This window comes from Planktothricoides raciborskii GIHE-MW2 (assembly GCF_040564635.1).
Classification (GTDB): domain Bacteria; phylum Cyanobacteriota; class Cyanobacteriia; order Cyanobacteriales; family Laspinemataceae; genus Planktothricoides; species Planktothricoides raciborskii.
Map to the genome: position 1 here is coordinate 2069118 of NZ_CP159837.1, position 57671 is coordinate 2126788.

The 57671-nt window shown below is 44.1% G+C and carries 41 protein-coding genes (1 of these 41 only partly in view); 26 read left to right on the forward strand and 15 right to left on the reverse strand.

Annotated features, from left to right (window positions below; translation table 11 throughout):
- From ABWT76_RS08685 to ABWT76_RS08695, 3 genes are all read left to right on the forward strand, one after another.
- Nucleotides 1–349 carry the 3' portion of a hypothetical protein gene (locus tag ABWT76_RS08685; protein WP_054464607.1) on the forward strand. Its footprint begins 77 nt before the window's first position, so the window shows 349 of its 426 coding nt (coding positions 78–426); the start codon falls outside the window, past its left edge; the stop codon is at nt 347–349.
- 722 nt (nt 350–1071) lie between these two features.
- Nucleotides 1072–1374: a CHAT domain-containing protein gene (locus ABWT76_RS08690; protein ID WP_369817665.1), complete on the forward strand. Its 303-nt coding sequence runs from the start codon at nt 1072–1074 to the stop codon at nt 1372–1374.
- Nucleotides 1375–1668: 294 nt separating this feature from the next.
- Nucleotides 1669–1947, forward strand: coding sequence for a UPF0175 family protein (locus ABWT76_RS08695; protein WP_054464709.1), 279 nt, complete (start codon nt 1669–1671; stop codon nt 1945–1947).
- 322 nt (nt 1948–2269) lie between these two features.
- Here the strand turns inward: ABWT76_RS08695 and acs are convergent, their stop codons facing one another.
- The gene (gene acs / locus ABWT76_RS08700) at nt 2270–4240 is read right to left on the reverse strand and encodes an acetate--CoA ligase (protein ID WP_054464609.1); all 1971 of its coding nucleotides are present in this window, start codon (nt 4238–4240) and stop codon (nt 2270–2272) included.
- A gap of 814 nt (nt 4241–5054) precedes the next feature.
- Here acs and ABWT76_RS08705 point away from each other — a divergent pair.
- The 15 genes from ABWT76_RS08705 (at nt 5055) to ABWT76_RS08775 (ending at nt 29353) form a co-directional block, all read left to right on the forward strand.
- The gene (locus tag ABWT76_RS08705; protein WP_072160626.1) at nt 5055–6815 is read left to right on the forward strand and encodes an efflux RND transporter periplasmic adaptor subunit; all 1761 of its coding nucleotides are present in this window, start codon (nt 5055–5057) and stop codon (nt 6813–6815) included.
- A 154-nt stretch (nt 6816–6969) separates the two neighbouring features.
- On the forward strand, nt 6970–7422 hold the full coding sequence (locus tag ABWT76_RS08710; protein WP_054464611.1) for a PleD family two-component system response regulator: 453 nt from the start codon (nt 6970–6972) through the stop codon (nt 7420–7422).
- Between the two features lie 640 nt (nt 7423–8062).
- Nucleotides 8063–8230 (forward strand): hypothetical protein, encoded by a 168-nt coding sequence (locus ABWT76_RS08715; protein WP_354635959.1) that lies wholly within the window; start codon nt 8063–8065, stop codon nt 8228–8230.
- Nucleotides 8231–8387: 157 nt separating this feature from the next.
- On the forward strand, nt 8388–10517 hold the full coding sequence (locus ABWT76_RS08720; protein WP_054464612.1) for a VgrG-related protein: 2130 nt from the start codon (nt 8388–8390) through the stop codon (nt 10515–10517).
- Between the two features lie 195 nt (nt 10518–10712).
- On the forward strand, nt 10713–11009 hold the full coding sequence (locus ABWT76_RS08725; protein WP_054464613.1) for a PAAR domain-containing protein: 297 nt from the start codon (nt 10713–10715) through the stop codon (nt 11007–11009).
- 81 nt (nt 11010–11090) lie between these two features.
- Nucleotides 11091–11504, forward strand: coding sequence for a GPW/gp25 family protein (locus tag ABWT76_RS08730; RefSeq protein WP_054464614.1), 414 nt, complete (start codon nt 11091–11093; stop codon nt 11502–11504).
- A gap of 24 nt (nt 11505–11528) precedes the next feature.
- The gene (locus ABWT76_RS08735; RefSeq protein ID WP_054464615.1) at nt 11529–13742 is read left to right on the forward strand and encodes a putative baseplate assembly protein; all 2214 of its coding nucleotides are present in this window, start codon (nt 11529–11531) and stop codon (nt 13740–13742) included.
- A gap of 78 nt (nt 13743–13820) precedes the next feature.
- The gene (locus tag ABWT76_RS08740; protein WP_054464710.1) at nt 13821–14900 is read left to right on the forward strand and encodes a phage tail protein; all 1080 of its coding nucleotides are present in this window, start codon (nt 13821–13823) and stop codon (nt 14898–14900) included.
- Between the two features lie 63 nt (nt 14901–14963).
- Nucleotides 14964–16427, forward strand: a complete 1464-nt coding sequence (locus ABWT76_RS08745; RefSeq protein ID WP_354635960.1) for a DUF4159 domain-containing protein — start codon at nt 14964–14966, stop codon at nt 16425–16427.
- 75 nt (nt 16428–16502) lie between these two features.
- Nucleotides 16503–18518, forward strand: a complete 2016-nt coding sequence (locus ABWT76_RS08750) for a cyclic nucleotide-binding domain-containing protein (RefSeq protein ID WP_354635961.1) — start codon at nt 16503–16505, stop codon at nt 18516–18518.
- A gap of 56 nt (nt 18519–18574) precedes the next feature.
- Nucleotides 18575–20536, forward strand: coding sequence for a cyclic nucleotide-binding domain-containing protein (locus ABWT76_RS08755; protein WP_190876985.1), 1962 nt, complete (start codon nt 18575–18577; stop codon nt 20534–20536).
- A 110-nt stretch (nt 20537–20646) separates the two neighbouring features.
- Complete coding sequence (locus ABWT76_RS08760) at nt 20647–22863, forward strand: hypothetical protein (RefSeq protein WP_054464619.1); 2217 nt, start codon at nt 20647–20649, stop codon at nt 22861–22863.
- A 112-nt stretch (nt 22864–22975) separates the two neighbouring features.
- Entirely contained in the window at nt 22976–26083 is a 3108-nt protein-coding gene (locus ABWT76_RS08765) for a transcriptional regulator (protein ID WP_190876987.1), read from the forward strand.
- A 126-nt stretch (nt 26084–26209) separates the two neighbouring features.
- Nucleotides 26210–27529 carry a pentapeptide repeat-containing protein gene (locus ABWT76_RS08770; protein WP_054464621.1) on the forward strand — a complete coding sequence of 440 codons (1320 nt, stop codon included), beginning with the start codon at nt 26210–26212 and terminating at the stop codon, nt 27527–27529.
- Nucleotides 27530–27631: 102 nt separating this feature from the next.
- Complete coding sequence (locus tag ABWT76_RS08775) at nt 27632–29353, forward strand: tetratricopeptide repeat protein (RefSeq protein WP_054464622.1); 1722 nt, start codon at nt 27632–27634, stop codon at nt 29351–29353.
- 218 nt (nt 29354–29571) lie between these two features.
- Here the strand turns inward: ABWT76_RS08775 and ABWT76_RS08780 are convergent, their stop codons facing one another.
- From ABWT76_RS08780 to argF, 4 genes are all read right to left on the reverse strand, one after another.
- Nucleotides 29572–30630 (reverse strand): AAA family ATPase, encoded by a 1059-nt coding sequence (locus tag ABWT76_RS08780; protein WP_054464623.1) that lies wholly within the window; start codon nt 30628–30630, stop codon nt 29572–29574.
- Nucleotides 30631–30802: 172 nt separating this feature from the next.
- Nucleotides 30803–31324 carry an N-acetyltransferase gene (locus ABWT76_RS08785; RefSeq protein ID WP_072160627.1) on the reverse strand — a complete coding sequence of 174 codons (522 nt, stop codon included), beginning with the start codon at nt 31322–31324 and terminating at the stop codon, nt 30803–30805.
- 198 nt (nt 31325–31522) lie between these two features.
- Entirely contained in the window at nt 31523–31747 is a 225-nt protein-coding gene (locus tag ABWT76_RS08790) for a hypothetical protein (protein ID WP_054464625.1), read from the reverse strand.
- Between the two features lie 117 nt (nt 31748–31864).
- A complete protein-coding gene (gene argF, locus ABWT76_RS08795; protein WP_354636393.1) occupies nt 31865–32794 on the reverse strand; it encodes an ornithine carbamoyltransferase in 930 nt (309 codons plus the stop codon).
- A 422-nt stretch (nt 32795–33216) separates the two neighbouring features.
- Here argF and ABWT76_RS08800 point away from each other — a divergent pair, with 422 nt between their 5' ends.
- Nucleotides 33217–34788, forward strand: coding sequence for a serine/threonine-protein kinase (locus ABWT76_RS08800; RefSeq protein ID WP_354635962.1), 1572 nt, complete (start codon nt 33217–33219; stop codon nt 34786–34788).
- A 219-nt stretch (nt 34789–35007) separates the two neighbouring features.
- Here ABWT76_RS08800 and ABWT76_RS08805 read toward each other — a convergent pair whose 3' ends face one another.
- The 6 genes from ABWT76_RS08805 to ABWT76_RS08830 form a co-directional block, all read right to left on the reverse strand.
- On the reverse strand, nt 35008–35178 hold the full coding sequence (locus tag ABWT76_RS08805) for a hypothetical protein (RefSeq protein WP_354635963.1): 171 nt from the start codon (nt 35176–35178) through the stop codon (nt 35008–35010).
- Nucleotides 35179–35343: 165 nt separating this feature from the next.
- Nucleotides 35344–35691 carry a DUF433 domain-containing protein gene (locus tag ABWT76_RS08810; protein ID WP_054464629.1) on the reverse strand — a complete coding sequence of 116 codons (348 nt, stop codon included), beginning with the start codon at nt 35689–35691 and terminating at the stop codon, nt 35344–35346.
- A gap of 286 nt (nt 35692–35977) precedes the next feature.
- Nucleotides 35978–36529 carry an SMC-Scp complex subunit ScpB gene (gene scpB / locus ABWT76_RS08815; RefSeq protein WP_054464712.1) on the reverse strand — a complete coding sequence of 184 codons (552 nt, stop codon included), beginning with the start codon at nt 36527–36529 and terminating at the stop codon, nt 35978–35980.
- Nucleotides 36530–36597: 68 nt separating this feature from the next.
- The gene (locus ABWT76_RS08820; protein ID WP_054464630.1) at nt 36598–36966 is read right to left on the reverse strand and encodes a YccF domain-containing protein; all 369 of its coding nucleotides are present in this window, start codon (nt 36964–36966) and stop codon (nt 36598–36600) included.
- A gap of 147 nt (nt 36967–37113) precedes the next feature.
- Nucleotides 37114–37383, reverse strand: coding sequence for a TIGR02450 family Trp-rich protein (locus tag ABWT76_RS08825; protein WP_054464631.1), 270 nt, complete (start codon nt 37381–37383; stop codon nt 37114–37116).
- Between the two features lie 46 nt (nt 37384–37429).
- Nucleotides 37430–37618, reverse strand: coding sequence for a PspC domain-containing protein (locus tag ABWT76_RS08830; protein ID WP_354635964.1), 189 nt, complete (start codon nt 37616–37618; stop codon nt 37430–37432).
- A 613-nt stretch (nt 37619–38231) separates the two neighbouring features.
- Here ABWT76_RS08830 and ABWT76_RS08835 point away from each other — a divergent pair.
- Nucleotides 38232–38450 (forward strand): hypothetical protein, encoded by a 219-nt coding sequence (locus tag ABWT76_RS08835; RefSeq protein ID WP_156331493.1) that lies wholly within the window; start codon nt 38232–38234, stop codon nt 38448–38450.
- A gap of 36 nt (nt 38451–38486) precedes the next feature.
- On the forward strand, nt 38487–43061 hold the full coding sequence (locus ABWT76_RS08840) for a PAS domain S-box protein (protein WP_354635965.1): 4575 nt from the start codon (nt 38487–38489) through the stop codon (nt 43059–43061).
- Between the two features lie 109 nt (nt 43062–43170).
- On the opposite strand, the gene ABWT76_RS08845 is transcribed toward ABWT76_RS08840, so the two are convergent.
- Both ABWT76_RS08845 and ABWT76_RS08850 read right to left on the reverse strand, forming a co-directional pair.
- The gene (locus tag ABWT76_RS08845) at nt 43171–45099 is read right to left on the reverse strand and encodes a S9 family peptidase (RefSeq protein WP_054464636.1); all 1929 of its coding nucleotides are present in this window, start codon (nt 45097–45099) and stop codon (nt 43171–43173) included.
- 199 nt (nt 45100–45298) lie between these two features.
- Nucleotides 45299–45445 carry a ribbon-helix-helix protein, CopG family gene (locus tag ABWT76_RS08850; RefSeq protein ID WP_054464637.1) on the reverse strand — a complete coding sequence of 49 codons (147 nt, stop codon included), beginning with the start codon at nt 45443–45445 and terminating at the stop codon, nt 45299–45301.
- Between the two features lie 321 nt (nt 45446–45766).
- On the opposite strand from ABWT76_RS08850, the gene ABWT76_RS08855 reads away from it, so the two are divergent.
- The 4 genes from ABWT76_RS08855 to ABWT76_RS08870 all read left to right on the forward strand — a co-directional run bounded on the left by ABWT76_RS08855 (nt 45767) and on the right by ABWT76_RS08870 (nt 50583).
- Nucleotides 45767–46831: a mechanosensitive ion channel domain-containing protein gene (locus ABWT76_RS08855; RefSeq protein WP_354635966.1), complete on the forward strand. Its 1065-nt coding sequence runs from the start codon at nt 45767–45769 to the stop codon at nt 46829–46831.
- A gap of 229 nt (nt 46832–47060) precedes the next feature.
- A complete protein-coding gene (locus ABWT76_RS08860) occupies nt 47061–48257 on the forward strand; it encodes a glycine betaine/L-proline ABC transporter ATP-binding protein (RefSeq protein ID WP_197285203.1) in 1197 nt (398 codons plus the stop codon).
- 23 nt (nt 48258–48280) lie between these two features.
- Nucleotides 48281–49345, forward strand: coding sequence for a glycine betaine/L-proline ABC transporter substrate-binding protein ProX (gene proX, locus ABWT76_RS08865; protein ID WP_082348720.1), 1065 nt, complete (start codon nt 48281–48283; stop codon nt 49343–49345).
- Between the two features lie 311 nt (nt 49346–49656).
- Complete coding sequence (locus ABWT76_RS08870) at nt 49657–50583, forward strand: ABC transporter permease subunit (protein WP_354635967.1); 927 nt, start codon at nt 49657–49659, stop codon at nt 50581–50583.
- A 733-nt stretch (nt 50584–51316) separates the two neighbouring features.
- Here the strand turns inward: ABWT76_RS08870 and ABWT76_RS08875 are convergent.
- A complete protein-coding gene (locus tag ABWT76_RS08875; protein ID WP_054465616.1) occupies nt 51317–51820 on the reverse strand; it encodes a hypothetical protein in 504 nt (167 codons plus the stop codon).
- A gap of 185 nt (nt 51821–52005) precedes the next feature.
- On the opposite strand from ABWT76_RS08875, the gene ABWT76_RS08880 reads away from it, so the two are divergent.
- Entirely contained in the window at nt 52006–53439 is a 1434-nt protein-coding gene (locus tag ABWT76_RS08880) for a carotenoid oxygenase family protein (protein ID WP_354635968.1), read from the forward strand.
- Nucleotides 53440–53799: 360 nt separating this feature from the next.
- On the opposite strand, the gene ABWT76_RS08885 is transcribed toward ABWT76_RS08880, so the two are convergent.
- Nucleotides 53800–57423: a response regulator gene (locus tag ABWT76_RS08885; RefSeq protein WP_054465618.1), complete on the reverse strand. Its 3624-nt coding sequence runs from the start codon at nt 57421–57423 to the stop codon at nt 53800–53802.
- Between the last annotated feature and the right edge of the window lie 248 nt (nt 57424–57671).

The window sequence follows — 57671 nt, forward strand, 5'->3', positions numbered from 1 at the left end:
GTCTTCTAATCACAAAATAACTTTTTGGTTACCTGATGGAGGTGTATCGATTTGCATTCATCCCCAAAGTAATGCAGAGTCATATCAAAAGGTATTGAATTACCTAGAAAAAATCCACCACAAAACCACTGTAAGTGCCGATTGGATTAAGTTTCATTACGACCGAGAAGAATACTTGCTCGATCTCAACCGGATCAGCGCTTTTTCTCAAGACCCAAACACTCACAAAATCTCCTTTTGGTTGCCTGATAATGGCACAAAGATGATTTTACATCCTCATAGCAATGCGGATGCCCACGGCAAAGTCCTAGAGTATATTGAAAGAAAAACTGGCTACTATTTAAAGTAAAAAATTTCCTATAGGGGCGGGCTTAAAACCCGCCTTTGTGTCCCTCTGTGTCTTTGTGGTGCAAATCTTCTCCTTTTCTCCCATAAATATGCTTAACCAACTCCTGGCAAATTAACCGCCAAAAGAACCCCCAAATTAGTAACACCAAAATTAGCCAACTAATCCCGATACCTCACCGGGACTTACACCGTTTACCCTTAGAGGCTTACCCTTAGAGGCATCGTTTCTCAAGTATTGGCAGGAATCTTGGCAGGAATCTTGGCAGAAAAATATCGCCATGACTCGTTTACCGAGGGCTGCTTTTGGCTGGAAAAATAGCCGGTAAAATAGCCGGTAAAATAGCCGGTAAAATAGCCGGTAAAATAGCCGGTAAACTAATCAAATCACTCCGACTAATTTGCTCATAGTGGCTTATGCTGCCCATAGGGTCGAATTAACACCACTGCCATATTCCCAAACCGCAGCCACGGCGATTAAGTCAATTTGGGGAAAATCCGCGCATAAAGTTAGGAATTTGGTTAGTATTCATGCTACTAAAGCTAAGATTAAAGCTAAGATTAAAGCTAACATTAATAATCACCTGGTTCAAGGATAAAGTGAAGGCAACAATCTCGAAATATCTCAATCCCAAATATTTCACTTTAGCGGTGATGCTAGTTATAACCAAGAAAAGCCCAACTTATCCGGCTTATTTCTAGCCAGATAAGTTAACGGCGGGATAAATCGCCAACTTATGCTTAAATTCCTATTCCCTTGCCTATATCAATGCCTGCGAAACTGCCATGACCAAGATGACAGCTATGGAAACCGAATATGTAGGTTTAGCCAGTGCTTTTTTGCAGGCTGGAGTTTCTCAGGTGATTTCTTCTTTATGGCCAGTCAACGATGAAGCGGCTGGTTTATTGGCGATTAAATTTTATCAAGCTTATCTCGCGGTTGAACCGGCAGTTATTGCCTTAAACCAAGCAAAAACTTGGCTAAAGACGGCAAGGCAGACATTACTCAGGTTTATGAATAATTATTAAAAAATGCTACCCCCAGTGATGCGAGTATTTTAGAAAAAGCTAAGTCTAGAAGTGAGAAGGAAAATCCCGAATATATTCCTTTTAGGGATGCTTATTTTTGGGCTGGGGTGGTGATTTCCGGGCAATGATAACTTGTCTATGTTTCCCTCTGTGTCTTTGTGGTAAAAAAATAATCACCACAGAGACACAGAGAAACACAGAGAAACACAGAGAATAGAGGAAAGCAATATAAAATAGGCAATATAGGCAATATAGGCAATATAGGCAATACATATAAAATAGATGAGGAAAGCAGTGCAAATCACTTTAGAAATTTCTGATGAGGCGATCGCCCAAGCAAGTCAATTAAGTGATGCTGACTGGTTCAGAGAAATTGCGATCGCGCAGCGTCTCGGAACGAGAATCGCGCTATTTCAAAAAGAACTGATTACCCTAGGTCGAGGCAGCAAAATTGCTAGAATGCATCCCATTGAATTCCAGCAGCTTTTAGCGAGTCGAGGCATTTGTATTCATTATGATATGGAAGAATTTGAAGAAGATATTCAGCATTTGCGCGATCGAGGTTGGCTATGATTGTCTTTGTGTTGCTTTGTGTCTTTGTGGTGATTATTTTTGAACCACAGAGACACAGAGAAACACTAGGAATACGGCATAGCCTTGTCTCTGTGTTTCTTTGTGTCTTTGTGGTAAAAATAATCACCACTTTGGTTGGGCTTACGTGGTGGCGATTAAATCGCAAATAAAAATAAGAAAACGAAGTTTTTTAGTTATATTATAAGTTATATTAACTATAACTATTAACCATAAAAAATTAACCATAAAAAAACCCGGTTATTTGACTAACCGGGTTGATTTAAGACATCTATTTAATTATCGGTTGCTGAACTTATGCCACTTATGCTTCACTGCGTAATTTATCCAGAACGCCACGGTCTTCCAGGGTAGAAGTATCCCCAGCGACTTCTTGACCGGCGGCCAAATTCCGTAATAAGCGCCGCATAATTTTCCCAGAACGAGTCTTGGGCAAAGCGTCACAGAATTTAATTTCCGACGGACGGGCGAGGGCGCCGATTTCATTCACCACATGGTCTTTGAGTTCTTTTTCCAACTCCTCGCTGGGGTCGTAGCTGCCTTCCAGGGTGACAAAGGCGACAATTTCTTCTCCTTTGATATCGCTGGGTTTGCCGACTACTGCGGCTTCGGCAACGGATTCGTGAGACACTAGGGCCGATTCGATTTCCATTGTGCCCAAACGGTGTCCGGCAACACTAATTACATCGTCTACGCGACCCATGACCCAGAAGTAACTATCGGGGTCTTGACGGGCACCATCTCCGGCAAAGTAAACGGATTGGCCATCGATGGGGGCGATTGGATCCCAGTAGGTACTGCGGAAGCGTTCCGGGTTGCCGTAAACATTACGAATCATGCTGGGCCAAGGATGCTTGATGACTAAATAGCCGCCTTGGTTGGCACCCACGGAATTGCCGTCTAAATCCACCACGTCAGCGATAATGCCGGGGAAGGGCAGGGTGGCTGAACCGGGTTTTGTGGGAGTGGCGCCGGGTAAGGGGGTAATCATAATCCCGCCAGTTTCGGTTTGCCACCAGGTATCCACGATCGCACATTTTTCGCCGCCAATCACCCGGTGATACCACATCCAAGCGGCTGGGTTAATCGGTTCGCCGACGGTGCCGAGTAACCGTAAAGAGGATAAGTCTCGAGCTTTGGGCAGGTGTTCGCCCATTTTCATAAATAGCCGAATGGCGGTGGGGGCGGTGTAGAAAATGGTGACGCGATATTTTTGCACCACATCCCAAAAACAACCGGGGTTGGAAGGACGCGGCGCCCCTTCATACATGAGGGTTGTCGCCCCGTTGGACAATGGGCCATAGACAATATAGCTATGTCCGGTAATCCAGCCTACGTCAGCGGTACACCAGTAAATATCGTTTTCTTGCAGGTCAAAGATCCACTTGGTGGTGATATGGGTATAGAGGTTGTAACCGCCCGTGGTATGGACGACCCCTTTGGGTTTGCCCGTTGTCCCGGAGGTGTAGAGAATGAAGAGCATATCTTCACTATCCATTGGTTCTGCGGGACAATCATCGCTAACCTGGGTTTTCAGTTCATGCCACCAATGGTCGCGATCGCCTTCCATGTGGACTTCTTGCCCGGTGCGCTCCACCACCAGGACGTGCTTCAGGGTGGGGACGGCGTTATCAGCGATCGCCTTATCCACTTGTTCTTTCAACGGCACAATCAGATCCTTGCGCCAGCCACCATCAGCAGTAATCACCAATTTTGCTTGGGCATCTTCCAGACGACTGTGCAAAGCTTCGGCGCTGAATCCGCCAAATACCACCGTATGAGGCGCCCCGATTCGCGCACAAGCTAACATGGCGATCGCCGCTTCGGGAATCATCGGCATATAAATGCCCACACGGTCGCCTTTGCCCACCCCCAAATGTTTCAGGGCATTAGCCATCAGGCAAACTTCCCGATGCAATTCGCGATAAGTAAAAGTGAGAGAATCTCCCGGTTCTCCTTCCCAAATCAACGCCGGTTTATCAGCCCGTCCATTAGTCAAATGGCGATCGAGACAATTGTAGGAAATATTCAACTTGCCACCCACAAACCATTTGGCAAAAGGGGGCTGCCAGTCTAACACCTTGTCCCATTTTTCAAACCAGTGCAACTCTTTTTCTGCTAAATCAGCCCAAAATTTTTCTGGGTCAGCTTTGGCTTGGTCGTAAATCCGGTGATAGTCTTCCAGGCTTTTAATATGAGCGTTTTTTGAGAGTTCAACCGGGGGATGAAATAAACGCTCTTCGTGTAGAACCGATTCAATCGCTGTTTCAGTCATTTTGCTTTATTTAACTAACGTTAACTAACCTTTAAAAACTTAACAGATGGCTCAATTTTTTAATCAAAATCTTTAGCCAAGATTTTGATGACAATTTTCTCAGCTTATTTCTGAGCTTGTGGAGGCATCATCTATATCTATGAAGAAATTTTGACAAATCAGTGATATGCTGGCCTAGGTTTTGCGTTTTGCTTGATTTTTGCTCCTCCGTCCTGATTTCCGAGAAAATTTATTGTTCTATTATACTTAACTTGCTCAATTTTGTCGAGTATTATGAATTTTTATTAATTTACAAATTAATTTACAAAACTTAATATTATCCCAGAAAACGAGCAGTTTTATGGGCAAAAATCCCCATCGGATCTTAGATAAATTTAAATAAAATCTAAAATAGACCTCTGGCAAAATAACGAATCGATCCCTCCCAACCCATCTTAAAAGCGCCACTCGGCTTTTTATAATTTTGCATTTCTATTAGATAATTGGTGGATTATGGTAAAATAATGGTCGAGATTACCCAATTATTAAATATTTAAATGTTTAAAATGAATTCAGCGGTCAGTCCGGGCTTTTACCGCGAAAAGCCGATGAACATTGTCTTAACTTATTCTTATCATCAAATAAAATGATGCAAGAATCATCTTTAATTACCTGAATATTATCAGCATATATTTGTACCTTATTGTATCTGATTAGCCTGAAAAAAATTAGATTAGCCAATAATTCTCACGCAAAAGAAAAAGACAAAATGTTAAAGATGTTAAAGATGTTAAAGATGTTAAATTTGAAGAAATTGTGAAATCAGTGTAACTTCATGGATACTCGTCATTCTTACCTGGCCACAGAGATAACCAACCCGGAGGGAGAGGCGATCGCCGAATCCGAACTGCCTGACATTTCGCCATCGGCAGAGAATTCCTCATCACCTGCATCCAATAAAAAGCCTCGGTCTTCGAGAAAAAAATCCCCCAAGTCACCCTTAAAGGGGATGATTCTAGGAATCATACTGTTGACTGGTGCAGGGGCAGGCGGATGGTATTGGTGGCCGACTCTGACTCAGACTACCCAACCGGCGCAAGGTCAAGGGGGTGGCGCCCGGGCTATTTCCGTCAGAATTGCCTCAGTAGAATTAACCACTTTGGAAGAAAGCAGTGAAATTGTGGGGAATTTGGCAGCGGAAGAGGCGGTGAGTATCCAGTCCGAGGTGGATGGTCGGCTGATCGAGATTTATGTCAGACCGGGCGATCGCGTTTCTCCAGGGATGACGATCGCCCGTTTGGACAGTCGAGAAGCAGAAATTCAGCTACGACAAGGGCAAGCCAACTTAATTAGCGCCCAAGCCCGGTTAGCCGAATTACAAGCAGGCCCGCGCATTGAAGAAATTGCCCAAGCCAGGGCGCGTTTGAGTCAATCGACAGCGCGGTTGGCGGAGTTGGAAGCGGGCAACCGTGCGGAAGACATTGCCCAAGCCAGGGCGCGATTAAAGCAAGCGGAAACCAGACTTCAAGCCTTGAGTGGTGGGGGCAGCCGAAGTCAAGAAATTGCTCAAGCGGAAGCCCAAATTGCTGATGCAGCAGCGCGGCTGGATCTGAGCGCCCAACGAGTCAGACGTAATGAGGAGTTACTCAATGAAGGTGCCATTTCCCGCGATCGCTTTGATGAAGTGGTGGCCGAAAACCGTCGCGCCGAAGCTGCCCTGGAAGAAGCCAAACAACGCTTAGAAGAACTCAAAGAAAGTAAAAGGGAAGACCGCCAAGCGGCGGAAGCGGCGGTAGTTGAAGCCACCCAAGCCTTAGCCAGAGAGGAACGAGGGCCACGGGTTGAAACCATTGCCGCCGCCGAAGCGGAAGTGGAAGAACGATTGCAAGAGCTCAGACGATTAGAAAATGGCACTCGTCCTGAAGAAATTGCCGCCGCCGAAGCGGAAGTAGCCCAAGTACAAGCCCAAAATAGAGCCTTAGAAGTGGCGATCGAAGATACGCGAGTGATTGCCCCATTTTCTGGGATAGTTGGGGATGTGCCGGTGAAAATTGGCGACTATTTAAACCGGGGCAGTGTTCTGACTACTTTAACCCAAAATGATACTTTAGATTTGCGGATACTTATTTCCATCGATCGCTTATCTGAATTGCGTTTAGGAATGCCCGTGGAGATTTACAATAGTAACAATGAATCTTTGGCCCAAGGGCGGATTAGTTTTATTTCTCCTCAAGTGAATGCTGATTCGCAAACGGTGTTAGTAAAAGCAACGTTTGATAATTCTAAGGGTCAGTTGCTTGATGGCCAATTTGTCCGGGCTAAAATTATTTGGATCCGTCGTCCTGGCGCGATCGTTGTCCCGGCTACCGCTGTGGTTTTCCAAGGAGAAGAACGGTTTATGTATGTGGTGGAACAGTCACCCCCCAATGCTGAAGGAGAAGAACCACAAATGAAGGCGAAAAAACAGCCGGTGAAATTGGGATTTGTAGAAGGCGATCGCATTGAAATTCTGGAGGGATTAGAACCGGGAGATCAAATTATTACCTCTGGTTTACAAAGACTCTCTGATGGGGCAACAATTCGAGTCATGCGTTAGCTCGATTTGAAGTTAAACTACAGGCAGTGAAAGAGTGCTTAATCGAGTTAGACACCGATAGGGCACAGACTTTGCTGCCCGAAATCAGCCAGAGTCTAGAAAACCAGACAAATCTTAGGAACGGGCTCTCACCAGAGGAAACAAAAATAACGATATGTCCGCAGTGACAGATTCTCAACCAATTAAACCGAAAATTTTGATTGTCGATGATAGTCCAGATAACTTACAAGTGCTGATGCAGCTTTTGAAGGAGGACTATGCGATCGTCGCCGCGACCACCGGGGAAAAGACTCTGCAACTGGCAAAGAGAGTCCCTGTGTCAGATTTGATTCTCCTGGATGTAATGATGCCTGAAATAGACGGTATTTCGGTTTGTCGCCAAATTAAAGCTATGTCAAAATGGCAAGCTATTCCCATTATTATGGTGACAGCATTAGACTCAAAAGCAGACCTAGCCCGTTGCTTGAATGCCGGAGCCGACGATTTTATTAGTAAACCCATCAATGCCCTAGAATTGCGATCTTTCACTCCATATTGCGGATTAAGCAACAGTATAACGAACTGCAAACCTTGCTCAAATTGCGGGAAGATATGGTGCAAATGTTGATTCACGATTTACGCAATTCCCTGACTGGTATGTTCCTGAATTTGGAACTCCTCAGAAGTGAAGATTATCCCAAAGAAAAACGCCTATATAAAATAGATCAAATGTAAAGTGATAAAATACTAGAGGGATTAGTATATCGTTTATTACAAATTACTTTAATGGAATCTGGGAAAGGATCAAAGTAGATATTGGCGATTTAATCCAGTCTGCCGTGGTTAAATTTGAGGCGATCGCCACTGAAAGAAAACTGTTTATGATTACTCAATTACCAGAAACATCGCCAATAAAAATATCTGTTAATCTCCCTCTGTTAGAGCGATTTATATATCGATTAACTCATCTCCAATACCATCAATTTTTATCCCATAAATAGCAAAGCAATTTAGCAAATAATTAATTTTAAAAAAATTAATTATAGCAATAAGAAATACAGGTAATTTAATCCATCATATTTGTGTATGTTAATCAATTAATAGCAAAAAAAATATAACACAATAATTTTATTATAATATTCTGAATATGTTAAAAGTATAACAAATATTAAAAAACAATAAATACTTTAAATTAAACTAAAATATTTTTCAGAAAAAAAACAAATAAGCAGCGGTTTTTTTTGCAAATTTTATTCACCTGAATAAGGATGTTTAATAATTCATATTTTTGGTTTTTTGCTCAGAAAATAAACCGAGTGGCTGTGGTGGCGATCGCCACTAACTGTGGCACTAACTGTGGCATTGAGCAAATCAAACCGGACTCTCGTCCGGTTTCTCGGTCGCTTAGGCGATCGCCACCACCAACCTTTACCTGAGAAAAAAACTGGGTTTCTTCAGACAACAGTTAACTGTGGCATTGAGAAAAGCAAACTGGTTTCTTCTGTCCCTGTGGCTTTCTCATTCTACTTTGGTAGAATAGATCGATGCTTAGTCACTGGCTAAAATAGGGCTGGCGAATTCTAAGTAAAAACCATGTCTCCAGTACGTTATATAGCTGAACCTATTTTAAAAATTGGTGGCAGCAAAGCCTCCGAAAGTTTAATGCAAGATTTGATGGAAATTTCCGTGGAAGAAAGTTTGCATCAACCGGGAATGTTTACCCTAATGATTAACAATGATTACTTTCCCGGCAGTGGGGAACCGTGGAAACATGAAAGTCTGTTTTCCATTGGCAAAAAAATCGAAGTCAGTTTTAAATCCAGTACCACAGAAGCCTCTGAGTTTTCCACCGAAAACACGGAAAAAGTGATCGAAGGGGAAATTACCGCGATCGAAAGTAATTTTACAGAAAATGCTGAAGCAACGATGATTATTCGGGGCTATGATGTGGCGCATCGATTGCATCGGGGAAGACATAATCGCTCATTTCAGGATATGACTGATGACGCGATTGTCAATAAAATTATTGGCGAAGCGGGCATCTCTGCGGGGACTGTAGATAGTACCAGTCCTTCTCATAAATATGTGTTTCAACAAAATCAAACCAATATGGAATTTTTGCGGGAAAGGGCAGCCCGCAATGGCTATGAATTATTTGTCCAAGATGGCAAATTAAACTTTAGAAAACCTAAAGCAGATGATACTTTAAGCTTAAAATGGTTAGAAGATATTCATAGTTTTCGGGTGCGTGTCACCAGTAGTGAACAAATTAGTTCGGTCGAAGTACGCGGCTGGGATTATAAAGAGAAAAAAGCCTTCGTTTCTAAGGCCAGTTCTGCCAATGTCGTCACCGAAACTGATTTTGGCAAAGGATCAAAAACCAGTTCATCTTTTAGCGGCAAACCTTCTTCCCCCAAAGTGATTGTCGTGGATAAACCTTTTTTTGTGGCCAAAGAAGGAGATGTGATGGCCCAAGCCCTTTGTAATGAGTTAGGGGGAGAATTTGTCCAAGCAGATGCTACAGGGGAAGGGAATCCGAAAATCCGTCCTGGACGAGTGGTGAAACTGGCAGATATGGGTAAGTATAGTGGCAAATATTATGTAACAGAAACTCATCACCATTATACCGATGGCATTTATACCACAGAGTTTACGGTGCGGGGTTTGCGTGGGGGCGATTTACTGACTACAGTGATGCCAGAACAGCGTCTCGATCCCGGGCAAACTTTACTGGTAGGAGTGGTGAGTAATAATAAAGATCCGGAAGGTTGGAGCCGAGTGAGAGTGAAATTTCCTACTTTAACCGAAGAACATGAAAGTAACTGGGCGCGGGTGGTGAGTATTGGGGCTGGACCTAATCGTGGCTTTGATTGTTTACCAGAAATTAATGATGAGGTTTTGGTGGGTTTTGAACATGGGGATATTCATCGTCCTTATGTGATTGGCGGTGTGTGGAATGGCAAAGAAAAAACTAAAGATCCGGTAGATAATAGTGTTGTGGATGGTAAAGTGCGGCTGCGAACTTTTACCACTCGCTTAGGACATAAGCTGCAATTTGTAGAAGAGGATAAAGATAGTAGTAAAAAAGGAATTTATCTAGAAACGGTAGATGGGCAAAAACATCACCTGTATATGAACGATACGGATAAATTTGTCGAGGTTAAAACCAGTGGCAAACATTATATGTTGTTGGATGATAAGAATAAAAAAATCGAGGTGAAGACGAATGGGGGGCATACTTGTTTGATGGATGATTCCGGCAAAAAAATTAATGTCACTTCTACGGGAGATATGAATGTTAAAACCGGGACTTCCGGTAAAAGCAATAAACTTAATGTTGATGCGGGTGAAATTTATATTACCGGGATGACTAAGATTGTTTTGAAAGTCGGGCCGAGTACCATAGAAATGACGAATTCGGGGATTAAGATTAATAGCCCGAAAGTGGAAGTAACTGGGACTGGGGGAGTGGATATTAAGTCTCCGGCTAAGGTGGCAATTGAGGGAGTCGCCCAAGTGAATATCCAGTCAGCGGCACAGGTTGCGGTTAAGGCTGGGGCAGCAATGAATATTCAGGCCGGGGGTTCTTTGAGTATGCAGGCAGGAGGTACGGCAGGGCTGCAAGCGGGCGGTGCGTTGAATCTTCAGACTGGGGCGGCATTTCAGCTTATGGCTGGGGCGACTGCTGGTTTTACGGCACCGTTGATTCGGTTGAATTGTTAATGTTGTTGGTTGTTGGTTGTTGGTTGTTGGTTGTTGGTTGTTGGTTGTTGGTTGTTTGGAGCGGACAACGAATAACCAATAACGAACAACGAACAACAAGATCGACTAATGGCTAATGACTGGTTGGTTGGAGGTGAGGCAGACTGAAATAAAGATTTCTGAAGCGGCGAAAAGCTTTCGAGGAGGATTGGAGAGATGTTACCAGTAGCAGTGCTTGGAGATGTGGCGGGCGGCAGTCCGATTGTGGGGCCTGGGGCGCCGACGGTGTTGGCAATGGGGCGTCCGATCGCCTGTTTGGGAGATGCGGTGGCTGGGGCACCGATGGCCACTGGGGTTTTGATGATGCCTTGTTCGGTGACGGTGTTGGCAATGGGGCGTCCCGTGGCCCATTCCCTGACAATGGCGGTGGGGATGAGTGTTCCGGCTCCAGTGCCGGTGCCTTTGACTTTGCCGGTGGTGGGAACGGCAGCAACGGTTTTAGTGGCGCCGTGATTCGTCTATGTTCGACTTTTGGCGAATAGAATCGCGGCGATCGCTGCACTAGACTTGCTCAAGGATGTGCGGGGATAAGGTATGCCGGAAATTTCTAAGAACCAGCATCGGGACTATTTGGGGAGGGGCTTGGTTTTTCCCTTGCAAGTCAATCTCCAAGGCGGTGTGCAACTAAATTCTGATGTGCCGAATGTTGAGGATTGCATTCGATTAATTTTAGGCACCAGATTAGGGGAAAGAGTTTATCGCCCAAATTTTGGCTCGCGGCTTTCCGAGTTGGTGTTTGCACCGATGAATACGGAAACTTTATTGCTCATGCGCTTGTATGTGCAAGAAGCTCTCGAACAATGGGAACCCCGGATTATTGTGGATGGGATTTATACAGAACCGGATCCGACCAAGGGTCGAGTAGATATTATCATCCAATATCACCCGAAGGATTCTTATGATTCCCAAAGTATGATTTATCCGTTTTATTTGCTACCACCTTCTTAAGCGCCAGAGAACTAAAGGGGGATTATGAAGTTTGATTTCTTGCCCAATTTGCCCAAGTCAGATTTGGACGATCGCGCTTTTCAAGACTTAGTAGATGAGTGCTTGTTAAGGATTCCCCGCTATTGTCCAGAATGGACGAATTATAATCCATCGGATCCAGGAATTACCCTGATTGAATTGTTTGCCTGGATGACCGATCAGATGTTTCAGCGATTCAATCAGGTGCCTAGGCGAAACTATGTGGCTTTTTTGGAGTTGCTGGGGGTGCGGTTGAAACCGCCGACTCCGGCAAAAGCTTATTTAAGTTTTTACTTGAGCGCCAGCTTACCACAAACTTATACAATTCCCGCTGGAACGGAGGTGGCTACGGAGGAAACTTCAGAGCAGCCAGCAGTTGTCTTTACCACCGAACAACCCCTGCGAATTGGTAATCCTAGAATTCGACATTTTTTATCGGCGCCGACCCCTGAAGATCAACCCCAAAGTCTGCGCGATCGCTTTTTGGGTTCTTGGACAATGGAACGAGATGGGTCTTGGCATGGGCAAGAAGTGCCATGTTTCAACGACGATCCGCAACCGGGGAATTGCTTTTATTTAGTTTTTGATTCCAGCGCCCCTAGTAAAGGAAATACCCTGGCGATTACCTTTAAAGGTTCAGCGGCAACCACTACCGGGATTAATCCTGACAATCCGCCGCGCCGTTGGGAAGCTTGGAATGGTAATTTTTGGGAACCGATTCTGTTGCAAGAAATCGACGATCAAACCCAAGGATTTAGTTTTAGTGAGTTAGTTCGCCTGGGGGGTAATCCGCTTTCAGGGGCGGATGTGATTCTGCATTTGCCCCAGGAATGGCCGGAAACCGTATTTGTCACCTACCAAGGACGCTGGATTCGTTGTTTGTATAGCCAACCAAACCTAAGTCAAACGGGGTATAGTAGCTCTCCGCGAATTGTGGGGATAAGTGCGCGATCGATTGGTGGTACGGTTGAAGCTTATCAAAGTGCTTTAATTAGAAATGAAGTCCTCGGCGAAAGCGACGGAACCCCCGGACAAAGTTATCAGTTACAAGGCGCTCCTGTGTTGCCCCGTAAATCCGATGAGTATATTTTAGTGACACCACCGGGAGGGGTGCCACAAATTTGGCAAGAGGTGGCAGATTTTGCGGATTCTAGGCCAGAGGATTTACACTATACGATTGATTCCCTGACGGGTAGAGTTCAATTTGGCCCGTTGATTCGGGAATCGGCTCATAAGGTTGAACAAATCCAGTTTCGCAGGCGATCGCAGCAACTACCGGGAGAAAGCATTTATCTGCCTGATAGTGCTAATGCTAATACCGTTGAGGTTTCCGCCACTTCTGGAGGAGAACGGCAATATGGGGCAGTACCGTCCCGAGGCTCGATGATTCAAATGGTGGCCTATCGCGTCGGGGGGGGAGACAAAGGTAATGTCCAACGGGAAACGATTACGGTTTTGAAAACGGCGGTGCCTTATGTGGCGAGGGTTGTCAACCATCAACCAGCTAGAGATGGCAGCAATGCAGAATCCCTGGAACAAGCAGTCGTCCGAACCCCCCGTTTGTTGCGGACTCGGAATCGGGCAGTAACGGTGGAAGACTTTGAAACCCTGGCATTGGAAGGGGGAGACGGTGCGATCGCCCGGGCTTTATGTATGTCCGCGATGAAAAAAGAAGAAGCAGGACAAGTCCGCTTGCTGTTAGTGCCTCAAGTCGATACCACGCGCATTGCCACCGAAGGTATCAGCCCAGATAAATTTAACCTATCGGCTAATTTAGAACAGAAAGTTCTGTCTTATCTTGATGAGCGACGGTTGCTGGGGGTACAAGTCACCTGTGGGCAACCGGAATATGTGGGAGTATCGGTGCAAACCGAAGTGGCTTTAGAACCGGAATATAATCACACTGCTGCCCAACAGCAAATTCTCTTGGAATTACAATCGGCTTTGTACCAATTTCTCAACCCGATTAATGGTGGCCCGGAAAGAAGAGGCTGGCCTTTTGGTCGTCCGGTTTATTCCTCCGATATTGTCACATTGTTACAAAAAATTGCTGGCGTGCGTTATTTGGGCGCGGTGCAGCTATTTGAATTACGCCGTCAAGAAAATACTTGGGTGCGCTTTCTGCCCCGCGAACCCGTGATTAATCCTGGTCCTTTGGGTCTGATTGTTTCTTGGCGCAATCTGCAACTGAGATCAGGCCACGCGATTAGTTTACTTTAGTGAGTGGTTATTGGTTATTTGCTCCGAATAACCAATAACCAACAACAAACAACAAATAACCTTTTTACCAGTGATAAAATGACTCAAGCCCGCGACCTTTTACCATTGCGACTAGAACTGGTGCCGATGCAATTGCCATCTGGTCCAATTGAGCCAGTGGGAAGAGCGGCCCAGAGAAGCGATCGCCCTTTTCAAAACACATTACTACCCAGTGCGCCGAACCATGCTAACAACTATGCTGACAGCTATGTATTGCTTTATCCCGGTGAAAGCAGCGAACTGTTAGTAAGACTCAAAAACCATAATGCCCAAACCGTGCAGATCAATGCCCAGTTAGAAGGCAATTTTCCGGCTCATTGGTGTCGATTCAGAATGGAAGGAAATCAGGTGCCTGCCAAAGGTCAGATCGAAGGCGTCCTCTACTTCCAAATCCCCGGCAACTTCTTCGAGTCTAATGATACGCTTGTCACCCATAAAAATCCCCTAACTCTAGATTTTTATGGCCAAATTCATATTGACTATAGCTTAGACAATGACTTAGAAACTTCTCCGCTAACTATCACCCAGTCAGCCAGATTTTCCCTCTTTGTTCGCCCTCGGAGCCTTTATCTGAATTTTCTGCCTGAACTTTACCGAGAGGTAGACTTCATTGGTCGATTATTAAAGATTTTCGAGCAAGGATTTGAACCAGCGGTTAATCAATTAGAATCCCTTTGGGCTTATTTAGATCCTTTGACCGCACCGGAAATGCTGTTGCCGTTCCTCTCCCATTGGGTCGGATGGAAAATGGACGCTCGCTTGAGTTTAACTCGGCAGCGTTATTTAATTCGGCAGGCAATTAAACTATTTCATTGGCGCGGCACTCGCAGAGGCTTACGCCTTTATTTACATTTATATACGGACTTACCTTTAGATGAACATCTGCCCGAAGAGGAAAAACATATCAGTATTCAAGAAATTTTTACTCAAGGGTTTGTCCTAGGTTTTAGTCGTCTTGGTGATGATGCGATCGTTGGAGGCGGTCGTCCCTATCATTTTTTGGTGAGGCTGCGTCCTGAACCTGGTCAGCCGATTGACGAAGGCTTAGTTCGGGAAATTATAGAACAAGAAAAACCCGCATTTTGTACTTACGAACTTTTTATCGATTCGGCTAATTAATGTTATTATTTGTGATGAGTTGTTATTATTTATTAGTGATTCGGTATTCGTTATTTGCGGTATTTGATTCAACCACCAACCACCAACCACCAACTAACAACCACCAACCACCAACCACCAACCACCAACCACCAACCACCAACTAACAACCAACAACCACTAACCACTAACCAATTAATTATGAGTAAAGATTGGCCACCTCCGAATATCAAACCATTGACGCGGATTCAAGTTAGTGATGGGATGCTAATTAATAGTGCGCGATGGCAAATGGCTCATGAATATCATCGGATCCGCCAAAATATTCACTATCAATCCCTGAATCAGCCCGGTATTGTTTCCGATTTGGGTGTCTATGCCATTGAACCGCCCCCAGAAGTGACTCAACAATATCGCGATCGCCGTTGGGTGAAAATTCAACCAGGCATTGCCATTGATTTATTTGGCAATGTAATTGTGGTGAATGAGCCAGTTTCTTTTAGGATTACTTCAGAAGCCAAACAGCAACCGACGACCATTTATTTAGTGGTCAGTTATGTAGACCCCAATCAACTTCAAGGAACGGAAACCAATAACGATTTTGTCACCGAAACTTTTAGGATTGATGAACGGAATAGTCCACCCACAGATTTGGACGTGGAGATTTGCCGGATTCAGTTGCAACCTGGGGAAGTGCAAATTTCTAATCCTACTGATGTGTTTTACCCTCAACTCAATGAGTTAGATTTACGCTACCGGCAAAAAGCGCGATCGCGATCGCAGGGGATTGTCCGAGTTGGGGTCGTCACCGACAACAACCCGAACTTAGAAAAACAGCTTAGGGATTTTTCCTATCTGCTTCAGTCCCTAGACGCCTTATATCCCGCATTACAAGGGGCTGAAGAAATTGGTCAAGTCAGCTTACAATTAAATCCAGAAGAAGAAGAACAAAAACAGTTTAACTATGACCTAATTTATTTCAAATATAAAGAATCCCGTCCCCTCAAAGCTGAACAACTAGCCAGCCTGAAAAATTATTTAAACTCAGGGAGCGTATTATTCATCGAAGCCGCTATCAAAGACACGAAAATCGAAGACCTGATCGCCGTCAAAAAACAATTACAAGAGGCTTTAGGTAATCTGGGATCTTTAGATGCCGCAGATTTACAAAAATTCAAACAAGATATCAATAAAGAACTGCAAGCCGTTGACAAAGAACTGGAAAAAGAAGTAAAACAACTATCAATTGCCTTTGAAGATTTTGCCAAGCAGTTGGGGACTCCTTTAACAGCGATCGATCAATTTCCCCAACCTCATCCCCTGCGAACCCAGCCCTTCTTATTTTCTCAGCTTCCAGAAATTGACCATAACCCGATTTCCATCATGGTCGGTGGTGGAATTGTGATTGTGATTGGTAATTTATTAGCCGCTTGTGGACTGGACGATCGCTATTCTGTCTCCAGAGAAACTCTCCGCACCGCTCAAGAAATGGGCATTAATATCTTGCATTATGCATGGCGTCGTCGCCAAATTACCTACTTGGAATAATGGACAACGGGCAATTGATAATTATCAATTATCAATTATCAATTATCAATTAATCATTAATGAGGGAACATCTTTATGGCTTCGATCCGCAAAGTATTACCAACAATTCTGGTGTTGCAGATTAGCCTATCAATGGGTGTGATCGGTTGGATCTCCTATACTTCCGCCAAAAAAACGGTTTACGAACTCATTCGTCAATTGAGTTGGCAAGTCACCGAACATATCCATAATCAGGTAATGGCCTATTTGGATCCCTCACAAATGAGCCATCAACTGAGTCAAATTGTGGTTGATAATCAAAATTTAAACTTAAATAATTTTGATAATTTAGCGACTTATTTCTGGCGGATTGTTATCCAAGATTCTGTTTTTGAACCAAAAAATGATTCAGCCCAGAATACTTTGATAAATATTGCCGAAAATCCCCAGTTATATAACGAAACTGGTAACCTCTTAGCATCCGTTCAATATATCATGTTTGGCAACGAGAAAGGCGAGTTTATCGGCGTGGAAAATCAAGATAATGCACAACTTATCTTGAGGCTGAAAACACCGGGTAATTCTCATAGAATTACATATCAATTGAACAACCAAGGACAAAAAGTTAGAGAAATAATCCGAGAAGACTACGATCCTCGGCTGCGCCCTTGGTATCAGGCAGCTAAACAGGCGAGAAAATTAACCTGGAGTCCAATTTATAGCTCTTCTTACGATCAAACCAGTTTAAGAATTAACCCGGTCTTACCTGTCTATGATAACAATGGTTCATTGTTGGGGGTGTTTGGCATTGAAATGACCCTCCGACAAATCAGCGATTTTCTCAGTAATTTAGATATTGGTCAGAATGGCAAAGCATTTATTATTGAAAGTTCAGGAAAACTGGTGGCGACTTCAGCGAATGAAATTCTCTCCATATCGACACCAGAAGGGAACCAACGACTCAATGCGTCGGAGAGTAGCGACCCACTGATCCAGTCCACTATGAAAAAATTACTGGCAGATAATATGATGGAGGGAGCTACCAAGCAGACGCAATTTGAGTTAAAGATTGACGGGGATTACCAATTTATTCAAGTGAAACCTCTCGATCATCCGCATTTAGATTGGACTATTATTGTCGTGATTCCTGAAGCTGATTTTATGGGCAATGTCTATGCTAATTTGCGGATGATACTGTTCCTTTATATCTTGGTTTTAGGGATTGCGATTTTGTTGGGAATTATCACGTCACAATGGATTTTAAAACCTGTAGGAATTTTAAACCAAGCTGCCGGAGAAATTGAATCCGATCGCGAAGCGTGCCGGATGGCATTAGGTTTTAATTCCGAAACGTTGGCCGGGGTGAGCCAACGGCAAGATGAGTTAGGAGAACTGGCGCGAGTGTTTGTCGATATGTCTGACAAGATTTATGCCAGACAACAGCATTTAAAAAAGCAGATGGAGCAACTTAGCCAAGAAAAAAATTTAAAGAAAAAAGCCAATATTTTAATCAAACTATGTCAAGTTTATTATTTAAAAAAATTACTCAAAGAATCGAATAATATTAGACGGAAAAAAAACGATACATATCAGCAGTTAAACCTGCCAGACTTGCTTAAGTCAGTGAAGTTTTTTAACAATTTTTCTGCCCACGATATTCAAGAATTAATTAATATTGGTTATAAGACTACTCTAGGTGAAGGAGAATATATTTGTCGCGAAGATGAACCCGGTGATGCTTTTTATATTATTTTAGAGGGTTCGGTGGAAATTTATGTAGAAAAAATTAATAAGTTTTTAACCAATTTGTCTGCGGGGGCGTTTTTTGGAGAACTTTCTTTGCTGCTGGGAATTCCCCGGACAGCTACAGTTAGGACGACGGAAGAAACGATCTTGTTTGTGGTCGATCGCCTGGGGTTGCAAAAACTATTGCAAACTTACCAAGAACTCGCTGACCAGATTGCTGCCGAACTCCATAATCATAAGGCTGAATTAGATGAACGAAAAGAAATGCTGAAAAAATGGGGATTGCTTGATGAAAACGATCGCAGTTTTAGTGAAAATCCTTTAAGTTGGATTCGCCAAGTTATGACCGTTCGCTTTGGGGTTTAATTACGAGTAAAATACGAATAACCAATAACCAATAACCACTAACAAAAATTAAAATTATGGCTTCAATCAGAAAATTATTACCCACTCTTGTGGTGATCCAAATATTTCTGGCAATGGGGGTGACTTGTTGGCTTTCGTTTATTGCGGCGAGGAAAGAGGTTGAAGATTTAATCCGCAAGATTATTGTTCAAGAGAGCAACTTGGCTAAGTCTCAAGTGATAAAATACTTGGGAACGCCTCAGTTTTTCCAGAAAATGAATCAGATTGCGATCGCCAATGGCAATTTAGATGTGGAGAATTTTCCCAATTTAGAGCGCCACTTTTGGCGTCAAGTTCAACTAGGCCAGACCCCCGGATTCGCGGGGGCTGGCTTTGAACCCGATGGTGCCGGGGCGATGAAAGAACAAGGCATTTCATATATCTTTTATGGCAATGCCCAAGGAGATTTTGTTGGAGTTGAGCGGCAAAAAGATGGTAAAAGCTTAATGCGAATCAGAACCCAGGAAACGGCACCCCTGCGGGTATTTTATGAACTGGATGCCCAAGGCAAGCGCAGTCCCGAAATCAGACGACAAGAATACGATCCGCGAACACGACCGTGGTATAAAGCGGCTCTTAGGGAGGCTAAGGGCAGCAGAGGATTGATCTGGAGTCCGATTTATGCTTCCGCAAGGGATCAGAGTTTGGGGATTAATTCCGTTCTACCCATCTATGATAATAGTGGCGCTTTACGTGGGGTCATGGCGGCTGAGATCACCCTCGCGCAAATTAGTGAATTTTTGAGTGGTTTAAAGACCAGTCAGATGGCCAAAGCTTTTATTATTGATGGTTCAGGAAAAATGGTGGGGACTTCCGTGAATCAACCTCTTTCCACCGAAGATGGTCAACAAATTTTAGCCACGAAAAGTGGCGATCCAATGATTCAAGCGACGGCCAAAAAATTATTGTCTGATTATAAAATTTTGCAAATCCCGCCAAAACCGGAGCCGTTTTCTTTAGAAATTGATGGCGATCGCCTATTTGTCCACGTCAGTACCCTGCAAGAACTCGATCTGGATTGGCTGATCGTTTTAATGATTCCAGAAGCGGATTTCATGGATGATATCTATGCTAATACCCAGATGACTCTGATATTAGGTTTTGCCGCTTTAGGGGGTGCAGTGGCTGTGTCTTTGATTACTTCCCGATGGATCGTTAAGCCCATCTCACTTTTGGACAAAGCAGCCCAAGAAATTCAGGCGGAAGAGTTTCACCCTGAAACCTTGGTGCCTGTACTCAAACGGGATGATGAACTGGGACAGTTAGCACGAGTTTTTCAAGAAATGGCGGTCAAAATCTATAACCGAGAAAAAGGCATGAAAAAACAGATGGAGCAACTCCGGCTTGAGCAAGAGGAAGCCAAAGCAGCTACTCAATTAGCGACAATTAATCAAAAGTCTTATGTGCAAGATTTGTTAAGGCAAGCGCAAAAACTGCGAAGTAAAACTGAAGAATATCAAGCTTTAAATTTGGCCGATTTATTAAGAAAAGTTAAGTATTTTCATAATTTTTCCGAATCAGATATTCAAGAAATGATTAATATTGGCTATAAAAAACTTATTAAGGAAGGAGACTATGTTTGTCGCGAAGATGAACCTGGGGACGCTTTTTATATTATCCTCACGGGAACCGTAGAAATATATGTGGAAAAAATTAATAAATTTTTAACAACTTTATCCGATGGTACTTTTTTTGGCGAACTCTCTTTATTGTTGGGAATTCCTCGGACGGCGACGGTGCGAACCACTACGGATACTCTGTTATTTGTGGTGGATCGCGATGGGTTGCAAACTTTATTACAGAACTATCAAGAACTCGCTGACCAAATTGCTCTGGAGTTGCACAAACATAAGGCAGAGTTAGATGAACGTCAAGAAATGTTTAAAAATTTGGGTTTAATCGAAGAAAATGATAATAGTTTTAATGAGAATCCTTTGAGTTGGATTCGTAAGCGAATCACTACACTATTTGGGGTGTAATCCCTTTGATTATCGCTTTGGTCATCCCAACATGACTGTTATTGGTTACTTGTTAACATCATTTTATAATAACAAATAACAAATAACAAATAACAAATTTGGTGTGAAATATGGCGGAAAAACTGATTAGTACGCAGGTTCAGCAACGGGAAATATCATTTAAACCGGGAGGCTCCCCGGCAGAGTTGATGGTGGGGGTGATTAATTGCAGCGATCGCTTTGCCTCCTTTCAACTGGAATTGATCGCTGCCGGGATCGAATCTCAGGAAAAAGCCTCTTGGTATAGTCTTTCTCCAGAAGTCAGCACCAAAAAACCCCCTGGTGCTGCTACGGAGTTTAGAATCGCGATCGTCGCTCCTCCCACTCCCGGTTTTATCGGCATGATGAACTTAACCGTCCGGGTATTTTCTCTGGAACTGGGGGGAGAAGACCGGCAAATTATCCGTTTAATCGTGGAACAAGGAAGTAGTTCGGTTCCTTTGGTGCTGGAATTGCCGATGTCTCAGTTTCAGGCACTTCCCGACTCTCATCTAGAAATCCCGGTGCGAGTGACGAACCCTACCCAACTTTCGGTGAATGCGGTGGTGCGCTGTTTAGGCTTGGAATCCACTTGGTTTCCCGATGGTATGGAACGACAATTACAAATTGCCCCTGGGAAACAAGGACAAACCAGTTTTTCCTGTCAATTACCCCCCACCTCCCAAACCCTGAGTCAAGTCTATGGTTTTAAGGTGGAAGCTTCTCATGCCAAGGGTTCGCCAGCTTTGGCCGAAGGCTATATCGAAGTCCTCCCAGCGGGATATGTGGAGTTTAATTGCGACCCAAAGCGACGACAAATTCCCCCAGAACGTTCTTGGTTGCAGACTTGGTTGCCCAGTTGGCGATCGCTGCCCGTCACCTATCAAGTAGCTGTTGAAAACGCCAGTAATCTTCAACAGCAAGTCAGTATTCAGATGGTGGGCGAAGACCTGCCCAACTGCACCCTAGAACTATTTCCAGAACAAGAAAATATCGCCCCTGGAGAAATAAAACCCTTAGAACTGCGAGCCTGCAAGCGTCGCCCTTGGTTCGGTTGGGTACAAAAACTGATCTTGCAAGTCGGAGCAGTAGTTTCGGACAATCGCGTGGATGTCCGCAATGATATCCAAGTCCTGGAACTTGAAGTTATGCCCGTCATTCCTCGCTGGCTTCAAGGTAGTGGACTATTCCTGATCTTTTTGGTGATCGTTTTGGCGTTTCATTTAAACCCCCAAGGTCACAAAAGCGCCGTGAACGCTGTCCAGTTGAGCGGACTTGCCGACTGGGTTGTGAGTGGGTCGAATGACCAAACCATCCGCACCTGGAGGGTGAAGGGAAATCACCTCGACGATCAAGGGGAGTTTGCTAAGTTCGATAAAGCGGTGCGAACGATTCGCTATCGCCCTCGTGATAATAATGCGATCGCCGTCGGACTGGAAAACGGTGAGATTCAACTCTGGGATTTGTTATCATCTAAGGGGAATAGGAATCAACCGCGACAAGCGATCGCCACTTTTTCTTATCAAAAAGCTGACCGGGTTTTATCTTTGGAATTTAGTGCTGACTCCCGCTACCTATTTAGCGGTCATGGCAGCGGTTTAGTCTTCCAGTGGGATACCGATCCCCAAATACTCCAGCAAAGCCAACCATCCGCTGACACCTTCGAGTCCAGAGATATTATTAATCGACCGAACAATCGGTTTAATGCCGGTTTTGCCGTATATGCCCTGGAGTTGGTTGGTTCCGATCGCCAAACCCTGGCGATCGCCGGTCAATATAACAACCTGGTGTTGTGGAATCTTGGCAACAACAGCCGTCAAAACCTGCCCTATCCTGTACCGGGCAGTCAAGAAGACTATATTTTCAGTATCGATACCGCTGCATCCAAGCCCAATCTCTTAGCTACGGGCGATCGGCAGGGATACATTACCCTCTGGGATCTCAACCTTTGCATGGCATCCCCTCAAAACTGCCAACCCATCGATCGATGGTCTAGCGGACATCAAGATCAACCCGTACAATCCGTGGCTTTAACTGCCGACGGTTGTCACCTGGTCAGTGGCGGTGCCGACGGGCGCATCATGCTTTGGCCCTTGACCCAAGCTGGTCGTCGTGCCAAACCAGAAGGATATCCCGTCAAGCAGGCAAAAAACAAGGCCAAAAACAAAGAGATTATTAACAGTATTGACGTGAAACGGGTGGGGGATTATATGTTGATTATTAGTGGTAGCAGCGATCGGCAAGTTCGTTTTCAACGCCTACAACGCAAAACCATCGATCAAAAAGTCGCCCCAGGCTGTGGCTCTTGATTCCCTCCCCTGCTCCCTCGCTCCCCCCTCGTTCCCCCCCCCGCTCACCGTTCCTTCCCGCTCCCAAATAACAAAGAACCAATAACCAATAACAATATATAAGGAGAGACTAATGACCATTCAGCCCTTGAGCGCCCCTCCGGAGGAGATGAATGGCTTGAGCGTAAACAGCCGTCCCGGTCATTCTGTGGGCAGTCCCCTAGGAATTATCCGAAATCCGTCTGGACTCGCAACGGTCATCGCTGGAGACGAAGACGGTCTAAAACTCAGCATCACTGTCACCAATCAAGGTCCGATTAGTGCCTTGATTGATATTTATATTGATGAAAAATCTCAGCCCGTCCGACAATGGTGTGTCTCTCCTCACGAATATCTCGCCCTCAACCCGGGACAGTCCAGTGAGGTGGTCTTAAAAATTAAAGTCCCGGACAACGCCATTCCCGATACCTACGATTATCTGCTGGTGGTCGATGCCCAACAGCATTATCCAGAAAATACCCCCATCTATCACCGGGCTAAACTGCAAGTTATGCCGTTTGTGGAGGAAGCTCGCACCGCCACCGATGCTACCTTCACCCTTCAACCTGCCACCAGTTCTCTGCAACCGGCTATGTTGCAACGGGGAGAACAACTGGAGTTAAAAGTTACGGTTCACAACCGATCCGACCGTGTGGATCGCTTTCGTCTCACTTGCCCGGATTTAGACTCCAAATGGTTTCGGGTGATCTATCCTGAAGGTTTGCCCCTAGCGGGCATTATTACCAGCACCCAAGGACTCGAACTCAACCCCGGAGACAAGGGAGATATTTTATTATTTTTAAGTCCACCCATGACCGCTTGGGCGGGAATGTACGCTCCAACAGTTCGGCTTTATTCAGAAAATAATCCCGATCTCGTATTACTAGATGTCGTTTATCTGGAAATCGCCGAATTTCACCTGATTACGGTAGATTTTATTACCTTGGTGAGTAAGGTAAAAAATCAAGCCGGGTTGTTTGAACTGCGCTTTCAAAATTCCGGCAATACCATTAGAGAAATTGATATTTTTGCCAAAGATGCCGATGAAGATAACATCTGCACTTATACCGTTGCGCCGTCAAAAGTGCGCTTGTCTCCCGGTGGTTCCGCGATCGCTGGAATTCAGGTAAAACCCACCAAAGGACGCCGCCCTTTTTATGGGCGAATGCTCAACTTTGTGGTTGACCTGGAAGATACCCAAAAGTTGCCCTTGCTGACGAATCATTTCCAAGGGACTTTGATGTGGGAACCCCGTCCTTGGTGGCAATTTTTACTCTTAGTTTTCCTGTTAACGGGCAGTTTAGCCGCCCTGATTTACTTCATTTTTTGGTTAATCACTAAACCACCAATTAAACCAGAGATTATTGAATTTTCTCCTGAACCGATTAAATATAAAGAAATTAATAATGATGCAATTCGCTTGAATTGGCGCATCGGCAATCCGCAAAAAATTGAATATATAAAAATTACGGGAATGTCCCCAGATGGCTTGGTATTAAGTGGGCCGTTTGTGTATGATTTGAGCCAGAAAACTCTGCCAAAAGAACTCCAAGATTTTTGTGTCCCAGAACCTCAACTCACTTGTCAAAATGTTTGGACTGATGCCCGCAAATCCGGGGACTATATTTTTGAAATGACGGTGATGCCAAAAAAAGGCAGAAAAGCCGTAGAACCCGTTACCCTGAGAACAACTTCGGTGCGGATTGAAGCAATTCCTGTTCCCCAAGCTGTTCAAGTTGAATCTACCCAACCTATTTATCAACAAGGAGGAAATCAAGGCAGGTCTTTATTAGCAGTTCCGGCCAGTATTCCCGGCACCGGGCAAAGTATCGGCCAAAGTTCTGGACAAAGTTCTGGACAAAGTACAGACCAAAGTATAGGCGATAGCGCATCCGCGCCGCTTCGCGATCGCATCTTACTCAATTGGCGCTTAAATAATCCCAATCAAATTAAACAATTGCGCTTAATGGGATTAAACCAAGAAGGCGTCATTCAAACTCAAAAAACTTATGACTTTACTCAGGGAATGTCCCCTGAATTAGAGCGCTATTGCCAGAAAAATCTGGATAGCACGGTTTTGACTTGTGAAAATGTACCCACGGACGCGAAGGAACCCGGACTTTATATGTTTGAACTCCAAGTGATTCCCAGCATTGGGGATGGCTCACCGTCGGCAGTGATTAAAACTAATGCGATTCAAATTAAGGGTATTCCTCAGCCGAAGATTGTCGAATTTGCTCCCAGTCAACTGGTGTATGAAGAGGTGAAGTTGAAAGCGGCAAATTTGGCCGCGAATCAAACTCCCGCAGCCAATACGGTCACTCCTAAAGTTAATAGTATTCTGCTAAATTGGCAGGTGGAACAGGTCAGTCAAGTTCAAGAGATAGGACTGATAGGGCGATCGCCGGATGGTCGGGTGAATAGTCCCTTACAACGTTATGATTTTACCCAAGGAATTCCGGTAGCTTTAAAAGACTATTGCCGCCTCAGTGGGCCGCAACTTGTGTGCAAAAATGTCCCCACGGGAGCCAATCAACCGGATGATTATATTTTTGACTTAATTGTCTTACCCAAAAACGCTCAAACCCAAGAAGGCATTACCACCAAAAAAACCGAAATTATTAAAATTATACCGGAACCCGTGCCAATTAATATTCTGGCATTTAATATTAATGGACAAGCCGCCGCACCGAAATATATTTTTGAAACTCAACCGAAAACAAAACCCATTGTCCTGACCTTATTCTGGCAAGTCAGTGGGGGTCAAGATATGAAAGTAGAGATTTTGCCCGCCCCGGGCAGTGTCTCGCCCCAGGGTTCTGTCACCTATCCCGTCACCCCAGACCCAGGGCAAGAAACCATTACCCTGAAAGTCACCAATGCTCAAGGTCAAGAACTAACCCGCACCGTGGCCATTCAAACCTTAGCACCGCCGCCACCACCGCCACCGCCTGCGCCCCCTGTAGCTGCCACTCCGGGCGGTGCAGGAGCCGCTGCGGGTGTTCCTGGGGCAGCGGGTGTTCCTGGGGCAGCGGGTGTTCCTGGGGCAGCGGGTGTTCCTGGCGTTCCCGGTACGCTGGAAGTTCCTGGAGTTCCTGGGGCGGCGGGTACTCCAGGGGCGGCTGGTGAGGAAGAAAAAGAACCGCCAACCCCGGATAATACGCCTTTAGCACCCGCAGAAATTAATCCTCAATTTAATTAGTTATTTGTCTGTGGATAAAGTTTAAGGTTTTGGGGTTTTTTTACCACAGAGACACAGAGAACACAGAGGATGGAACGAGTGACGAATAATGAGTAACAAAAAAAAATTAAACGAAAATTTTAAAAAATGAAGACGATATTATGTCAGAAGAAAATAGAGCGCGATCGCCTCATAAATATACTCCAAAAAATAGGGGCGAGTCTCACTTTTTTGCTCGTATTTTACATATTTTATTACCTATTTTATTTTTCGGAAACCGCTCTGGCTGCCCGAAAATCTGACCTACAAAAACTCCGCGAAACGCGAGTTTGTACGGAATGTAGTTTAAGAAATGCTGACCTAGCAGGCGTGGATCTCAAAGGCGCTAATTTAGAGCGATCGGAAATGATTCGCGCTAACCTGAGAGAAACAGATTTAGGGGGCGCTAATCTGAAATTGGTTGATTTAAGATTAGCAAATTTACAGGCGGCAAAACTGGAAGCCGCTGATTTAAGTGGGGCGCATTTAGCCGAAGCCCAACTATCAGCAGCTACCTTATTTCGGGCGACTTTAGTTCAGGCAATTATGGAGGAAACAATTCTCAGAGAAACCAATTTAATTGGCGCCAATTTATCCCAAGCCAATATGACCAAAGCGCAGTTAGAAACGGCGCAGTTAGAAACAGCAAATCTGACCCAGGCAAATTTACAAGAAGCTAATTTACAACAGGCGGTATTAAAACAGGCCAATTTGACTCAGGCTAACTTAGCCAATGCTAACTTAGAAATGGCTAATTTGCAAGGGTCAGATTTAAGGGGTACTAATTTGCTGGGGGCAAGTCTTTGGCGGGTTAATTTTCAAGATACTATTATTAATAATGATACCATGATTGAGTCTTTATGGCTGAATTATTGGAGGATTTCTAATCAAGATTTAACCAGCAAAGACTTGAGTAAAGTCGAAATCCCTGGAGTGAATTTACAAGGTAAGAATTTATCGGGAATTAACCTGAGTAATGCCAATTTGCTGGGGGCTTATTTGTTTATGAGTAATTTACAAAATGCCAACCTCAGTGAGATTAATCTCCAGGATGCTAGTTTGCATTATGCTAATTTAAGCAATGTCAATTTAATGGCAGCAAATTTATTAAGTGCTGATTTACGTCGGGCGAATTTGTTAGCAGCAAACCTAAGTAAAGCTAATTTGAATTCGGCGTTGATGGTAGCGGCTGATTTGCGTAATTCTACGGTAGAAGAAGCGGATTTAAGTGGGGCGAATTTAGACTCAGCCCGGTTAGCTGGGGCAAATTTAGCTAGGGCAAATTTGTCTGGGGCTAATTTAGAAAATGCTGATTTGAGTGGGGCGAATTTGTCTGGGGCTAATTTAGCGGGGGCTAATCTAAAAAATGCTAAGTTATGTGGGGCGATCGCTCCTGATTTTAGCCCTATAACTTGTGATAAGGACTAGAAACCGGGTTTCTTGTTTGAATGCCAGCGTTAACTTTGATATCCACAACAGAAACCCGGTTTCTGTGTCCTGGGGGAGAAATCGGGGGTAAGGAGAAAATTTATGAATAATCAACAAGGGTTACAAACCCAATTACCAACCAAAAGTATATTCAGCATATTCAGAAATCCATTATTATTTTTCTTGGTCAGTTCTTCCCTGTTGGGCGGCATCTTGGTTTTTGCTAAGAATTTGCGGGCTGAAGATTCAGTCGAGAAAACTTTCGATGAGTTAGCATTAGTTTGTGGCACTTGGTCAGACCCAGAAAAACGGGCAGAGGCGATCGCTGCTTGTAATCAGGCAATTAATCAAAATCCTCACGATCCACTGGTATGGACCGATCGCGCTGATGCTTTATTTGCGGAAAAACAATATACCGAAGCCCTGTTATCTTATCGTCGAGTTTTGGGAATGGAACCCACTAATTCCCCAATCATGGCTAAAGAATGTGCGACTTTATCTCAGTTAAAAAAATATACTGAGGCGATCGCGGTTTGCGAGAAAGCTTTAAATATCGATCAGAATTGGCAAGACACCAGTCCGGCGATCGCTTGGTATAATCGTGGGGTAGCTTTTCGGCAATTAGGTAATATTGAACAAGCCCTCTATTCTAATGATTGGGCATTGCAACTAAAACCAGATTTTTCTCTTGCTTGGGCAGAACGTTGCACGGTTCTCGCGGATTTGGGCAGCTATTCTGATGCTTTAAATGCTTGCGAACAAGCGATTAAAACTGACCGAGAAAACGATCCTAATACTTTAGCAACTATCTGGGGAACCCAGGGGTTATTGTTTAAACAGTTGAAATATTACGATGAAGCCCTTAAGTCTTATAATCAAGCTTTAGTATTGAATCCGAAAAATGCGGAAAATTGGACGGAGTACGGCAATATTCTCGGTATTTTGGGTCGCCACGGGGAAGCGAGTACCGCTTATCAATGGGCACAGAAAATTACTCCCCAATCTTCTTTAGTTTTGACTAATCAATGTGCCAATTTGAACCGATTAGGCAATTATGAAGAAGCCTTGAAAGCTTGTGATCTGGCCCTCCAAGAAGGGGATGGAAATTGGGGTGAATATGGGCCGGCAATGGCTTGGAGTCAGCGGGGTAATGCCTTGACTGGATTGGGTCGTTATGAGGAGGCTTTGACCTCCGCAAATCGGGCATTGGCAATTAATCCTAATTACCCGGATGCTTGGAGTAATCGCAGTGCAACTCTGTGGCATTTAGGCCGATTTCCTGAAGCATTGGCTTCTACAGAACGGGCGATCGCTCTTAAGTCGGATTCGTCTTTGGCTTGGTTTAATCAAGCGAGAATTTTAACTACTTTGGGACAGTATGAAGAGGCAATTTCCGCTTATGAATTGGCTATTCAAGGAGATGCGAATATTGGCGATCGCCCTAGTTTAGCGGAAATTTGGGTGAATCAAAGTGCGGTGTTTTTACGCTTATCCCGCTATGGGGAAGCAGTGAGTGCAACCCAACAGGCGATCGCTCTTGATGGGACATTTTCCCAAGCTTTTTATAACCAAGGTTTAGGGTTCATGGGGCAAGGGCTTTATGAAGATGCGGTTAAAGCTTATGAAGAGGCGATTAAAATCGATCCGCAAAATGCCGATTTTTGGGCTGGCAAAGGGCTGGCTTTTCAATATTTAGAAGCATATCCAGAGGCGATCGCGGCTTTTCAGAAAGCCCTGGAACTCAACCCTAATCATGCCCAAGCGAAGCAAAACCTAGAATTTGTGCAATATCAGCTAAAGAAACAAGCGGAGAAAAAAGCATAAAGAAAAAAACAGGGTTTCCTTTCTCACAGAAACCCGGTTTATGGGTTTTATGAGAAAAAACTTAACATTACATTTAACATTACGAGAAAAAGCTTAACAAACTTTCTGCGATCGCGCCGCTTTAGGGGAACTATAATCATAGTCAGAATCAGGCTCAAAGTAGAGTCGCAAGATTTGTCCCAATCAAAATAAATCTGGGAGATTTGAAATTTCCATAATTACATATCTAAGCGAATAATACTTTCCTCTGGGACTAATTGGGCAACCGCATCAGAATGAGTCGTAATGATAAATTGATTGTTTTTGCCTAAACTTGGCAGAACACTCAGGAGTGCCTGCTGTAGCGGAGGATGCAAGTGTAATTCCAATTCATCAATTAAAATAACCGAATTATGAATATTCCAATTAACGAAATCTATGAGAATCGGAAAAATCGCCCGTTCCCCCCCAGACATTTCCGAAATTTCATAGGAATTGTCACCATCATAGAGATAAAACCACGGTTCGCTGAGGATGTCATTGGGGTCTTCTCTGGGAATCGTCCCATCAAAAGAGCGTTGAGCAAAAATTGCTTGATACGCTCGTTCCATTTCCGCATATAAATCTTTTTGTCCCGGTCGCAGCTTTTGAATTTTTCCGGTTTCAACAAAATTATGAAAAACTTGCCACTTAGAAAGGCGATCGCGCAAGGTATCCTCGGTAATTTCTAATTTTATTTCTGGCTCTTCAGTGCTTAAACTGGTGGAAGTTCTTTGCTCGGTGTACCAAAAAACTGTACCCGTGAGTTCAAAGACTTGGAAGCCAGAAATCCGACTTAATTGTTTAGCATATTCCCGTCCTTTAAATTGAAATAATTCCGCCGCACTATTAGCGAGAACTCGGTCATATTGCCATCGCAAAGAAACTAGATATTCTTGGGCGGGTGGAATTAACTCTTGCCCCACTTCCTGGAGTTGCTGTTGAAACTCACTCACTGCTTTGAGTTCTGACTTTGAAAACTCTACCTTGAGATTTACTTCTGGATGCAAACGTCTCCAATTAATGCTGACTAATTCAGGGACAAATCCTGGCCATACTAAATCTGAAGGTTTCTTTAACCGTCCCGTTGCCGTCCCCAAAGTCGCGGCGATCGCCTGTAAAACACTGGTTTTTCCTGACCCATTCATACCAATGAGAACAATTAAATTTTGGGCTAACCCGGTTTCTGGATCGGTAAAGTCTAAGGTTAAATCTTTAAACTTTTTGAAATTCTTTAACTGAACTTGTTGAATTTTCATTTTATATTACGGCTGAATTTATGACGGTATTATGCTGATATTAATACGATACCACAGCCCACAGGTGTGGCATCGCTGATTAATTCTAATCTATAATTTTGCGGTGGTCAAAAAACCCGGTTTCTGAAAAATTCTCTGTGTCCTTTGTGTCTTTGTGGTAAAATAAACAAAATTAACTCAAAGGTTTCTGCATCAACAAAGAATAAGGCTGATAACCCATTTTTTGATACAAATTTAGCGCCGGTTCATTATCGAGAAACACTTGTAAAGTAATCTGTCGATCGCCTCTTTGTCTTGCCCAAGTTTCTGCCTGCTGAACTAACGCCGCCCCGATACCTTGACGACGATGTTTTGGGGCAACATACACCATAAAAATATGACTATGGCGATCGCCCTTCACCTGGTCGATCACATTCCCCACCCACAAACAACCCACGGGCAAAACTGGAGAAAAAGGAGAAAAATCTCGGATAGAAGATAAGTCTTGACCGGCATCTTCAGCGGCAACTTCTACCCACCAAATCGGCGTTTCTGGGGACAAATACTGATCCACCGTCATCGCCAAATGGGAAAAATCTTGCTTGGGGTAAGCTTCTTTATAAGTGCGCTGTAAAAACTTTAATAACAATGCCCGTTCTAAAGTCGAACCGGCACGCAACTCGTAGCCTGGAATCAGCAAATTAGACACGGGCATTCCTGAAAATAAACATCAAAATCAAACTATAAAATCAGACCATGAAAATCATTGACGAAATCATGTTCGGCAAGTAGGTGAACATAATTAATGGCACTTTTCGTTATCCAGGCGTCAATATTTGGATTCCCGCCTGCGCGGGAATGACAGCTTTTCTTCTGATGGGGTCTGTGGTGAATTTATTTTATAGAGGTCTACTTATGAATTTCCCGCCATACCCGGAAAATCCGGTAAACCTTTAATCAACACAGACAGTCTTTCCGAAGCCGGAAAAAGTGCTTGTTCCTCCATGATTTCTTCATCAACGGGGGCTGGGGCAATCATATCTGACGGCAACCAGATCCGGGCACTGACTACCATCAGGGTAAACAAGAATACCAGCAAAATGAAAAAGGGGGCAATGTATTGACGGAAGATAGCCATAGTCAGTGGTTGAAATTCAGATCGTTGTTAAGAAGTTACTGGTTATTTGTTAGAAATTTATTTGATAGCGATCGAGAACCCCTATCATCACTAACCAACAACCAATAACAAAATATCTTAACCCTCAAATGTCGCACCGAGAACACTGGCTAACAAAGCTTTTTGGGCGTGCATCCGGTTTTCTGCCTGATCCCAAACGCGGGATTGATCGCCCTCGATCACCGCATCGGTAATTTCTTCCCCACGGTGGGCAGGCAAACAATGCAAGACGATCGCCTCTGGATCGGCATACTTTAATAGTTCTGAATTAATTTGATAGGGTTGGAATACGGGAATCCGGCTATCTGCTTCTGCCTCTTGCCCCATGCTGGCCCAAACATCGGTATAAAGCACATGAGCCCCTTTGGCAGCAGCGATCGCATCAGTAGTCACAAGCACTTCCGAGCGATCGCCCGCAAAAGTTTTCGCCTTGCCCACCACTTCTACGTTGGGCTGATAATCTGGGGGAGTCGCCACTCTCACATTCATGCCCATCATGGCGCAACCCAACATCAAAGAATGAGCCACATTATTCCCATCGCCGAAATAACTCACCGTCACCCCGCTAAATTGGCCAAAGCATTCCTTAATCGTCATTAAATCCGCCAAAGCTTGACAAGGGTGAGCCCAATCAGTCAGGGCATTAATCACGGGAATTTCGGCATATTTGGCGTAAGTTTCCAAATCCGCTTGGGCAAAAGTGCGAATGGCCAACACATCTAAATAGCGGTCTAAAACTCTCGCCGTATCCTGCAAAGGTTCCCCCCGACTCACCTGTGTCACCATCGGGTTGAGATCCATCACTTGACCCCCCAGTTGGTACATCGCCGCCGAAAAGCTGACCCGCGTGCGGGTGGATGCCTTGGAAAACAACAATCCCAGGATTTTTTCGCATCGGGCAGTGACTTTGCCCGACTTCATGTTAGCCGCCAATTCCAGTAACTCTGCCAGTTCTGCTGGGCTTAAATCCAGCAAACTTAAAAAATCACGTCCTTTTAATGCCTGCACGATCGATTCTCCTGCCCTACCTGGGCGATCGGATTTCTTCTCACCGTACCTCAAATTGAATCTCTGAAACAGATACAAGCGATCGCGATCGTCGAGAATTCGTGACACAGTTCATTAGAAAAAGCCCCCCTTGGGAAGGGGGGTTGGGGGGATCAAGATATTTATGAAAGCATTCTTGTCTATTTTTTTATGGGCAGAAACTGGATTTCTCACTTTGATATGCCGACAAAGAAACCAGGTTTCTGCGATAATATCTGCATCCTCTACCCAAATGGTCTAAAGAAACCCGGTTTTTGACTTGCGGCTTCTCACTCTCCTTTCCTCAACCAAGAAACCGGGTTTATGCGATAATATTTGCATCCTTACCCAGATGGTCTAAAGAAACCCGGTTTCTGAACTACTAAAATAGCACAGTCATTCCTATGAGTCTATGTATTAATCCCCATTGCCAAAAATCCCAAAAACAAATCGATCAGGGTCAGAACCTTTTTTGCGACTCCTGTGGTTCTTCTCTGCTGATTTCCGATATCTACCGCGTCATCAGTAAATTAGGTCACGGTGGATGTGGCATTACCTATCTAATTGATGATGCCGGGGAACAATATGTTTTAAAAGTTTTACACAATCTCGACCCAAAAGCAGTAGAACTCTTTAATCAAGAAGCCGAGGTTTTAAAGAAACTGGATCATCCGGGGATTCCTAAAGTAGACTCATCCTCTCCATTTATCTATCGTCTTAACAATCGGATTAATAGCAATCATCCACCCCTAAACTGTCTAATTATGGAATACATCCAGGGGGAAAATCTCTATATTTATCTTCAACGACGCAAGTTTGAACCCATTTCCGAAAAAGCCGCCCTACGATGGTTACGGCAGTTAGTTGAGATTCTCGATTTGGTGCATGGGGCGAATTATTTTCATCGAGATATTAAACCCGCTAATATTATGCTCCGTAACAACGGGCAATTAGCCCTGATTGATTTCGGGACAGCACGAGAAGAAACCCAAACCTATGTTCAAAAGCAACAAGGAAAACAGGTGACAGGGATTGTTTCTAGTGGTTATACTCCCTACGAACAGCAAGATGGTCAAGCGGAAACGCGATCGGATTTTTTTGCCTTGGGGCGAACGTTTGTATTTTTACTGACTGGACAAGAACCGGCAAATTTTCCGGCTAGTATCAGTCAAGGTTTACAGTGGCAAAAGTCTGCTCAAGGATATGCTCAACCTTTGCGGGATTTTATTGATGAATTGATGCGGCCTGATGTGGAAGCTCGACCCGCGAATACCACGATTATTTTACAACGACTCGCTCAATTAGAACAAGAATTATATGCCACAAAAACGCCGAATTATCCTCTACCTCCGGTGAATCCACCCCTGCAAATTCCGCAGCCTCCGCCAACCAATCAACCTCTGGTGAATCCTTTTCAGCCATTGACAGTGTTCAATGCGCTAAAAAATTCGCAGGGGAGAGGTATTGCCTGGGTTTTCACTTTCTTTTGTATCGCTGGTTATTTACTGTCTTTATATTGGGATCTCACTACTCTCATTCCTTTCGATTTAATCGCTTTTATCACTTTATTTTTATGGTCATTTTTACCAATATTTTGTGTTAATCTATGTGTGATATTTGAGGAAATTAGGAAAATTAATAAAGGATGGTTGTTTATCTATATTGTTTTTTTGCGTATTCCTAATTTTATGATAAATTATTTCTCAATTTTCCTTATGGCTGAACCGTTGTATAGTCCAATTTCTGATTTAACAGCTACTATTAGCTGGGTAGAATTGGATAGTGAGTTTTTATACATTTTAATTCCCTTTTTCTTTGGGTTATTTTCTGTTAAATTATATTCTCCTCTAATTAAACAAATATCCTGTTATAAAAATAATCAGCTTGACAAGTTCACAACTTTTAGAGTTAGACTAATTACAATTTCTTTAGGGATTTGTTTCGGATCCTTGATTTATCTTATATTTCATTTCTGAGAATCTCGGATTTAGTTATTAGTAGGGTGGGTTAGGCGGCGAAAATTGGGCGGAAAACATTTCAATATTTGGCTCCGCCATAGCCCACCAAATCCGGGATAATCAAATAAGTTATTAGTAGGGTGGGTTAGGCGGTGACAATTTGGCGGAAAACACCCCATATTTGGCTCCGCCGTAGCCCACCAAATCCGGGAAGATCAAATACCTGAAAAAAATTGGTCAAAAGAGAGGCAAAAATTCTATTCTGTCCTGATACTCATCATTAAATGAACCTTCAGCGATTAAAATTAACTGCTCCAAATTTTCACCAATACTTAACTTGGGACTGAGGATAAAAATCCCAGGGATATGATGGTTTAAAGCGATATGTTCGGCCAGATGGACTGGCATAGATTTGCGATTGTTAGTCACTAAAATACAATCATGCGCTTCACACCAAAGTAAAATTTCTGGATCTAAAGTTCCTTTCGGTGGAGCAGTGGTATCTCCAACGGCGATCGCGAATAAATCTGAGTTTAATCGGCTTGATTGGTATAAGTGGTATCGACATTTTCATCAATAAGATACTTGAGCATTATCCGTTAATTTCGCCAGCTTTTGGGCTTTCATTTTTCGCAATTTCTCGACAATTGGGCGAGGATGACGCTGTTGTTCGGCTCGCATTCTATCCCCCCATTCTAACCAATCGGTCATGTAAGCCTCAACCGCTGGCTTATTATGTAAATAGTACAAAATTGTTGCATATACCTGTTCTAAGGTTAATGAAGAATAGGTGTTAGCAATTTCTTCGGGAGTTTTTGCCCGAAAAAGGTGGTCAAACAAAATTGTTTCAATGCCGATTCTCGTGCCTTTTAGCCGAATGTCATCGTCAGCTAAAAAATTAAAGTAATCTTCTAAGATCATGGTTCTCTAAATTAAAAAATGACTATCGCGGTTTTTATTAGATTACAGAGATTTTCTGGATTCCCGCCTGCGCGGGAATGACAATTTTTTTGTACTTCATAACTCCGCAAAGTTCTATAAGGATTTACCCCAATTTTAACATAGTCTGAAACGTAAATCAAGGCATAAAATTTTGGGTCGGGGTCAAGAAAAGTTATTCGTAGGGTGGGTTAGGCGGTGAAAAATTGGCGGAAAACATCCCCATATTTGGCTCCGCCGTAACCCACCAAATCCGGGAATGGTTTCCCTATTCCTCTACCTTTTTCTGCTCCTCGGTTTCCTCCAGGGTTTCCGCCTCATCTTTGGGCAAATTTTTCAAAGATAATTCTAACTGCTTGGGTAACTTATCCACCTGAAAGTATTGATGAAATTTATTGGTCACGTGCAACCAATAAGAACGCCCATCAGACTGACGCCGTTTGCGAACAAAATTTTGTTCGACTAACTCTTGCACGTGCTGATAAGCCCCCGACCCGCGTAAATCGACTAATTCGGTTTGACTAATCGGGTTTTTCAGGGCAATCACCGCCAGAGTTCTCAGGGCTCCGACCCCCAATTCGGCGGGAATTAATTCACTCACCAACCCTTGAAAAGTTTCCCGTAATTGCAGCACATAACCTTTGTCGGTTTCCACCACTTCTAAGGCACTATCTCGACGGGCATAATCATCAATTAGTTCAATTAACGCGGCTTCCGCCTCAGATTTTTCACACTTGGCAAATTCAGCAATTTCCCCCAGGGATAATGGCTGACCTTTGAGATATAAAATAGCTTCAATTTTGCTGGCTAAACGAATCATTCTTTCCGTAATATTTCCCCGATAACCCATTTTTAATCTTGAACATTACCCGTCCCAATTATGTCAGCTTATTTTAATTCTCGACCAAAGGGGAATAAGGCCAAGTTGACTAATTTGATATGTTGTTTGGCAAAGGGTAAGCCAATAATGGTAATCGCCAGAATTAAGGCAGATACCAGATGCGCGATCGCAATTCCCCAACCAAACAAGAAAATCCAAATAATGTTAAAAATGGTTTGCAGGGTATTATTGGCATTTTCGCTTTCCACAATTTCTTTACCAAACGGGGTCATAGTGGCAAAGCCAATTTTAATCGATTGGATGCCGAAGGGAATACCAATAATCGTCAGGCAAATGCTCAGACCACCGACAATGTAGCCTAAGCCTGCCACGAAACCGCCAAAGATTAACCAGATGATATTGCCAATGAGACTCATAGTGTTAAAAGAGTTAGGAATTTAACAAATATTTTGAATTTACCATATACTATAGCACTGATTTGTGATTTTGACAATTGGACAAATCAAGCCGATCAATATTGATCGGCTTGATTTGTCCTGGGATAAAAATAATTTTTCCTGGAGTTAATCAAGACTCTGAAAATAATTTTCTGGTTCGGGTTGGGCCATTTCTGCTAAAGACTGCCAACCCGGTTGCCAGAGGGAACGGTCTTTTAGTTGGTTGGCATTTAACCAGAAACGCACCTCCTCATCACAAGAAGCGACCATTTCTGCAAATACCCATTTACCCTCATTTTTGCGATTCACTACTTGGAAATGTCGCCAACCCCAAGTTTGTTTGGTAGAAGTCCATTTGGAACCAACTAGATAAGGAAATTTTTGTTTTTTTGTCATATCAATTAACCAGGAAATAACAGCGGATGAAGTTAGGATTCTCGGTTTAAGGTTCTTCGGGGACAACTATCCACATAATGACATAAATGATGACTCCAGGACCACCGGCTAAGGCTAAAAAGATAAAACCTAGGCGAATGATGACTGGATCGATTTGAAAGTATTTTCCTAATCCGGCACAAATTCCAGCGATCGCCTTTCCATTGCGGCTGCGGTAAAGTTTTTTCGTTTCCATAGCACTCCTTCGCTTTAACGCCTGAAAATAACTAACGATTTACCCTTGACTGTTCATTTTCCACTATAATTTGGCGCTAACGATGCGTCAATTTCCGTAATTCTATGACAAAACATCCTTTTGATGAAAATTTGCCAGAAACCGGGGGCGGTCTGCCTTGACTCGAATATGGGGCAGAAAAAAAGTTACCCCAAGCTTTACAAGGCAAAGAACCATAAAAGCGCCTGTCTCTCTTGTGCGTGGGACACCGGGGGACAAAATAACGGCTTTGTGAATGAAACCGGAGATGAAGCCGGAGAGAATATTTACAACGGTATGCTAAAAGCGTAGGGGCGATCGCCGCTGAATCACAGTCAAAAATCGAGAAAAATGTTAGCCAAAAAAATGATTTTAACTCCGATGAACTATTTTATTCAAGTTTTTATATTCGTAATAGATATGAAAAATTCATAAATTGGTTGGCCTCTAAAAGATACCATATATAGATTAGTTTAAATTTAGTTTTTGCCGTTGCTTTTGATGCTTTTTTTCGGCCGCAAGAAATAGTGGCAATGAACAGTTATCGATCATACAATAAAGGGAGGTATTTGTTTTTAGTGAATGATGAATCCAGTTGAGCGATCGCGTTGGCCGAGGGATGATTATTGATCCTCAGATGGAGATTGGCCTGGTCAAATTTGCCTATCCAGGGTTGCCAATTACATCCTTATTGCAAGGGGTTTCGGAAATCCCCCGTGTATTTACAGAAGAAGCAGGGAAAACGGCCTGCGCTCTACAAATCGACAAAAACGAGATGCTCGCCAAACATTTAGACTATACACAGGTGATTTAAACTATTCATATACCTTTAAAATTTACCTTTAGGCCGATGACACCGCTTAATCCCTGGGCAAGTAATTCTCAAGACGCTCAAAATCAATCAGAAATTGCGTCACTTGCTCTAGCGCCTACGGAGACCCCAAGACCGCAGTGGCTTACTACTTCTGCCCTTTCTGCAACAAAACCAGAATTAAGCAGAATTTTAGATACAGCGATCGCCGCGATCGCCAATTATAAAGCCTTCCCCGATCGCCGATGGGAATTTGAATATTGGTCGGCGGGGTGCGAAAGAATCCTCGGTTATACCCCAGAAGAGTTATTAGCGGATCAAACTCTGTGGTCAAGTCGCGTCCCTGCCGCCGATTTAGAAACGATTGTGGATCGGGCATTTGAAGATTATCGGCTGCATCGACCGAGTAGCGTAGAATATCCTTTTTTACATAAAGATGGTTCTTGGCGCTGGATTATCTCCTCTCAGTTTGCCGTCTGGGATGAAGCAAGCTCCTGCTGGATGGGTACAGCGGTTTTCCTGGATATTACCGATCGCAAAATCGCCCAACAGAATCAGCAATTTCTCAATGAACTGCATCGGCGCTTAGAACAACTAAATGATGCAGAGGCAATACTCTGGGAAGCTATCAAAAGTTTAGGCGAATATCTCAATGTAGAGCGGGTGGTTTGGCAGGAGGTGAATGTCCCAGAAGATATCAGCCACGTCACCCAAGACTGGCGGCGCCAAGCAGACATTCCCAGTGTGGTGGGAACCTATCGCTTATCAGAACTGATTCTCCCGGACCTAGTAGAGCGTTTTCAAAGGGGGGAAGCGGTGGTGGTCCCTGACGTCGCCACCGATCCCTCTACGGCCCCCTTTGCGGACAACTTTGCACAAAGAGGGATTGGTGCATTTGTGGGCATTCCCTGTATCCATGAAGGACGCTGGGTAGCGGTGCTGGCGATTAATGCCCGGACTCCCCAAACTTGGCGACCGGATCAAGTGGCTTTGCTGGAGGCAACGGTCGAGAAGTTTTGGTCAATAATTCAGCTTGCCAAAGCGATTCAAGCCTTGAGAAATCGAGAAAATTTTATCAACGGCATTCTCGGCAGTATCACCGATGCTTTGATCGTTTGGGATAAAGACTGGTGTTGCACCTTCGCCAATGACAAATTTTTGCTCAACATTGGCATGAGTTGGTCTGAAGTGATGGGGAAAAATATCTGGCAAATGTTCCCGGACATGATTGGCAGCGAACCCTACGTCCTTCTACACCAGGCGATGAAGGAGCGGATCAGCCTAGAATACGAGTTTTACTATGAGCGGTGGGAAATGTGGATCGGCGATCGCGTCTATCCCATGCCTGACGGTGGATTAGCTATCTACTCCCGTGATATCAGCGATCGCAAACGCCTGGAAGCCGATCGACAAACCGCTGAAGCCTTCTTGCGAGAAAGCGAAAAACGCTATCGCCTAATATTCAAATGCAATCCCCAACCGATGTGGGTTTACGACGTAGAAACGCTCAGATTTTTAGCGGTTAATGGGGCGGCAGTGGCCAAGTACGGCTATTCTGAAACCGAATTTTTGTCAATGACCATCGCCGATATTCGCTCTCCTGAAGATATCCCACGTCTGCGAGAAAATATAGCCGAAGTAAACCAAGGGATTGATGCTGCCGGAATTTGGCATCATCGATTAAAAGATGGGCGTTTGATTCTGGTAGAAATCGTCTCTCATGTCTTGGAATTTTCCGGGCGAAGAGCGGAACTGGTTCTCGCGAATGATGTCACCGATCGCTTACAAGCGCAGTTAGCCAGAGAGGAATCCGAAGCCTTTCTCAGCAGCATCTATGATGGTGTGCGAGCGTCAATTTTTGTGGTGGATGTCACCGAAGACAACCACTTCCTTTACCGAAGTCTCAACCTTTCAGCCCAAGAGTTTACCGGACTGACGCTCCAGGAATTTCAGTATAAAACACCGGAACAAGTGTTTGGCCCTGAGATCGGTAAACGCCTTTGCCAAAATTACCAGAGGTGTTTGCAAGCCAATCAGAGTATCACCTATGAGGAACAGTTATTCTGGCGCGATCGCTTAATCTGGGTATTAACCACTTTATCCCCGTTAAGAAATGAGTCAGGTAAAATTTATCGCCTAGTAGGGACAGCCGTAGAAATTACCGATCGCAAACAAGCAGAAATCGCTTTTCAAGAACAAATTGCCAGAGAGCAACTAATCAAAAACATTACCCAAAATATCCGGAAAACCTTAGATATTGAGGAAGTTTTACAGCGGACGGTGGATCAAGTCAGAGACTTCTTAAAAGCCGATCGGGTGGTAATTTTTAAGTTTCAGCCGGATTGGTCTGGAAAGGTCATTAACGAATCAGTCCATCCAGATTATCCGGCAATTATTCATATCGATATTTTCGATCCCTGTTTTGCCGATCGATGGCTGGACATCTATCGGCAAGGTCTGGTCAGCACTCGCCCGGATTTTAATAGTGAGGAGATTCAGCCTTGTTATCGTCAACTGATGCAACCTTTTCAAGTCAAAGCTAACCTAGTAGTTCCCATTCTGTTGCAAAGCGATCGCTTGTGGGGTTTATTAATTGTGCATCAATGTAGCGCCCCCCGCCAATGGCAAATCACCGAAATCGAGTTAATGAAACAGTTATCGATTCAGTTGGGGATTGCCATTCAACAATCGGAATTATATCAACAAACTCATCAAGAATTATTAGAACGCCAAAAAGCCCAGCAAGCGCTCTTGGAAAGCGAACAAAGACTAAAAGCTATTTTAGAATATTCTCCAGCTTTGATTTATCTACTCGATCGCGATAATCGCTATTTGTTAGCGAATCAGCGTTGTGCGGCACTGCTCAACACCACTACCGATCAAGTCATCGGCAAAAATATTTATGATTTTTTCGCCCCTGAGATTGCTGATACCTTTGCCATCAATAATCGGTATGTTATAGAACATAACCAAGTTATAGAAGTGGAAGAAACCCTGCCTATCGGCGATGAAGTACATACCTATATCAGTTGGAAATTTCCTTTTGCTAATAGTCTGGGAGAAGTTTATGCAGTGTGTGGGATTTCCACGGATATCACCGATCGCAAAAAAGCCGAGAACAAAATTGCGGAACAAGCTGCATTACTGAATATTTCCACCGATGCCATCTTTGTCAAAGATTTAGAACATCGAATTTTATTCTGGAATCAAGGAGCGGAACGTTTATATGGCTGGACTGCCGCAGAAGTTTTAGGCCAAAAAACCGAAAAGCTATTTAATCAAAAAGAGCAACATCAGGAAGCCATACAAACAACTCTCGCTCAGGGTAGCTGGCAAGGGGAACTACAGCAAATCACCAAAACCAAGCAAAAAATCATCGTCGATAGTAGCTGGACGCTGGTAGAAAATTTATTCGATGAAGCAAAATCTATCCTAATTGTCAACAGTGATATTACGGAAAAAAAACAACTTGAAGAACAATTTTATCATGCTCAACGCTTAGAAAGTATCGGCACCTTAGCGGGGGGAATTGCCCATGATTTTAATAACATTTTGACCCCGATTTTGGGAATTAGTGAAATCCTGCCGCTCAAATTAACTAACGTTGATGCAAGAACCAAGCAACAATTAGCTTACCTAACCATGAGTGCGAGACGTGGGGCTGATTTAGTCAAGCAAATTCTCCTGTTCAGTCGCAGCACCGAGGGTCAATTGGTTACACTACAATTAGGATATGTCCTGCTAGAAGTTAGCGGGATTGCTCAACATACCTTCCCCAAAGCGATCGCCATTAAAACTCAAATTCCTACCAAAGAACTCTGGACAATTTCAGCGGATGCTATTCAAATGCACCAAGTTTTTATGAATCTGATGGTGAATGCCAGGGATGCCATGCCAAAGGGAGGTAATTTAACCATTTCTGCCGAAAATCGTCAATTAGATGAAAATTACGCAGCGATGAATTTAGAAGCCAAATCCGGTGCTTATGTAGTGGTGACAGTAGCAGATACCGGCAGCGGCATTGTTCCAGAGGTATTAGACCGAATTTTTGAGCCATTTTTCACCACTAAAGAAACCGGGAAGGGAACCGGATTAGGCTTATCCACGGTGATGGGAATTGTCAAAAATCATGGCGGGTTTATTAAGGTTAATACGGAGTTGGAAAAAGGGACGACTTTTCAAGTTTTCCTACCCTCAACCTCCGGGGAAGTCAGCGGCAAAAGCCTAGCAGAAGTAATCCCTAGAGGCCAGGGCGAAATGATTTTAATTGTAGATGATGAGATGCTGATTCAAGAGATTACCAAGACGACTTTAGAGAACTATAATTACAGAACCCTGACCGCTAGTGATGCGATCGAAGCGATCGCTCTCTATGTGGAAAATAAACAGGAAGTCAAGGTGGTAATTATGGATATGATTATGCCTAATCTAGATCCGGTGACGGCGATCGATATTCTGCAAAAAATGAATCCCCAGCTTAAAATTATTGCCATTAGTGGATTACTGAGTAATCAACAACTAGCTTTAGACGCGAATGTGAAGCGATTTTTGTTGAAACCTTACACCAGCAGCCAATTATTACAAACTTTAGCTGAGGTGATCGCGGAAAGCTGATGACCGGAGTAGTCCCCGTCGGGGTCAACAGCCGTTGACCCCGACAAGTCTGAGTTAGGTTCACGATAGCCAACCTAAAGCTGAATATTTTCCGCTGGTTCTATCGGTTCTATAAATTTTCAATCAGCACAGGTGTCAAATCTTCGGCAGGTTCAAAGGCAAAGACTTTGGCGTAAAAATAAAATTCTCCGTCAATAGTGCGGATGATATTTTCTGCCCGACGAAACCCATGTTGTTCTCCTTCATAAGCAATATAGGCGACGGGTAAACCTTTGGCTTTCAGGGCATTAACCATCATTTCCGCTTGATTCGGGGGCACAATTTTATCTTCCAATCCCTGAAAAAATATGACGGGACAGGAAAGCCGATCGCAATAATGAATGGGCGATCGCTGACGATACAGTTCTTTCTTTTCTGGATAAGGCCCAATCAGGCGATCGAGATAGCGGGACTCAAACTTATGGGTATCTGTGGCCAAAGCTTCTAAATCACTCACCCCATAGTAGCTGGCTCCGGCTTTGAAGCGATCGCGGAATGTCAGGGCGCAAAGGGTAGTATAGCCTCCCGCACTCCCCCCAGCGATGCAGAGGCGATTTTCATCCACAAATCCATGTTCTGCCAAATAAGCCGCACCATTCACGCAATCATCCACATCAACCACACCCCATTGACCTTTGAGGCGATCGCGATATTGGCGACCATACCCGGTACTGCCGCCATAATTCACATCCAACACCGCAAACCCCCGCGAAGTCCAATATTGAATCCGTAAATTCAAACTGCTATCTGCTGCTGCGGTCGGGCCGCCGTGACTTTTCACCACCAACGGGGGTAACTCACCTTCTGGGGCTTGGTAATCCTGATTTTTCGGCGGATAAAAAATCCCATAAGCGCTGAGTTCATGTTCCGTGGGAAATTCTACCGACTGCGGTTCCGACAAATAACCCGGATCGATTTCTAACTGGGAAGACTTGCGGAGAACCTGGAATTCGCCACTATTTAAATCCAGCAAAACCACCGAAGTCGGGGTAGTCGCCGAACCAGCAATTAATAACACTTGATTCCCAGAAACTTTCGGCCCAGACATGGAAGTATAAGGCGTGTTAATTGGTTCCAGCTTGCCCGTTTTGGTGCTTAACTTCGCCAGACAAGTAATTCCGTTTTGAGTATAAGTGCAAATGATTTCATTTGGCGATGCTAAAGCATAAGTAGACATCCCAAAAACCCACTGCGGTAGGCCAAATTCGGCGGCCATTTCACACAGAGGCATCTCCGTTTCTTGTTGGAATTTATAAAGATTCCACCAGCCGGTACGGTCAGAGACAAAATATAACGACCCATCCTCCGACCACTCTGGCTGAAAAATAGAAATATTCGGTCCACCATCGATTAATTCAGCCTTGGCCAAAGATCCATCCTCACGGACAGAGGCAACCCATAATTCTGTCCCATCCCAGGGCATATTCGGATGATTCCAAGTAACCCAACAAAGTTGTTTTCCGTCGGGGCTGAGGCGGGGATTAGAGTAAAAATCATTTCCCGAAACTAAGATTTGGATATCTTCGGAATTATGTAGATTAATGCTGACGATAGTGTTAATTGGTTCCCCTTCTCCCCGATGGTCTTCCCGGACTGCAATCAACCGTCCCCGTTCTCGATCCAGGATATAATCGGCATAACGCATCGCACCTTCTGGGGTGATAGGTTCCGGTTGACCGTCAAGAGTTTGGCGATAGATCCGTTGATCGGCAAAATTAGAAAAGTAAATCGTCCCATCGGCGATCGCAAACGAACCGCCGCCATACTCATGCACCCTGGTGCGAACATTAAAGTCCCTCGGCGTACAGTCGGCAATTTTGCCATCGGGAGTTCGACGCACGATCGCATTCCGTCCACCTTCCGAAGGGCGCATCTCCAACCAATAAATATCTGCACCGTCCCAAGTAATCCCCCCCAGTCCCACCGATCCAGCGACAATCAGATCCGAGGTAATGGGGGATTTCCACGATCCATACGGGGCAACTTTTGGTTTAGACATATTATTTCCTAAGCAATAACAATAATATTGGCCAATATCTCTGGCGATGTTGGTGAGTTCTCGTGGAGTGAGAGCGATCGGGCTAAAACCGGCTAAAATTCAGGCATACTAAGGATTTAATGCGAAAAATTTACACAGACCCAATCCCTAACCTAGAAGACAGACACGATTAAGCAATCTTAAGCAATCTTAAGCAATATTAGAATTTTTTCTTAACTTTTGGCAATCTCTTAATATAGTCACGAATCACTTCCGACATAGAAACCTCGCGTCGTTCTGCTTCTGCTTGCAAACGCTCTTTTTCCTGTCCAGTTAGGCGAATTTGTAATAGTTCGTTTCTGGCCATCAGTGTCTTTGTCCTGACAATAATCGTTACATTATAGCAGTAAGCCTAGAGGTGGGGTGTAGGGTGTAGGGTGTGGAGCCGCCATCGGGAAGAAAGTGAAAAGTGGTAGGGGCGAATGGCCATTCGCCCGTACAAAAGTGGTAGGGGCGAATGGCCATATAGCCTGACGGCATGGGCTTCGCAAGGAAGCCCGTACAAAAGAAATATCACTATTTGCTATTCACTATTCACTATTCGTTATTCACTATTCACTATTCACTATTCACTATTCACTCTTCCCTAAACCCCACACCCCTGCCCCTGAAGCCCAAGGAAACTCCCATGATTTCTAGTGCAATATTAATTAAATTATTAGTCCCAACTGGATTAATCCTCGCTGGTTTGATTGGCGGAATCATCTTTGAAAAAAGAATTGTTAGCCAAGTCAAAAAAATCCTGATTCAACGAGGAGTTAAATTCAATCGATTCCTAACTGACTCTGTGCGGGGAATTCCTTTCTTAATTTTCTTTGTAGCCGGAATTTATGCTGCCCTAATTAGTAGCTCTCTTGGCCCTAAATGGCAGTCATTTTTATCTCAATTAATTTTAATTATTATCTTAGGCTATACCACCCTATTTTTCTCTAAAATAGCCATTGGATTTATTCGCCTCTATAGTCAAACAGCCGAAGGTTTTTTACCATTAACATCTTTGTTTGAAAACCTCACCAGACTATTAATTTTTATCATTGGCTTCTTAATCATCCTGCAATCCCTGGGAATTTCCATCACCCCATTACTCACCGCATTAGGGGTCGGGGGAATTTCCGTGGGTTTAGCCCTACAAAGTACCCTATCAAATATATTTTGTGGGATTAATTTAATTATGTCTCGCAAAGTTAATCCCGGAGATTATGTCAAACTAGAAACCGGAGAAGAAGGATATGTTACTGATGTGACTTGGCGACATACCACAATTCGAGAATATCCCAATAATTTAATTATCGTTCCCAATGCGGAACTGGTTGCCTCTACCTTTAAAAATTATCATCTCCCGGAAAAAACCATGCTGATTTTAGTAGAAGTGGGAGTCAGTTATGATAGTGATTTAGAAAAAGTTGAAAGAGTGACTCTGGAAGTTGCCAAAGAAATTATGCGAGATGTTCCCGGAGGTGTTTCTAATTTTAAACCATTTATCCGGTATCATAGTTTTGGCTATTTTAGTATTAATTTCACGGTTTATATGGAGGTCAAAGAATTTATCGATCATTTGTTGATTAAACATGAATTTATTAAAAAGCTATTTAAGCGGTATCAAATCGAAGGAATTACCATACCTTACCCGATTAAACCCGTTTACAATCCCGAAACATCTCAAAATAAGCCGAAATCACCTTTTGATTTTTAGGTTAGGTTGAGAAAACACACCCAGAGACCGAACCCAGAAACCGGGTTTCTTTTATGCTTACCACAGTTATCCTTGTTCCTGACAACAGAAACCCGGTTTCTTTTCCCCCAAGGAACAAAAACCAGCTACGAAACCCAGAAACCGGGTTTCTTTTCTGGTTACCACAGTTATCCTTGTTCCTGACAACAGAAACCCGGTTTCTTTTGCCCCAATAAAAGTATATTTTTTTATGAATTTAATGCCGAAAATTCAAATTGAACATCTGATTAAAATCTATGGTTCCAACCCTCGGTATGCTTTGCAACTTTTTCGCGAGGGAAAAACCAGAGATGAAATTTTACAATTAACCAATCATGTTGTGGGCATTGCCGATGTTTCTCTGTCGATCGCCCAGGGAGAAATATTTGTGATCATGGGATTATCCGGTTCCGGCAAATCTACCCTGGTGCGTTGTCTTAACCGATTGATTCATCCCACCAGCGGACATATCTATATTGATGGAGAAGATGTGGTGCGGATGGATGAAAAAAGACTGCGGGAAATTCGCTTAACTAAGGTGTCGATGGTTTTTCAAGGATTTGGTTTATTGCCCCATAAAACCGTGGCGGAAAATGTGGCTTATGGATTGAAAATTCGCGGAGTCAGCAAAGTTAAATGTCGTGAAAAAGCCTGGGAAAATTTGGCACGGGTGGGTTTAGAAGCATGGGCTGATTATTTGCCTTCTTCCCTGAGTGGGGGGATGCAGCAACGGGTAGGTTTAGCCCGCGCTTTGGCGACGGATGCGGATATTTTATTGATGGATGAACCGTTTAGTGCCCTTGACCCAATTATTCGCCGAGAAATGCAGGACGAGTTACTCCGATTGCAAACAGAATTGCACAAGACGATTGTGTTTATTAGCCACGATATTCACGAGGCTTTAAGATTGGGCGATCGCATTGCGGTGATGAAAGATGGCGGCATTGTTCAAGTGAGTCAACCGGAAGACTTAATCACTCAACCCCAGGGCGATTATATCCGCGCTTTCCTTCAAGATGTTAACCGGGCGCAAGTCCTAAAAGCGGGTACAATTGCCCGTGAAACTGTATCATTAATTTTGGGTGAATCGGCCAAAGTTGCACTTGAACAAATGTCAGCAAATCAATTAACCCAAATGTATGTGATTTCCTCCAATGGTAAACCCGTGGGTTTGCTCAACCGAACCACTCTGGAAGCAGCGATCGCCCTAGGAAAAGAGGATATTACCGAAATTATGACCCGCCAATTTCCCATTGTCAGCGCTGTAACCCCTGTAGAAAATATCTTTCCCCTTTGTCAACTCAACCAGGCGATCGCTGTCGTTGATGACCAAGAAAAATTGATGGGGACAATTCAAATATCCGATATCTTAAACAGTCTGAGTCCTGTCACCGCATTTTGCAAATAATTAGTTTACCCTGAAAAAAAACCATGATATTCCAACCATCCCCAAAACCCTGGCAAAAACTCGTCCTCATCACCGTATTAAGCAGCGTATTCGGCACGGTATTAACTGGCTTAACTGCCTGTCAACCGCAGATAAAATCTACAGACAATCAAACATCTTCCGCACCACAATTAACTATTCGTTCCGCCCATAGTAGTTGGATTGATGAGCGATTTCAAATAGAAATTGTGAATATGGGTTTAGAAAAATTGGGCTATAAAATAGCGTCGCCCAAAGAATTAGATTACCCGGCTCTTTATCTGGCGATCGCCAATGGGGATTTAGATTATAGCACCGTTTACTATGACCCGGCACACCAACTATTTTTTGAAAATGCTGGGGGACAAGCCAAACTTCAGCCCGTGGGAATTATTACTCCCGACGGCATCGCTGGCTATCAAATCGATCAAAAAACTGCCACTAAATATAATATCAAAAATATCGCCCAATTGCAAGATCCCAAACTGGCCAAACTCTTTGACTCTGATGGCGATGGCAAGGCAAATTTAGTCGGATGCACTCCTGGTTGGGTTTGTGAATTAGCGATCGACCATCAAATTAAAGCTTACGGACTTGAGCAAACTGTTGAGCAAGATAGAGGCAATTATGCGGCATTAATGGCTGATGCGATCGCCCGTTACCAACAAGGGCAATCGATTATTTTCTTTGCCTATAATCCCCACTGGATTGGTGCAGTTTTTCAGCCCGATCGCGACGTGGTTTGGTTAGAAGTTCCTTTTACTTCTCTGCCGGAAAGTATGGGCAAAATCACCGCAAAAGATACGGTGATGAATGGCAAAAATTTTGGCTTAGTCAGAACTCAGCAGCGAATTGTGGCCAATCCTAATTTTTTGGCCAAAAATCCAGTGGCTAAACGCTGGTTTGAATTAGTGAAAATTCCCGTCGCTGATATGAATGCTGAAAGCTTAAGAATTAAAAATGGGGAAAATCGGGTCAAAGATATTCGCCGTCATGGGGCAGAATGGGTCAGCCAAAATCAAGCCCTGTTTGATAGTTGGTTAGCACAAGCTAAACAAGCGGCTGAATGAATACATTTTTAGATGTTTCTATAACAGTGGTTTTTAGATTAATAAACCACAGCAGGCGGGGATAGAAATCCCCGTAGGGGTCAACGGCCGTTGACCCCTACGGGGATTCATTCCCTGGCGGTTAATGTGGTTTACTCAGTAGAAAACCGCTATAACAGCCATTTATTCTTGGTTGAAAAATATACAGCACTTGTCAGAGTGATTAAGGACAAAAAACCCTGTCATTCCCGCGCGGGAATCCAGAAAAAGTAATCCCGATAATACCAGCTATATTTTTCAACCTGATTCAAATAATTTTACTGGCAATTATCATGGCTTATCATCAAGTTTGGTTAAATTCGCTGTTAAATCCTTTCGAGAGTTATACAATTCCGCTGGATGATTGGATTACGGCGTTAATTAATTTTATAGTGCAACAATTTAGGCCTGTATTTCAAGCGATTGCCTTGCCGATTAAGGTAATTTTAGAAAGTATTGCATCAATTTTTGTAGCTACCCCACCCTTAATATTCTTAGTCATATTGGGGGCGATCGCGTGGCAAATAGCTGGCAGAAAAATGGCTATTTATAGCTTAATTGGGTTAACTTTAATTGGTTTTTTGGGCATTTGGGAAGAAGCAATGGTATCCCTGTCTTTAGTCATAACGGCGGTGATATTTTGTCTAGTCATAGGAATTCCTTTAGGCATTGCTTGTGCTCGCAGCGATCGCCTGGAAAAAATCATCCAGCCTTTATTAGATGTAATGCAAACCTTGCCCACTTTTGTTTATTTAGTGCCGGTAGTGATGCTGTTTGGCATTGGGGAAGTACCGGGAGTAATTGCGACAATTATATTCGCTTTGCCCCCTTTAATTCGTCTGACTAATTTAGGCATTCGGCAAGTACCCGCAGAAGTCGTCGAAGCCGCGATCGCCTTTGGTTCAACCCCCAACCAAGTGCTCTGGGAAGCCCAAATTCCTCTAGCCATGCCAACGATTTTAGCGGGGGTAAATCAAGCAATTTTAATGGCATTATCTATGTCTGTAGTGACTTCAATGATTGCCGTTCCAGGCTTAGGATTAATGGTGTTACAAGGAGTAGGACGTTTGGATATTGGACTAGCAGCAGTAGGCGGTTTAGGAATTGTTCTATTAGCAATTATCCTCGATCGCATCACCCAAACCGTGGGAAAAAATAACTTGCTTTCGTGGAAACAGCGGGGTATTATTGGGTTAATATTAAATTACTTAAGTAGGTGAACATAATTAATTGCACTTTTCGTTCCCCGCCGATAGGCTTTGGATTCCCGCATATAGGAAGGAGAGAGAATAGAGAAGAGAGAAAAGAGTGAATAGTGAATAGTGAATAGTGATATTTATTTTCACTTTTCACTTTTCACTTTCCTCTTTCCTCTTTCCTCTTTCCTCTTTCCTCTTTCCTCTTTCCTCTTTCCTCTTTTCTTCTGATATGGTCTGTGGTTATTTCTGCCCACCTACTTAGATGCGAAAAAATCCAATAAATTAAAAGCGATATAATTATATTAATTTTAATTTAAATAAGAGATTTAATTTCTGTATGTAGGGGCGAATGGCCATTCGCCCCTACAGCATTAGATCAAGCAGAATTGAAATAACTATAAATAACAAATACCCCCTGGGAATAGAGAAAACGGACTTTCTCCAGCCAGGGGGTATTTGATTGGTAGTGGGCATGAAGTGAAATGATATGAATTAGAAATTTTCTCCTATGTAGGTGGGAACCATGTTTTTATGGGATAAGAATTCAGCGATCGCAAATTATTTGCCAGAACGCGATCAGCCAATGGATCGGCGATCGCCTTCAATGGGACGATCTCTGAATACTTAGCCCAGTGAGAAAATAGAAAATGCCTCACTACTTCGGTGCTGTCATAGAAGCGGTCATGGAAATTGAGGGAAATTCTTTGCCTTAATTTCAAATAGCAAAGAAAGCACAAGGTTCGAGAACCCGGTCTTAATCAAAATAAAACAACGTAACCAGACGGCGTTGTTCCTCAGCTTCTTGGCAAGTTTGCAGCAGGGTTTGGCTGTCGTGAAAAGCAAAGCAGATGAGTTGCTGACAGCGAGAAATAATCTGTCGATTACATAACGTGCTTGCTTCCCCCAGAGATAAGTGATCGTTGCTGGAATTTTCCACCAAATGGATCACGCGGGAAAGCTGTTCGCGGGATTCACGGGGTTGCCGCTCCAGGGTTTGCGGTAAAATAACCGTCAGCATATTGGGATCGGCTCGCATGGCTCCTTTGATCGCCGCTGCATTGGTGCCAGTGGATCCCGATGTCATCACCCGATTTCCGCCCAAAACTAGGGCATAACTCATTAACTCAATTAAGTTTTGATGAGTAATCGGCACATGACGCGATCCTAAGATAGCAATTCGTTTAGATCCAGTTTGTTGGATCGCTGCAAGCTCTTGTGCAAGAGTATCTATACTGGATATTTCTATGGATTGAGTCAAAGACTAAATGAATCTAAGTAATACAACGACTGTTATTTTAGCAAAGTTATTTTGGCAAAAACCAGTGAGCGGAGAAAAGAACTCTATATCTAATCTGAAACCAGTGGACTCCCTTGGTTAACTGACCGAATGGCATGATAACAATTAAATAATTAAGTTGTCAGGAAATTGTGAGGTTGAATCCGTTGCCGACATTAAAAAGCTGGTCAAAAGCCCTGGAACGACCCGCCACGGAATTTACGGCGGTGACGTTGCCAGTGATTTTTGGGGAGTTGCCCCCTGGGTTACGCGGGTCTTTGTATAGAAATGGGCCAGCCCGTTTAGAACGAAACGGGGTGAAAGTAGGCCATTGGTTTGATGGGGATGGAGCGGTGTTGGCGGTACATTTTACCGATGCTGGCGCGATCGCCTCTTACCGATATGTGCAAACTGCCGGTTATCAGGAAGAAGAAGCCGCTGGAGAGTTTTTGTTTGCTGGTTATGGCATGATGCCGCCCGGTTCTATCTGGGATCGCTTTACCAAGAGTGTCAAAAATGCCGCCAATACCTCGGTTTTAGCCCTGCCGGATAAATTGTTAGCCCTCTGGGAAGGAGGATATCCCTACGCTTTGGATTTACAAACCCTGGAAACCTGGGGAACGGATAACTTAGAAGGGCTAAAAAACGGTTGGACTTTTTCCGCGCACCCGAAGCGCGATCCCTTGACGGGAAATATTTATAATTTTGGGGTGACACCGGGCAAAAATTCCCTATTACATCTTTATGTATGCGATCGCGCTGGCAAAATCCAAAAACATTCCACCGTGGAAATCGATGGAGTGCCCTTAATTCACGACTTTGTACTCGCGGGTGAATATTTGGTCTTTTTCATTTCCCCAGTCCGGTTGCAACTATTCTCCGCCCTGTTTCACTTAAAAAGCTTTAGTGATTCCCTAATGTGGCGACCTGAATTGGGAACCCAAATTTTAATCATCAACCGGGATACCTTGGAAGTGGTCAGCGGCAATGAAACCGATCCTTGGTTTCAATGGCATTTTAGCAATGGATATCAGGATGAACAGGGGAATTTAATCGTGGATTTGGTCAAATATGCAGACTTTTCCACCAATCAATATCTCAAAGAAGTTGCCACGGGTCAGGCGCAAACGATAGCCAAAGGCACCCTCTGGCGGATTTATTTAGACCCAAAAACTGCGGTGGTGCAAGACCAAGAACCTCTGGTAGAAAGGGGTTGCGAATTTCCCTCGGTGGCACCGGCAGCGGTGGGACAACCGGCCCGGTTTACCTATTTATCCTTGCATCGAGAAGATGTGAATATTGGGGAGGAACTTTTAGGCGCGATCGCCCGCTATGACCATCAGACCCAAACCCTCACCGCAGCGGACTTAGGGGCTAATCGCTATCCCACAGAACCACTGTATATATCTAATCCCGAAAATCCGCAACAGGGCTGGCTGATCGCCGTCGTCTTTGATGGCAATGATGATGGCAACGATGATGGCAAAAGTGAGGTCTGGATTTTTGACAGCGATCGCCTGGATGAAAACCCAGTCTGTCGTTTAGCCCTACCAGAAATAGTGCCGATGGGATTTCATGGCACCTGGCACCCAGAAGTTTAATTAGCGGGGGTGCGGGGGGGCGGGGGTGCGGGGGAGCGGGGGGGCGGAGGAGCGGGGGTGCAGAGGAGGACAGAGGTAGGGGCTTTTCCGTGGCGGTGGTTGCCCCGGAGCAGAGGAGCTTCCGGAGCGGGGAAGCATAAGGGCGCTTGGACGTAGCGCCCCTACATCTCATCCCCTCATCCGACGGCGGACCCCCCTGCCCCCTGCTCCGTAAGCCCCGAAAGTCCCTCCGCTTCAGAAACCGGGTTTCTTGTAGGCTGCTAAACGATATGCCTCCGGCACGCTGCGCGATCGCCCCGGTAGGAACCCAGAAACCCGGTTTCTCCTGCGAGAAAGATCACGCCCCTACAATAAATCTAATCAATTCTTCACCAAAAATGTTAAAACCGTTTCATCAATCCCTTTGAGTTTTAAGGGCTGATACTTGATAATTTCATCATCATTCAAATAGTCCGCGACAGCGGCGGAAACTAAAATTCGATTCGGTTCAGAGGCTTCTTGGAGTCGGGCGGCAATATTCACACTCGGCCCGATCGCCGTATAGTCAGACCGTTCCGCATTACCAAACATTCCCACCACCGCCGTTCCTTGATGAATGCCACAGCGAAACTTGACCTCTGGGAGTCCTTGGGCTTGCCATTTTTTATTAAGTTGAATCAGCGATCGCTGCATTTTTCTAGCAGCGGCTAAAGCATTGGTCACTTGTTCATTGGGGGTGCATTCTTCTGGTGCGCCAAAAATCGCAATAATCGCATCCCCCACGAATTTATCCACAGTTCCCGAATGCTCAAAAACTGCCTGAGTCATGGCATCTAAATATTCATTTAATATTTCCGCCACTCGGCGCGATCGCAAATTATTCGACATTTGAGTAAAGCCGACAATATCACTAAACAAAATCGTAATTAACCGAGGTTCTGGCGTTAAATCTAACTGCAATTCTCCCCTCGCGGCTTTTTGTACCATCCCTGGAGGTAAAAACCGTTTTAACACCGACTCAGTTAAATAACTATTCAACTCTTTTACTCGTCGTTCATTTTCTTTCAACGCCAAAAGATTCCGCACCAATGCCAACAATTCTCGGTCATTAAATGGCTTGCCCAAATAAGCATCTGCCCCTTGTTCTACCCCTTCGACCCGAGTATCTTCATTCACTTTAGCCGTTAATAAAATCACCGGAATTCCCTTTAAATTTTCGGAATCGCGCACCATTCTAATCAGATCCAATCCCGATACTAAAGGCATCATTAAATCCGCCACAATTAAATCTGGTTGATATTTTTGCGCCATTTGAAATCCTTCGGCGCCATTGCGAGCTAAAATAGTGAGATACTGTTGTTCTTTGAGAATTCCTGCCACATAATGCCGCAAGTCTGAATTATCATCCACCATTAAAATCAAAGGATGAGGTTTTACCAGTGAATCAGTCAAGAGTTTGGTTTCCCCATTCCTCAGATTTGCGGATGCGTTATTAGCGGCTTCGGCGCTAATAATTTCTGCGGCTAATCTTCTTAAATCTTCTTCGGAATTGTCGATTTCTGTTTCCACTTCTAAATCTGCTAATTCCACATCCACTCGACTGGGCATCACTCCCGTAGGCACTTCAATAATTTGCTCTGGGGGCAAATGAGAGCAACCAATAGGCAGCCAAACCGTAAAGGTACTGCCTTTTTCATACACGGATTCAACGGTAATTTGACCTCCATGAAGTTGGACTAATTCTTTGGCTAATGCTAATCCTAATCCACTGCCTTCATAAGACCGACTGACCGAACCTTCTGCTTGGCGAAAGCGTTCAAATAAATGGGGGATTTGGTCATTTCTAATCCCAATCCCCGTATCTTTAATCCGTAACATACAATAATTGCCACTTTGTTCCACGGAAACGGTAATGCTACCCGGTGGAGTGGTAAATTTCATGGCATTGGAGAGCAAGTTATACAAAACTTTATCAAACTTTTCTAAGTCCAAATAAAGGGGTGGACAATAACTAATTCTAGTTTCTAAATAAAGTCCTTTTCGCTCACAGTAATGGCGAAAAGTATCCACAGTTTGTTCAACAAATTCAATGAAATTACAGGGGCGAAACGTCGGCTGCATCCGACCGGCATCGAGGCGCTGTAAGTTGAGCAGTTGATTGACTAATCGCAGTAAGCGGCGACAATTTCTCAGGGCAATTTCTGCCTGTTCTAAGGGTAAATCTTTCTGATGTTGAACGGCGGACTCTAATGGCCCAATGGTGAGGGTTAAGGGGGTTCTAAATTCATGGGAAATATTCTGAAAAAATTCGGTTTTGAGGCGATCAAGTTCCAGAAGTCTTTCCGCTTGTTGTCGGGTGGTTTGATAAAGCCGAGACTGCTGCACCGCGATCGCGGCTTGGGCGGCCACTGCTTGAGCCAAATCAATCTCGGAAGGCAGCCAGCGACGAGGGGTGTGATGATGGCGCAGGGAAATGCTGCCGATAATTTTGCCATCAGAAAGCAATGGCACCACCAACAGAGCTCTAGACGGGGAGAGAAATTGCTCTTGGGTGTGATCCATGCCTACAGGAATATCCAGCATTTCCAGTTCGGGCATATCCTGTAGATCCTTAATCACCACAGGTTCTTGGGTGGCGAGGAGTTGCTGATGCACCGGATTTCCCGATATCGGCACTACAGACCGGGGCAGCGATCGCCCGATCGCCGTTGAATCCATACGAGGGATTTCTCCCTGGTCGAGAATGGCATTCGGGGGATGATCCCCTTCTCCTCGGACCACCGAAGAACCGCCTTTTTCGTACAAGCCCACACATTGGACATACTCATCATTTTCCGTCCAAAGAGACAAGGCACAACCATCCACCTGCAACGCTTCTCCCAGTTGCTGGGTAATCGCCGCAAAAATATCTTTCGGGTTGAGACTAGAGCGAATGGATGTGGTAATCGTGTTAATCAGAGCTTCGCGTTTAGCTAAAGCTTGGACTTGTTCATAAGCTCGCACTTGGGACAACGAGAGAGAAGCTTGATCCGCGACCATAAACCCCAGTTGCACTTCATCATCTTTCCAGACCCGAGGCTGACCGCATTGATGCAAGGCTAAAACCGCCAGCAGATCCAGGCGGAACATTAAAGGCACAATCAAACTAGAACGAATATTGGCAGCGGCGTAGGTTTGTCGCCGTTGAGCGATTTCTGGGGTGTTTTCTTGAAAGCGCTCGTCGGTTTCTACGTCATTAATCACCAGTATATCCGTGGTTTCCCATAAAGTTTGAGCCAGCAGACTGTCGGAAATTTCCCAGTGGGAGGACTGAGGTGACTGAGGTGACTGAGGTGAAATAGGTTCAGTTTCTCTGGCTTTTTCCTCTTTCCTCTTCCCTCTCACCTCTATGGGTCTATCTTTTTTGTTTTGATAGAGAAACCATTCATCCGCCAACCGTCCATCGTGCAATGGCCGCAAAATGCAGTAACTCACGTCAAAAATTTGACCCACGGTTTCCACAATGGTCTGAAGGATTTCCGCTTCACTGGTGCGCGATCGAATGGTGTTAATCACCGCATTCAACAGGGACTCTTGGCGCAACGTGCGGCAGAGTTCGGTAGTGCGAGCTTTCAGCACATTGTGAGTATCCACCGCTTGGCTGACCAAGGTTCGCAGTTCGTCGGTTTTCCAAGGTTTGGTGACATATTTAAACACCTTGCCAGAGTTAATCGCATCCACCAAATCTTCTACGTCCGTATAAGCAGTCAAAATAATCCGAATAATATCCGGGTACTGGGTCGCTGTCACGCTGAGGAGTTCGGTTCCACTCATTAACGGCATCCGCTGATCGGAGACAATGACGGCAATCTCCTGATCTTGGGCTAAAATCTCTAAAGCTTGCAGACCATTACTCGCTTGAAATACCTCATAATCTCGATATAACGTGCGATAAAGTAGCTCGAGATTTGAGGCTTCATCATCCACAAGCAAAATTTTCGGCTTATTTTTAGCTTTCGCACTCATGCACCGCTCTCCTGCTGCAAGGGGAGTTTGACTCCGGGTAACCAGTTATTTAGCTGCCAGTCACAATTAATTCGGCAATTGTAGATTTTTGTGATTAGTCGTCTGCTGTTTACCGCTGGATATTTTAGCCCTAACACATCAAGGTTCATCAAGGTTAATCAAAGGTCAGTCGATAGTTACAATACATCGGCAGGCTAATCTACGAAGCCTTTCGGCGCACCCTTTGTTTAGGATCTTTGATCCGCGAT

What these genes read in the sequence shown, in the direction of transcription:
- acs (WP_054464609.1), bottom strand. Translation starts at nt 4,240, where the DNA reads ATGACTGAAACAGCGATTGAATCGGTTCTACACGAAGAGCGTTTATTT.
- ABWT76_RS08705 (WP_072160626.1), top strand. Translation starts at nt 5,055, where the DNA reads ATGGATACTCGTCATTCTTACCTGGCCACAGAGATAACCAACCCGGAG.
- ABWT76_RS08710 (WP_054464611.1), top strand. Translation starts at nt 6,970, where the DNA reads ATGTCCGCAGTGACAGATTCTCAACCAATTAAACCGAAAATTTTGATT.
- ABWT76_RS08715 (WP_354635959.1), top strand. Translation starts at nt 8,063, where the DNA reads ATGTTTAATAATTCATATTTTTGGTTTTTTGCTCAGAAAATAAACCGA.
- ABWT76_RS08720 (WP_054464612.1), top strand. Translation starts at nt 8,388, where the DNA reads ATGTCTCCAGTACGTTATATAGCTGAACCTATTTTAAAAATTGGTGGC.
- ABWT76_RS08725 (WP_054464613.1), top strand. Translation starts at nt 10,713, where the DNA reads ATGTTACCAGTAGCAGTGCTTGGAGATGTGGCGGGCGGCAGTCCGATT.
- ABWT76_RS08730 (WP_054464614.1), top strand. Translation starts at nt 11,091, where the DNA reads ATGCCGGAAATTTCTAAGAACCAGCATCGGGACTATTTGGGGAGGGGC.
- ABWT76_RS08735 (WP_054464615.1), top strand. Translation starts at nt 11,529, where the DNA reads ATGAAGTTTGATTTCTTGCCCAATTTGCCCAAGTCAGATTTGGACGAT.
- ABWT76_RS08740 (WP_054464710.1), top strand. Translation starts at nt 13,821, where the DNA reads ATGACTCAAGCCCGCGACCTTTTACCATTGCGACTAGAACTGGTGCCG.
- ABWT76_RS08750 (WP_354635961.1), top strand. Translation starts at nt 16,503, where the DNA reads ATGGCTTCGATCCGCAAAGTATTACCAACAATTCTGGTGTTGCAGATT.
- ABWT76_RS08755 (WP_190876985.1), top strand. Translation starts at nt 18,575, where the DNA reads ATGGCTTCAATCAGAAAATTATTACCCACTCTTGTGGTGATCCAAATA.
- ABWT76_RS08760 (WP_054464619.1), top strand. Translation starts at nt 20,647, where the DNA reads ATGGCGGAAAAACTGATTAGTACGCAGGTTCAGCAACGGGAAATATCA.
- ABWT76_RS08765 (WP_190876987.1), top strand. Translation starts at nt 22,976, where the DNA reads ATGACCATTCAGCCCTTGAGCGCCCCTCCGGAGGAGATGAATGGCTTG.
- ABWT76_RS08770 (WP_054464621.1), top strand. Translation starts at nt 26,210, where the DNA reads ATGAAGACGATATTATGTCAGAAGAAAATAGAGCGCGATCGCCTCATA.
- ABWT76_RS08775 (WP_054464622.1), top strand. Translation starts at nt 27,632, where the DNA reads ATGAATAATCAACAAGGGTTACAAACCCAATTACCAACCAAAAGTATA.
- ABWT76_RS08780 (WP_054464623.1), bottom strand. Translation starts at nt 30,630, where the DNA reads ATGAAAATTCAACAAGTTCAGTTAAAGAATTTCAAAAAGTTTAAAGAT.
- ABWT76_RS08785 (WP_072160627.1), bottom strand. Translation starts at nt 31,324, where the DNA reads ATGCCCGTGTCTAATTTGCTGATTCCAGGCTACGAGTTGCGTGCCGGT.
- ABWT76_RS08790 (WP_054464625.1), bottom strand. Translation starts at nt 31,747, where the DNA reads ATGGCTATCTTCCGTCAATACATTGCCCCCTTTTTCATTTTGCTGGTA.
- ABWT76_RS08800 (WP_354635962.1), top strand. Translation starts at nt 33,217, where the DNA reads ATGAGTCTATGTATTAATCCCCATTGCCAAAAATCCCAAAAACAAATC.
- ABWT76_RS08805 (WP_354635963.1), bottom strand. Translation starts at nt 35,178, where the DNA reads ATGCCAGTCCATCTGGCCGAACATATCGCTTTAAACCATCATATCCCT.
- ABWT76_RS08810 (WP_054464629.1), bottom strand. Translation starts at nt 35,691, where the DNA reads ATGATCTTAGAAGATTACTTTAATTTTTTAGCTGACGATGACATTCGG.
- scpB (WP_054464712.1), bottom strand. Translation starts at nt 36,529, where the DNA reads ATGATTCGTTTAGCCAGCAAAATTGAAGCTATTTTATATCTCAAAGGT.
- ABWT76_RS08820 (WP_054464630.1), bottom strand. Translation starts at nt 36,966, where the DNA reads ATGAGTCTCATTGGCAATATCATCTGGTTAATCTTTGGCGGTTTCGTG.
- ABWT76_RS08825 (WP_054464631.1), bottom strand. Translation starts at nt 37,383, where the DNA reads ATGACAAAAAAACAAAAATTTCCTTATCTAGTTGGTTCCAAATGGACT.
- ABWT76_RS08830 (WP_354635964.1), bottom strand. Translation starts at nt 37,618, where the DNA reads ATGGAAACGAAAAAACTTTACCGCAGCCGCAATGGAAAGGCGATCGCT.
- ABWT76_RS08840 (WP_354635965.1), top strand. Translation starts at nt 38,487, where the DNA reads ATGACACCGCTTAATCCCTGGGCAAGTAATTCTCAAGACGCTCAAAAT.
- ABWT76_RS08845 (WP_054464636.1), bottom strand. Translation starts at nt 45,099, where the DNA reads ATGTCTAAACCAAAAGTTGCCCCGTATGGATCGTGGAAATCCCCCATT.
- ABWT76_RS08850 (WP_054464637.1), bottom strand. Translation starts at nt 45,445, where the DNA reads ATGGCCAGAAACGAACTATTACAAATTCGCCTAACTGGACAGGAAAAA.
- ABWT76_RS08855 (WP_354635966.1), top strand. Translation starts at nt 45,767, where the DNA reads ATGATTTCTAGTGCAATATTAATTAAATTATTAGTCCCAACTGGATTA.
- ABWT76_RS08860 (WP_197285203.1), top strand. Translation starts at nt 47,061, where the DNA reads ATGAATTTAATGCCGAAAATTCAAATTGAACATCTGATTAAAATCTAT.
- proX (WP_082348720.1), top strand. Translation starts at nt 48,281, where the DNA reads ATGATATTCCAACCATCCCCAAAACCCTGGCAAAAACTCGTCCTCATC.
- ABWT76_RS08870 (WP_354635967.1), top strand. Translation starts at nt 49,657, where the DNA reads ATGGCTTATCATCAAGTTTGGTTAAATTCGCTGTTAAATCCTTTCGAG.
- ABWT76_RS08885 (WP_054465618.1), bottom strand. Translation starts at nt 57,423, where the DNA reads ATGAGTGCGAAAGCTAAAAATAAGCCGAAAATTTTGCTTGTGGATGAT.